Consider the following 56899-nt stretch of genomic DNA (forward strand, 5'->3'; position numbering starts at 1 on the left):
GAAGGTGAAGTCGGAATAGAAGCCGGATCGTTTTCCATGCCCGCGTTGGGCGTACATCAAGACGGCGTCGATCAGGCGGGGATCGCGCTTCCACTTGAACCAGGGTCCCTTGGGGCGTCCGGCCTCGTAGGCGCTGTCGAGCCGCTTCAGCATCAGACCTTCGGCCGAAGTCGGGTCGCCGAGCGGCGGCGACGCACGCAGGGCGGCCAGGTCTTCCCAGCCCTCGAAGGGAACCAGGGGCGACAGATCGATGCGGTCCGATGCCAGTGCGGCGACGAAGGCTTCCAATCGCGACCGACGCTCGACGAAGGGCAGGGCGCGCAGGTCTTCTCCATTGGCCGCCAGCAGGTCGTAGGCGCGAACCCCGGCGGGATGGCTGAGAAGAAGCCTGGCGTCCGCCGTCTTTCGGTTGAGCCGCTGTTGAAGGTCGCCGAAGGGCGCGGCCTGTCCTTCATGCAGAACCAGCAACTCGCCGTCGATCACCCCGTCGTAGTCCAGAGCGGCCACCACGTCGGGGAAGGCGGCGGACATGTCCTCGCCCGTGCGGCTGTAGAGGCGTCTGATCCCGCCTTCGCTGACCGCCTGGACGCGGACGCCGTCCCATTTCCATTCGGCGGCGTAGGCGGACGGGTCCAGTTTCGGTAGATCTGCCGTCTCGTCCAGCGGCTGCGCCAGCATGACGGGGCGGAAGCGGCCATGGGCCTGGGGCGAGGGGCGTTCAGCCTTGCCGTCCAGCCAGGCCAGGAGATCGGCGTAGGGCGGCGCCTGGGCGTGCCAGACCTCTTGAATTTCGGCGACCTCCACGCCGCCGAAGTCCGCTGCGGCCTGCCAGGCCAGGCGGGCCGAAACCCCGACGCGCAGACCGCCGGTCACCAGCTTGAGCAGAGCCCAGCGCCCATCGGCGTCCAGGGCGTCGAGCCAACCTTCCAGCAATCCCTGCACCTCGGCGCGCTTCACCGTCTGCAGCGCCTCGATTACCTCGGACAATTCCGGCTCGCGATTGGCGCCGTGGTGTGCGGGCCAGATCAGGGCGACCGTCTCCGCAAGGTCGCCGACATAGTCGTAGGACAGGCGAAACAGTTCCGGATCCACCCGCGCCTCGACCGCCTGTCGGATCATGGCGGGCTTGGCGGCCTGGAATGAGAGGGCGCCGGTCAGGGCGGCCAGGGCCCAGCCCCGATCAGGATCGGGCGCGTCGGCCAGATGGTCGCGGATCAGCCGCAGCTTGGCGTTGCGCGACGCCGTCAGCGACAGCCGGTCCAGCAGGGCTGCGAAGGCGCGCATCAGTCGTCGTCCTCGTCTTCATAGCCGACCAGATGCAGGGCCCGCGCCTTCAGGCCGTTCAACTCCGCCCAGCGACGCAGGGCGTCGTCGCGTCCATGGGTGATCCAGACCTCGGACGGAGACAACTCGGTCAGGGTGTTTGTCAGTTCGTCCCAGTCGGCGTGATCGGACAGGATCAGCGGCAGTTCGACCCCTCGCTGCCGCGCGCGGGCGCGCACGCTCATCCAGCCGGATGCGAAGGCGACAACCGGGTCGGGGAAGCGACGGCTCCAGCGATCGGCGACGGCGGAGGGCGGGGCGATCACGATCCTCCCGGCGAAGTCGGCCTTGGATCCCGTCGCGGCCTCCAGCCGCCCCAGGCGAACGCCGAAGTGTTCATAGAGCCGGTTCAGCCGCTCCAGCGCGCCATGGACATAGATGGTCTCGTCATAGCCCGCTTCACGCAGCAGGCGGATGATCCGCTGGGCCTTGCCCAGGGCGTAGGCCCCGACGAGATGGGCGCGTTCCGGAAACTGGGCGACAGACCGCAGCAGGCGTTCGATCTCCTGTCCGTCCGGCGGGTGACGGAAGACCGGCAGGCCGAAGGTGGCCTCGGTGATGAAGACGTCGCTGGGAACCGGTTCGAATGGGGCGCAGGTCGGGTCGCGCCGTCGCTTGTAGTCGCCGGACGCCGTGATCGTCAGGCCGTCCTGGCGCACCGTTGCCTGGGCCGACCCCAGCACATGGCCCGCCGGGGCCAGGGAAACCTCCGCCTGGCCGATCCGGATGCGCTCGCCATAGGGCAGGGCCTGGGTCGTTCCGGCGAAGTCCGGGCCGTAGCGCTCGGCCATGATCGCCAGGGTCTCGGCCGTGGCCAGGACGGCGCCGTGGCCGGCGCGGGCGTGATCGGCGTGACCATGGGTGACGACCGCGCGATCGACCGGCTGCGAGGGGTCGATGAAGAAACGACCCTCTGGGCACCACAGGCCCTCGGGGCGAGGGTGAAGGATCTGATCGGGGCGGATCGACACGGGTTTCGGCCTTCACGAACGGCTTCGAGACGGAGGTCCCGGTTCAGTAAAGGTCGCGCGGCTTCTACGGGTTGCGCAACAGCGCCAGGGCGGCTTCGCAGAAGGCGATCCGCTGGCGTTCAAAGGCGATCCCCTCATCCAGGACCAGGAGTTGGAGGAGGCCCGTCCGGCTGGCTGGAGGATGGGGGAAGTCGCGTTCTCGAACCGCCTCATAGGTCGCCAACTGGGCGCGGTGATGATTGAGCAGGCGATCCAGTTCATGCGTCAGGTCGCCGGGATCGACCTCGCCCGCGGCGCGCAGACGAACCATCAACTCGTCGCGGATGGCCGGGGGCGCGAGCGCGGCGCCGGTCCAGCGTTCAAGCTCCTGTCGACCTGCGGGCAGGATGCGATAGCGCCGCTTGCGGCCCGGCGCGCCCTCGACAGCGGTCGCCTCGACCCAGGCGGAGGCTTCCAGCCGCGCCAGCTCGCGATAGATCTGCTGGTGGGTGGCCTGCCAGAAATGGCCGATGGAGCGGTCGAAGCGGCGCGCCAGCTCCGACCCCGATCCGGGGCGCTCGGCCAGGGACGTCAGAATGGCGTGGGGCAGGGACATGGAGACTGGATAGCGCGGGACGGTCCGTCGAAGAAGCCGGCCTATCCCTTGAAGGCGGGCAGCAGATGGCCCAGTCGGGCGCCCATTTCCGTAGCCAGGGCCTGAACCCCGTTCATCGGTCGCATCATCACCTCGAAGTCGATGATCAGGCCGTCGGCGTCGAACTGGATGACGTCGACCCCTTTCACCCCCTTGTCGCCGACGCGCGCGCTGAACTCCAGCACCACGCCCAGGCCGTCGGGCATGGCCGCCTGGCGGTGATAGGCGAAGTCCTCGAACACGGTGATGACCGTACCGAGCGCCAGGATCAGGGCGTCCGCGCTCCTGTAGGGCTTGAAGGCCACGGGCGAGCGGAAGCAGGCGTCCGGGTGGGTGATGGCGCGTAGGGCGTTCAGGTCGCGCTCCGCGATCATCTGATGCCATTTGGCCAGGGAGGCGGCGACGGCGGGTTGCAGGGGCAGGACGTCGGACATGAGGCTCTCTCCGGTTTCCAGAATCAGATGACGGCGGCCAGGCGAACGCCCTGGTCGATGGCGCGTTTGGCGTCCAGTTCGGCCGCCACGTCGGCCCCGCCGATCAGGCGAACCGAGCAGCCGCGCGCGACCAGATCGTCGTGCAGATCGCGCAGGGGCTCCTGCCCGGCGCAGATGACGACGTGGTCGACCGGCAGGGTCCTGTCGGCGCCGTCGATGGTCACGTGCAGACCTTCGTCGTCGATGCGGCGATAGGCGACGCCGCCGGCGGTGACGACGCCGTGCATCTTCAGCGCGGCGCGGTGAATCCAGCCGGTGGTGCGGCCCAGACGCTCGCCGACCTTGCCGGGCGAGCGCTGCATCAGGAAGACCTGGCGTTCGGCGGGCTCGACCTGCGGCGCGGTGCGGCCTCCGGCGGCGCGGTAGTCTGGATCGACGCCCCAGGTGCGGAAGAAGCGATCCAGCGACGGCGGCTCATGCCGCTCGACCAGATATTCGCTGACGTCATGGCCTATGCCGCCGGCGCCGATGACGGCGACCGACTTCCCGACCGGAACCTCGTCGCGCAGGACGTCGAGGTAGGACAGGGTCTTGGGGTGGTCGATACCGTCGATCTCGGGCGTGCGCGGGCTGACGCCGGTGGCCAGGACGATCTCGTCGAAGCCCTCGTCGGCCAGGGTTTCGGCCTCCGCGCGGGTGTTCAGGCGCACAGCGACGCCGGTCAGGTCCAGTTGCTTGCGGAAGTAGCGGATGGTCTCGTTGAACTCTTCCTTGCCGGGGATCTTCTTGGCGATGTTGAACTGACCGCCCACGTCGCTTGAGGCCTCGATCAAGGTGACGTCGTGGCCGCGCTCGGCGGCGGTGACGGCGAAGCTGAGGCCCGCGGGACCGGCGCCGACCACGGCGATCTTCTTGGCGGCTTCGGTTGGGGCGATGGCCAGTTCGGTTTCGTGGCAGGCGCGCGGATTGACCAGACAGGAGGTGATCTTGCCGGCGAAGGTGTGGTCCAGGCAGGCCTGGTTGCAGCCGATGCAGGTGTTGATCTCGTCGGCGCGATTCTCGCGCGCCTTCTTCACGAAATCGGCGTCGGCCAGCAGGGGGCGGGCCATCGACACCATGTCGCAGTAACCGTCGGCCAACAGGTCCTCGGCCACCTCCGGCGTATTGATGCGGTTGGTGGCGACCAGGGGAATGGAGACTTCGCCCTTCAGGCGCTTCGTCACCCAGGCGAAGGCGGCACGCGGCACGCTGGTGGCGATGGTCGGGATGCGGGCCTCGTGCCAGCCGATGCCGGTGTTCAGGATGGTCGCGCCGGCGGCTTCGATCGCCTTGCCCAGTTGCACGACCTCTTCCAGGGTCGAGCCGCCCTCGACGAGGTCAAGCATGGACAGACGATAGATGATGATGAAGTCCGGGCCGACGCGCTCGCGGATGCGGCGCACGATTTCGAGCGGCAGGCGGATGCGGTTTTCGTAGGACCCGCCCCATTCGTCGTCGCGCTGATTGGTGCGGGCGGCGATGAACTCGTTGATCAGATAGCCCTCCGAACCCATGACCTCGACACCGTCGTATCCGGCGCGGCGAGCCAGGGCTGCACAACGGACGAAGTCCTCGATCGTCTGTTCGACCTCTTCGCCGGTCAGGGCGTGCGGGGCGAAGGGATTGATCGGGGCCTGGACCGCCGAAGGGGCGACCAGGTCGGGGTGATAGGCGTAGCGGCCGAAATGCAGGATCTGCATGGCGATCCTGCCGCCCTCGGCGTGGACGGCTTCGGTGACGACACGGTGCTGGTCCGCCTCCTCCTCGGTCGTCAGCATGGAGCCCCAGGGCATGGGGCGGCCGCGTTCGTTCGGGGCGATGCCGCCGGTGACGATCAGTCCGACCTCGCCGCGCGCGCGTTCCGCGTAGAAGGCGGCCATGCGCTCGAAGCCGTTTTTCGCCTCTTCGAGACCGACGTGCATCGATCCCATCAGCACCCGGTTCTTCAGGGTGACGAACCCGAGGTCCAGCGGCGTCAACAGATGCGAGTAGGGCATGGCGACCGTCTTTTATGCAATCAGTTGCATTCAATCTATCGGCGGATTTCGGATATGCAAGTGGTTGCATAAGGCGACGCCGAATACGGACGATCTGTCTCCGAACGGCAACCCCAGCTTCATCTCGCCTTAGTCACGGCGTCGTCCGTGCGACATCGACGCCCTCTAGGTCTCCCCGAACCTTTCAAGGGGAGTGCGATGATGAAATCCGTTGGAACCAAGGCGATGCTGATGGCTGGCGCGGCCGTGCTGAGCCTGTCGACCGGTGGCCTGGCCCATGCCCAGAGCGCCGCTCAGGAACCGGTCTCGACGGTCGCGGACGTCATCGTCACCGCCCAACTCCGAGCTCAGGATCCGGTCGAGGTGCCCTTCGCCCTGACGGCCTACAGCGGTCAGTTCCTGGACGACCTGGGTATTCAGGAGTTCGAACAGCTGTCGGCCTTCGTGCCGGGCTTCCTGGTGCAGAACCAGTCGCCGAACAATCCGGGCTTCGTCATGCGCGGCATCACCTCGGACTCGGGCGCCGCCACGGCCGAACCGCGCGTCTCGGTGTTCCAGGACGGGGTGTCGATCTCCAAGTCGCGCGGCTCCTATGTCGAACTCTTCGACCTGGAGCGGGTCGAGGTGGCCAAGGGGCCGCAGTCGACCCTCTATGGTCGCGGCGCCCTGATCGGGGCGGTCAATCTGGTTCAGAACCGCGCTCGTCCCGGCCAGTTCGACGCCGAGGGGCGCGCCGAGGTCGGGGACTACGGCTACCGCGCGGTTGAGGGCTTCGTGAACGCGCCGGTGGGCGAGAACGCCGCCCTGCGCCTGGCCACGCGAATGAAGACCCGCGACGGATCGGTCGAAAACCTGTTGGGCGGAGAGGACTACAACGGCATCGAGACCAAGGCCTTCCGCCTGTCGGGCGCCTGGACGCCCACCGACGCCTTGCGCCTCGACCTGATCGCCAACTACCAGACCGACGACGCCAGCGGCACGTCGTTCAAGTCCATCGCCTATGATCCCGCCAACCCGACGACGGGCGCCGTCCTGGGCGGTCGCGCGCCGTGGGAGGGAGCGGCCCTGACACCGGGCGCCGCCTTCGACGGCGGCAAGGCCCTGGGTCTGGATCGCGAGGTCTGGGGCGTGACGGGCCTGGTGAAATGGACCCTGTCGCCCTCGCTGACCCTGAACTCGACCACGGCCTATCGCCGGTTCGATTCCTACGAGACCTTCGATGCAGACGGTCTGTCGCTTCCCTTGCTGACGGCGGCCGAGGAAGCCTTCGGGAAGCAGTGGAGCCAGGAGTTCCGTCTGAACTGGGACGACGGGGGGCGTCTGTCCGGCTTCGTCGGGGCGGGCTGGTTCAAGGAAGAGGGCTATCAGCGCACCCCGACCCAGTTCGACGAGCGTCTGGCCCTGGCGCAGTTGTCGGGCGTTCTCGACGGTTCTCCGACCACGGTCGGCCGCAACACCCTGCCCCTCGCGGCCTATCCGGCTGTGGCGACCCAAGTGCTGCAGAGCATGCTGACGCCTCTGGGCGCAGGCGCCCTGGCGGTTCCGATCGCCGGGAACCTGAAGTCGGCCCATATCGAGATCCCAATCAACAGCGCCGAGCTGACCTCCTATGACCTGTTCGCCGACCTGACCTTCAAGGCCACGGATCGGCTCGAGTTCGCGGGCGGCGTTCGCTACACCCGCGACGACAAGACCACGGGCTACGCCAGTTCGGTCGCCAACGGCCGCTCCATCGCCGGCGGTCTGTTGGCTGTCCTGCAGGGCGCTGTTCCGCCGGCCCAGATTCCGGCCCTGTTGGGCGGACTGGCCAATCCGAACGCAGTGAACCTGCCGGCTTCGGTCCTGCCGCTGTTCGGTCTGACGGCCCAACCCACGGCGAACAACGGCGCCTTCGTCTATGCGGATCATGACGACTACGGCTTCACCTGGCGCTTGACGGCGCGCTACGCCCTGTCGGACGACGCCAGCCTCTACGCCAACTACGCGCGCGGCCGTCGCCCCGAGGTGCTGAGCGTCAGCGGCCCGTCGGCCCCCCTGGCCGCCCCGAGCTTCAAGGTGATCGAGGCCGAGACGGTGGACAGCTTCGAGGTCGGCGCCAAGGCGGCCCTGATGGACGGCCGCCTGCGGCTTGACGGCGCCGTCTTCCACTATGCCTACGAAAACTTCCAGACGACGGTTCAGGAAGGCACGCGCTTCATCGTCACCAATGCGGGCGAGGCCAGCGCCTACGGCTTCGAAGGCCAGGTCTTCTGGTCGGCGAACCCCAACCTCGATCTGTTCGGGACCTACGGCTACAACCACTCGCGCTTCGAGGCGGGCCTCTACGACGGCAACCGCTTCCGCCTGTCGCCGGACCATATGGCGTCCATAGGCGCGATCTGGCGCCTGCCGATGGCGCACGGGACGGTCGAGGTTCAGCCGACGTACACCTGGCAATCCAAGGTCTTCTTCGACGACAACAACGACATCCCGGCCCTGCAGACCCAAAACTTCGTCCCGGATCGGGTCCAGGACGAATACCAGGACGCCTACGGCCTGCTGAACCTGCGCGTTCGCTACGCCCCGACCTCCGGAAACTGGGGCGTCGAGGCCTTCGGCGAGAATCTGCTGGACGAGGAATACGTCAAGGACGCGGGCAATACGGGCGACTCCCTGGGCCTGCCGACCTTCATCGCCGGGCGTCCTGCGAGCTTCGGCGTCGCCTTCACCGTCCGCTACTGAGGGGCTGCATCATGAAGATGAACCGTCGCGGCCTTCTGGGCCTGTTCGGAGCGAGCGCGGCTCTTGGGGGCGCCGTCGAGGCTGCGGCGGGGGCGGCTCCTTCGGTCGCCTTCGTTCATGGGGTGGCGTCGGGCGATCCTGGAACGGACCGGGTGATCCTGTGGACCCGCGTCACTCCAGCCGAAGGCGTTTCGGCTCCCGTGAACGTCGCCTGGCGCGTGCTGGAAGGCGAGGGGGATCGCGTCGTCGCTTCGGGCCGTTTCGAGACCGGGGCGGATCGGGACTATACGGTCAAGGTCGATGCGACCGGTCTGCGCGCGGGGCGCGACTATCGCTACGACTTCACTGTGGGCGAGATTCGCTCCCCCATGGGGCGCACCCGGACCCTGGCGGCCGAGGGCGCGGCGCCCGTCAATCTGGCGGTGGTGTCGTGCCAGCTTTATCCCGGCGGTCTGTTCAACGCCTATGAGGTGATCGCCGCCCTGCCGTCGCTGGACGCCGTGGTCCACCTGGGCGACTACATCTATGAGTATGGGGCGGAAGACGACGCCTACGGCATGGCGACCGGCGCCAAGCTGGGCCGCACGCCCGAGCCGCGCCACGAGATCGTCTCCCTGGCCGACTATCGGGTCCGCCACGCCCAGTACAAGACGGACGCCGATCTGCAGGCCGCCCACGCCCGGGCGCCCTTCATCTGTGTCTGGGACGACCACGAAACGGCCAACGACGCCTGGCTGCACGGCGCCGAGAACCACCAGCCGGAAACCGAGGGCGACTTTGCGGTCCGCAAGGCGGCGGCTCTGAAGGCCTATTACGAGTGGATGCCCATCCGCGAAGCCGCGCCGGGCGCTCTGAAGGAGGCCATCCACCGCAGCTTCCATTTCGGCGACCTGGCCAGCTTGATGATGGTCGAGACGCGCCTGACCGGCCGCACCGAGCCCCTGGCCTATGAAAAGGATCTGACGGCCAAGGACGGACCGGACGGCGAACCGGTTCTGGACCTGGAAGCCTTCCACGCCAAGCTGAACGACCCCTCCCGCGACCTGATGGGTCAGGCGCAGCGCGACTGGCTGAAGGGCGAACTCGCGGCTTCCAAGGCCAAGGGGCGGCCCTGGCAGGTGCTGGGCAATCAGGTCGTCATGGCGAGGGTCGCTGGGCCGGACGTGGCCAAGACCCTGACGCCGGAACAGGTCCAGGGCCTGATGGCCATGGTTCCGGAAGCCTATCGCGATCAACTGGAGCAGGCTCTCTTCCTGTTCAGCCTGGGCATGCCGTTCAACCTGGACGCCTGGGACGGCTATCCGGCCGGCCGTGAACGTCTCTACGCCGCCTTCGCCGAAGCGGGGGTGCAGCCCATCGTCCTGGCCGGCGACAGCCACGCCTTCTGGGTCAACGAGCTGAAGGACGCCAAGGGCGAACGTCGGGCGGTCGAGTTCGGGACCAGCGCCGTCTCCAGCCCGTCGATCAGCGATGCGGTCGGCGGCTTCCCCCTGGGACCCTTGCTGATGCAGGCCAATCCGGAGGTCCGGTTCTGCGACCAGTCGGCCAAGGGCTTCATCCTGCTGACCCTGAGGCCGGACATGGCGGAAGCCGCGTTGATGCAGGTCTCGACCATCTTCGCCAAGCCGTTCGAGGTCACGGCCCTGAAGCGCATGCGCGTCCGGGCCGCCGACGGCGTCCTGACGGAGGCCTGATCGGCGGGACGATCTCGACAGGGAAACCGCGAAGGCGCAGTGAGGGGAGGCGGGTCGATCCGATCGCCGGGCCGGCCTTTCTGACCCGCTCGAAGACGGCCCCTTCGAGGATGCAATCCCCAGTGCTGGTCATCTCGATCCAGAGCCAGGTGGTCTATGGCCACGTCGGCAACAGCGCGGCCGTCTATCCCATGCAGTCCATGGGGCTGGAGGTGGCCGCCGTGCCGACGACCCTCCTGTCCAACCAACCTCACTATCCGACCATGCGCGGGCGGGTGCTGGAGACGGATCTGGTCGCCGATCTGCTTCTGGGAGTCGAGGAGCGAGACCTGCCACGATCCGCCGGGGCGGTCGTCACCGGCTATATGGGCTCGCCCGAGAACGCGGCCGTGACGGCGGACTTCGTGCGGCGCTGGAAGGCGATGAATCCGGCGCTGATCCATATCTGCGATCCGGTGATCGGAGATGACGATCTGGGCGTCTTTGTCGCTGACGGCCTGATCGACCGCTTTCGCGACGACCTGACCCCCTTGGCCGACATCGTCACGCCAAACCAGTTTGAACTGGGCCGTCTGGTCGGTGAAAGGCCCGATACTGAGGAGGGCTTGATCGAGGCGGCGCGTTTGCTGAGCGGACGTGGGACCGGACGCACGGTCGTCACCGGCTGCGTCCTTGCCGACACCGCGCCGGGCGAGGTCGAAACCGTGACGATCGAGGAAGGACGGGCGCATCGCGTCTCCATCGCCCGTATTCCCATCCGCCCCAGCGGGACGGGCGACCTGTTCACCGCCTATCTGACGGGCTGGTTGATGCGCGGCGAGTCCCTGCCGGAAGCGGCTGTCCGCGCCGCCGAGGGGGTGCGGCAGGTGCTGTTGCGAACCACGGCGGCCGACGTCTTCGAGATGCGGCTGATAGGGGACTGAGTTCAGCCCGTTGCGCCGGGCCAGTAGTCGGCGTTGGAGGTGGGACGCGGCCCGAACAGGGTCTGGCCCACGCGGACGACGGTTGCGCCTTCCTGCACAGCCAGTTCGTAATCGCCGCTCATGCCCATCGACAGGCCCGCGATCCGCTCGTCGACCTGGCGCGCACGGTCGCGCAGTTCACGCAGCAGGGTGAAGCAGGGCCGCACGCGGTTCGGATCGTCGCTGAACACGGCCAGGGTCATCAGGCCCCGAGGTTTCAGTCGCGGGAAGGCTTTCAAGCCGCCGATGAAATCCAGCAAGGCGTCAGGAGACAGGCCGAACTTGCTGTCTTCATTGGATGTATTGACCTGGACATAGACGTCCATCTGGCGGTCGTCGGTCTCCAGCCTGCGATCCAGGGCCTCGGCGAGCTTCAGGCTGTCCAGGGCGTGGAACTCGTCGGCCAGGCGGGTCAGGTATTTGACCTTGTTCGTCTGGAGGTGGCCGATCATGCACCAGCGGATCGGCAGATCCTGCAACTGCTCGGCCTTGTCCCGCGCCTCCTGCAGCTTGTTTTCGCCGAAGTCCGACACGCCCGCCTGCCAGGCCAGGCGCAAGACCTCTGCCGGAACCGTCTTGGTGACGGGCAGCAGACGAACGCTGTCGATCGACCTTTCCGCTCTTTCGCACGCCGCCCCTATGCGCCGGTGAGCCAGGGCCAGGTTGGCGGCGAAACGCGCGCGGGGGTCGTGGCCGAACCGTTCCAGCATCTCGGGCGACAGCGTCCCGACCTGGGCGGTCGAGGGCGGACGATCCGGGGCGGGGGCGATCATGACGGCGGCTTCCTTCGGCGATGCAGGCCGGGCCTGTTTAGCGGATAGGGCGGCGGAAGCGAGCCTTCATCCTGCGTTCCGTCATCCCAGGTGCGTCTGGATCGGCACGCCGTTCTTGATCGCCAGGGTGACGGGCGTGCGTTCGGCGACATCGGCCAAGCGCGCACGTTGCGCCTCATCCAGCGCGCCTGTTGGGACCAGCACACGCTCGATGCGGGGCGGCGTCTCGCCGCCCAGATACTCCAACCGCACCTCCAGCCCTTCCATCGGCCAGCCCTTCTTCTCGACGTACATGGTCAGGGTGATGGCGGTGCAAGCCCCAAGGGCGGAGATCAGCAGGTCGAAGGGGGCGGGGCCCGCATCGGCGCCGCCCAGACGCTCCGGTTCGTCAGCGATCAGTTCATGTTTCAACTCCGCCCCGGTCCTGATGACGGTGCGGTAGCGGGCGGTTCCGATACGAGCGTGCGCGACGGCCATTCTATGATCTCCCGTCAGGACATGGCCGGCGGAGCCGAGGGCTCGCGCTCGGGCGGCAGGGGGATGAACTCCTGGTCGTCCATGTCGGGCAACTTCATGCGACCGGCGCGCCAGTCGGCCTTGGCCTGTTCAATCCGGTCCTTGGACGAGGAGACGAAGTTCCAGTCGATGAAGCGTTCGCCCACGGGCTCGCCGCCCAGGATCATGACCGTCGACGGCTCAAGCGCGCAGACGACCGAGGCGACGCCGCGCTCCAGCACCGCCATCTGACCATGGCCCAGCGGCCTGCCGTCATCGATCTCGACCAGGCCCTGGACGACGTAGACGGCGCTCTCGGAATGATCGGTCGGGGTCTGGAAACGAGCGCCCGGCTCCAGTTCCAGATGCAGGTAGTGCAGGGGCGAGAAGGTGCTGACGCCCGCCTTCATGCCCATGGTCTCGCCCGCGACCAGCCGCCCTTTTACGCCGCCCTCGCGCCAGGCCGGCAGGTCGGCGGTGGTGACATGCTGGAACGAGGGGTCGATTTCTTCCTGGCCGTCAGGCAGGGCGACCCAGGCCTGGATGCCTTCCAGACGGGCGCCTTCGCGGCGAGCGCGTTCGAAACGTTCGGAATGGGTGACGCCGCTGCCCGCCGTCATCCAGTTGACCTCGGCCGGACGAATGTCCTGCTGGACCCCTAGGCTGTCGCGGTGGGTGATCTCGCCGTCGAACAGATAGGTCAGGGTCGAGATGCCGATGTGGGGGTGGGGCCGCACGTCCACGGTCTTGGGGATGCCGGCGGGAAGATCGACCGGACCCATGTGGTCGAAGAAGACGAAGGGGCCGACCGTGCGGCGTTTGGCATAGGGCAGGACGCGCCCCACCTCGAAGCCGCCGAGGTCTTTGCGGCGCTGGTCGATGACGAGTTCGATCATGTTCGTGTTCCTTGAACGAAGGGCGAGAGGGCGAACGTCCGAAGATCAGAGGGCGACCCTCGCACTATGGCGCGGATCGCCCGGAAGACCAGTCTCAGTCGCGCTGGGAGTCCAGCGCTTCATGGTCGGTCGCGACCTGCTGGGCCTTGCCGTAGCTTTCGATCAGCAGTTGGTAGGGCGGGAAGATCTGGGTGTAGACCTCGGCCCACTGGGCAGCGTCTTCACGGTTCCAGGTTTTCTGCAATTCCGAGGCGACGGCGGCCATGTCCATCGGCACGACGCCGGCCTGGACTACGCGAGCCAGGGTGATCTCCTGGGCCATCTTGGAATAGGTGCCCGAGGCGTCGACGACCACGAAGACCTTGTAGCCCTCATAGGCGGCGCTGATGGCGGGGAAGGCCATGCAGACGCTGGTGATGGTGCCGGCGATGATCAGGGTTTTGCGGCCGGTCGCCTTCACGGCGGCGACGAAGTCGGGGTTGTCCCAGGCGTTGATCTCGCCCTTGCGCGCCACATACTGGGCGTGGGGAGCATTGGCGTGGATTTCCGGGATCAGCGGACCGTTGGGGCCCTGCGGCACCGAGGCGGTGGTGATGACCGGCAGCTTGGCTAGGGTCGCCATCGAGGCGAGGGCGGCGGCGTGACGGCGCAGGGTGGTCATCGGCATGTCGGCCACGGTCTGGAACAGGCCGCTCTGATGGTCGATCAGCAGCATGACGGCGTCGTTCGGGTCGATGACCGGGCGCTGGCCGTTGAAATTGGCGGGCAGGGTGGAAGCGGACATGGGGGTCTTTCCTTTCAGGCAGGGGGTCGCGATCGGACGACGGTCCGTCAGGGCGGGAAGGGGCGGCCCGGTCCGAAGACCGGGCCTTGAGCGTCATGAGGGGATCAGGCGGCTGGAATGTCGCCGAAGCGGCCGCTGTTGAAGTCCGTGATCGCGGTGCGGATCTCGTCCTCCCTGTTCATCACGAAGGGGCCGTAGCCGACGATGGGCTCGTCGATCGGCTCTCCGGTCAGGATCAGCAGGGTCGAGTCCGCATCGGCGCTCAGGACGACGCTGTCGCCCTGACGGTCCAGCAGCAGGGCCTCGGCGGCGCCGGCGGGCTGGTCGCCGTTGACGGTGACGTGACCCGACAGGACCACGAGGATGGCCGTATGGCCTTCCGGCAGGTCCAGCGTCGTCTCGGCGTCCCGGTTCAACCGTACGTCCCACACGTTTATGGGGGTGAAGGTGCTGGCCGGACCCTTCGAGCCGCCCATGGCGCCGGCGATGATCCGGGCCGTGCCCGCATCGTCAGGCAGGGCGACGGTCGGAATGTCGGCGTTCAGGATCGACTGGTAGCCGGGACGGGTCATCTTGTCCTTGGCGGGCAGGTTGACCCACAGCTGCACCATGCGGAAGGGGCCGCCGGTCCGCGCGAAGGCGGGCGAGTGGAACTCCTCGTGCAGGATGCCGCCGCCCGCCGTCATCCACTGGACGTCGCCGGGGCCGATGATCCCGCCTTGGCCGGTCGAGTCGCGGTGCTCGACCTCGCCGTCATAGACGATGGTCACGGTCTCGAAGCCGCGGTGCGGGTGCTGTCCCACGCCGCGCCGCTCGGTCGTCGGCTCGAAATTGTAGGGGCCGGCGTAGTCGAGCAGCAGGAAGGGGCTGACGTGCTTGCCCACGGCGTCATAGGAAAACAGCGACCGCACGGGGAAACCGTCCCCGACCCAGTGGCCGCGATCATTGCCGTAACGTCCCAGAACCTTCTTCATGGTGTTTCTCCTTGGCGATCGAACCCTGTCGATCACCCTGGGTCATTTATGGCTATGGGACGCTGATGGCGACAGATTGCGAAACTGACGCCTTGCGTTCTAAAAATAGAACGATGCGCGATCTCAACGACCTCTATTATTTCGTCCAGGTGGTGGATCATCGCGGGTTCGCGCCCGCCGCTCGAGCCCTGGGCATGCAGAAGTCCAAGCTGAGCCGCCGCATCGCCCAGTTGGAAGACCAACTCGGCACGCGTCTGATCCAGCGATCCTCGCGCAAGTTCTCGGTCACGGAGATCGGGCAGGAGTATTATCGCCGCTGCCTGGCCATGCTGGTCGAGGCCGAGGCCGCCCAGGATCTGATCGACGGCGCCCGGGCCGAACCCTGCGGAACGGTTCGCGTCGCCTGCGCGCCAGGCCTGCTGGCCTATCAGATGAGCGAACTCATCGCGCGTTTCATGGGGCTCTACCCTCGGGTTCAGGTCCACTTGCAGAGCACCAGCCGTCGCGTCGATGTGATCGGCGAGGGCTTCGACCTGGCCATTCGCGTGCGGGAACCGCCCCTGGAAGAGACGGATCTAGTCATGCGCAAGCTGGACGAAAGCGTCCACCGTCTGGTTGCAGCGCCCGATCTGGTCGAGCGCATGGGGACGCCGGCCGGTCCGGCCGACCTGACGGGGTGGCCCAGCCTGGACTTCGGTCCGGCGCACCGCGACCATGTCTGGGCCCTGCATCATCGCGACGGCATGACGGCCTCGGTCCGCCATGAGCCGCGCCTGGTCACGGACGATCTGCACATGTTGCACGAAGGCGTCCTGGCAGGCCTGGGCGTCGCTCTTTTGCCGAGCGTGGCGGTGATGCGCGACCTGACTCAAGGGCGATTGATCGACGTCCTGCCCGATTGGCGTCCGCGCAAGTGGATCGTCCATGCGGTCTTTCCGTCGCGCCGGGGCCTGTTGCCGTCGGTCCGCCTCCTGCTGGACTTCATCGCTCAGGCCTGCGCCGAGACCTCTCATGCTGTGGACGAACCTTCCGCCCCTTGACGCGGAGAGTATCGCAAGGCGTCTTTCCCCCTGTCGGGGAAATCAATGTTTCCGGCGGCGGCCTTTTGGCTTCCGTCTCTGCTTGAGGAAGACGCTGCGAATGATGAAGACAAGACTGAGCCTCGCCCTGGCCGTTCTGGCGCTTGGCGCCGGAGCCTGCGCCAAGACCGACGACGCTCCGGGCAAGGACCCCGCCTTGGAGATTGCGGCCCAGCCGGCTGAATCCGCCGCTGTCGATGCGGCCTCGACGGGGTCGGCGCAACCGTCTGCGGGAATCCCGCCGCTGTCGGCCTATGTCGGCAAGAACCCCTTCGAACCGGTTCAGGGCGTGGCCTTCCTCGCGAATCCGACGGTGCGGGCGGCCATCACGGCTTCGGGCGCCGGCCGCGAGATTCTGGATTTCGTCTTCCGCGACGCCAATGTCGTGGGAGGTATCCGCGAGACCCGCGAGCGGTTGCTGACCTCGGGCCATGATCCGGCGGGGGCGGGCGTGACCAACTGGGCCGTCCTGGTGACGCCGGACGGCAAGGCGGCGGTCTGCTATTCGGACGGCGCCGATCCGAACGCGATCTCCTCCGACTGGTATTATGGCGGCGAGAAGGTCTTCAGCATCGACGATCGCTGCCCCACGCGCGGTGAAGACATCGAAAGCTTCAGCAACTGGCCCATCGGCCCGATCCCGGGCTGACGAAACCGGCCCTCGCGGGATCGTCCGCGAGGGCCGCCTGCCCTCAGTCCTGCGCGCGGCGCAGGGCTTCAAGCTCCTTGCGAGCTCGTTCGAAGTCGCGCTGGAAATCCGGATCGACCTTCAGGCGGGCGACCATGGCTGCGCCGACCAGGCGGCCGGCCTCGACGTCGCTGGCGTAGTGGACGCCGCAGATGACGCGGCTTTCGCCATAGGCCAAGCCGCGCGCCAGGACGGCGTCGGCGCGATCCGGCGCCATTTCCGACAATATCAGGGCCCAGGCCCAGCCCATGGCCGAATGGCCGGACGGATAGGAGCCGCTTCGCGCCAACCAGGGCTCGGGCGCGATACAGGTGGCCGCAGGCTCTGCGACGAAGGGGCGAGGACGGAAGTAGCCTTGCTTGGCGGGGGTCTGGATCAGTTCCAGATCGCCCAGCATCCGGCCCAGCAGCACGGTGAGCGTCGGCAGACGATGCGGGTCGAAGCTGATCCCCAGGGGCTCGTTGAAAGCCTGGGGAGCGGAAGGGGTCTCAATCACGTTGTCAGCCGCAGCCTGCCGCCAGCGTTCGCTTCCTTCCAGGGCGCGGGTGGCGCGATAGGTCTCGACGTCGGCTCGCTGGCGCAGGGAAGCGGCTTCGGGCGGCGGAGGCAGGAAGGCCGAGGCGTCGGGCGCCGTCTTGCCGACCAGATAGCCGTGTGGATGGTCGCGGAAGCCCTCCCAGAAGACGGGGGCCTTGGGGGCGGCGGCGCAGGCCGAGAGGCTGGACAGGATCGCGGCGGCGGCGACAACGGCTTTCAGGCGGGCGGGCATGGGGTCTCCGTGCATGCGGCGCTCAGGCGAGTTGGGCGCCGGGGCGGCCGTCCTCGACCACCCAGGTGTTGAGCGTGGACAGGGCGGCCTTCGGATCGCGCACGTCGCTGATGGTTTGGTAGCGGGTCGTCATGCGGTCCGGCTTGATGTCGATGGCCATATAGCCGCGAACGCGGCTGTCGAAGAACCTGACCTGCGGATTGTCCGGCATGGCCGATATCAGGCCGTCGTAGCTGGGGCCGGTCGAGGTGATGGAGGTGCCGACGAACTCGGTCGCCACCGTGGCGGAGGACGGATCTGCGCTGTCCAGCTTCACGTCGTTCGTCCAGAAGGAATGATAGTCGCCGCTGAGGACGACGGGATTTCTGGGTTTCAGCGTCGACAAGGCCTGGGTCAGGCGATCGCGCGCGACGGGGAAGCCGTCCCAGGTGTCGGTCCAGTAGCGCGTGTCCGGGCCGCCGTCGCCGAAGCGAAGGCCCGCCATCACCAGATCCTGGCCCAGGATGTTCCAGCGCGCGTCGGCGCGCGCCAGACCGTCGTACAGCCAACGCTCCTGTTCGAAGCCCAGGAAGGTCCGCGACGGATCGAGGCGGTCGGGACAGCCGGCGTCGGAAACGATCTGCCCCTTGCCGCCGTTCGGCCCCTCGCTGCACGCCTGGCGCGAACGGTATTGCCGCCCGTCCAGCATGAAGAACTCGGCCAGACGGCCGTAGCGGACGCGTCGATAGATCGGCATCTGCAGGCGCGCGTCCAGGCGCGTGCGGCGGATAGGCATGGCCTCGTAGAAGGCCTGATAACCGGCGGCGCGGCGGCGCAGGAAGTCGTTCGGCGCGACGCCGGGCGTCTTGGACCAGACGCCGGAATAGTCGTCCTGGATCTCATGGTCGTCCCAGACGGCTAGACAGGGCGCGGCGGCGTGCAGGCGCTGCAGGTCCGCGTCGGTGCGGTGCAGGGCGTAGCGATTGCGATACCCCGCAAGGCTCGTCGCCTCCTCCAGGCCATAGGGGCGCACCACCTCGGCCGCGCGTTCGGGGCCTCGTGTGTATTCGTAGATGTAGTCGCCCAGGAACAGGGTCAGATCGGGGGCCTGGTCCGCCATGTGTCCATAGGCGCTGAAATAGCCGACTTCCCAATTGGAACAGGAGGCGACGGCCAGGCTCAGACTATCGACGACGGCGTCGGGCGCGGGCGTGGTCAGGGCGCGGCCCGCCGGGCTCTGCTGACCCAGCGCGGTGAAGCGATACCAATAGGGGCGGCCGGGTTGGAGGCCCTCCACCTCGACATGGACGCTATGGGCGGCGGCGGGTTCCGCCATGATCCGTCCGGCGGCCACGATCCGACGGAAGCTTTCGTCCGCGGCCACGTCCCACTGGACGGGAACGGCGGCGCCCATGCCGCCCAGCCCGTCCGGCGCGACAGGATCGACCGCCAGCCGCGTCCAGATGACGAAGCCGTCCGGCGCGGGATCGCCGCTGGCCACGCCCAGGGGAAAGACATAGGCGCCGCTCGCATGAGCGCGGCCGAAGCCCAGGACGGCGGGGGCGGCGACCAGTCCGCCCAGAAGGGCGCGGCGGTCGAGGCGGAGGGAAGAAGCGATCATGAGGTTTCTCAGTTCCGCCCGCCGCCCGCGCCCGCGCCGAAGCGGGCGCGGAAATCGTCCAGGCGAATGACGAACTCGTCACGGGCCAGGAAGTCCTCGTCCGTCATCTGCGGCTGTTCGTTGGGCTTGTACCGGCGAGCATAGTCCGGCTGGTCGGAGGCGTAGACCCTGAAATGGGTCGAATAGGTGCGCACGCGCACGCTCGGCGTTTCGCCGGCCATATCGAAGGTCATCAAACGCAGCCAGCCGTCGCCGAGACCCGGCGCCTTGTCGGCGGCCATGCCTGCATCCAGCGCCGCCTGGTTGCGGTCCTGGTAATCGGACAGGATCTGATAGACGGCGCCGCCGCTGCGGTTCCGGTCCATGCGGAAAGATTGGCCGTTATGGTGGCCGCTCAGGACCATGAAGATCTGCGGATTGCGGCTGACCAGCTTGCTCCAGACGCCTTCGGCGTCATTGTCGAAGGGATCCACGACCGTCTGGTTCACCACCGGATGCGGCAGACGTTCGCCGTCCTTGTTCAGGAAGTCGTGGGTGCTGATCAGGGTCGGCAGGCCGGGATGGGCGTGAATGACGGTCTCGGCCCATTTCAGGCTGGCGTCCGACGGGGCGAACTGCAGGCCTATGTGCAGGAAGCGGTAGCCTCCGGCCTCGAAGATCTGGGCGCTGTCGGCGCCGCCGTCGTGCGAGGCGACGTACCAGGGGCGATCCCTGAAGAAGGACGATTCCGCGCCAAAGGCCCGGGTCCATTCCACGAGACCGCCGACGTGGATCATGCCAAGGCGCCGCAGGTCGCCCTCGGGCGCCGTCAGGTCGCGAGGCCAGGATTCCTCCCACCACTGGGCGTCGTAGTCGTGGTTGCCGGACACGACGGAGAAGGGAAGGGCCCCGTCGATCAGCCTGTAGGCGTCCACGGACGCCGGGATTTCGACCTCGCGCACGCCTCGTGTCCAGCGGTCGGGGTTCATGCCTGAGGGCAGAGGACGAGCGCGAAATCCGCGCGCCTCATGGCTGGGATCGATGGCGATCGTCGGATGTTGCCAGACGTCGCCTACGCCGGTTGCGAAGACGATGTCGCCCCCGCGCGACACCGCATTGTCGGCGATGAAACGGAACTGTTCGATCATCATCTCGCGAGCGTCGAAGGGAAAACCTTCGGCTTTCTGATGCGTGAAGTCGACGTAGTTCTGGGTGTCCGGGATCACCGCGATGGTGAAGCGCGCCGGTGAAGCCTGCTGGGCCTGGGCGGAGGAGGCGCCCGTCAGGCAAAGGGCGGCGATCGCCGAGAGAAGCGTCTTCCTGGTCATCGACATGCTGGTGTCTTGCGTGATGGCGGAGAATAGGCGGGGCTCCGGTCCAGACCGGAGCCCCGCGCCGGGTCCTAGTAGCGGTAGTTGAGACGCACGCCCCAGGTGCGCGGCGGGTTCGGCGATCCCGTCGAAGCCGAGATGAAGCGGTTGCGGGATTCCTCGGAGTAGTCGTTCGTCAGGTTGTTGACGAAGACGCCGAAGGCGTAGGCGCCGTTCATCGGCCGCAGGGTCAGGTTGGCGTTCACCAGCCAGTAGTCGCCGATGACCGAGTTGGAGGAGGTGCTGAACTTCTCGCTGCGATAGGCGTAGTTGGTTTCCGCCTCGACGGCCCAGTCGCCGAACTGGTGCTCATAGGCGACCGAACCCTTGTAGTCGAAGCGCGGGAAGGGCAGGCGCTCGCCCGAACGGTCGCTGTATACAATGGTCTTGTACTCGCCGGTCACCGGATCGCGCGCCGCTTCGGTCGCCGTGGCGTTGACGAAGTAGAACTCGTCGTATTCGCCATACTTGTAGCCCACGGCCTGGGTGACGGTCAGGTTGTGCAGCGGGCGCCACCGCAGTTCCAGTTCGGCGCCCTGGATATGGGACTTGGGTACGTTGATCATGCGGCCGACCCGACCCGTCAGGGTGTAGAGAACGCCCTGAAGTTGCTGGTCGCGATAGTCGTAATAATAGGCGGCGGCGTTCACCTGCAGGCGGTTGTCCAGCAGGCTGGCCTTCACCCCGGTTTCGTAGGCGATCAGCTCTTCGAACTTGAACGGGTCCAACTGCTCCGGCAGGCCGCTGTTATAGGTGGTGAAACCGCCCGACTTCACCCCGCGCGAGACGTTGGCGTAGGTCAGGATATTGTCGCTGAACGCATATTCGGCGCCCAGCTTGCCGGTCCATTCGCCCATGTGCTGGGACTTGGAGGTGGCGGCGTTAAGGCGCGGATTGGGCTCTAGAACCCGGGTCTGGAAGTTGTTCAGATCGCGCGACTCGTCTTCGTAGCGCAGGCCTCCGACCAGGGTCAGGCGGTCGGTCAGACGATAGTCGACATTGGCGAAGACGCCCGTCGTCTCGACCTTCTGACCGTAGGTGGTGCTCATGTAGAAGCCGAGGTTCTTGGCTTGCGAGAAGTCGGAATAGAAGCCGCCGTCCACATCTTCCGTGGCGTGATAGAGGCCGGCCAGCCATTGAACCTTGCCGCCGCTCGGCGAGGCCAGGCGCACCTCCTGCGAAATCGTCTTGATGTCGTTGAAGAAGAAGGTGCCGGCCTCGTTCGAGGCGGTGGCGTCCCAATCGTTGAACTCGTTGCGGTCGAAGGATTCATAGGCGGCGACGGCGGTCAGGACGGCCCAGCCCAGGTCGTGGTTCACCCGCAGGCTGACGCCCTTGCCTTCATTGTCGCGGAAGGGCTTGGCGTTGGGAGAAACGCCGATCAGCTTGGCGAAATAGGGGGAGATGCCCCAGCCCGTGATGCGGTGGGCCTTGTCGGTCGGATAGACGCGGCCGCCGCCCGAGGTGAAGGGCGTGGTGATCAGGCGCAGGCCGCGTCCGTCCGAATTGTCCCGGCTGTAGTGCAGGTTCACGTCCACGTCGGTCAGGTCGCTGGGCCGCCAGTTCAGGCGCAGGCGTGCGGCCTGGGTGTCGCGATCGCCCAGGGCTTCGCCCGTGTCGCGATGATACTGCCAGGCGCCGCCGCTTTCCGCCGCGACCGCCAGGCGGGCGCTCAGGGTCTCGGTGACGGGGCCGGACAGGAAGCCTTCGAACTTGGCGGCGTCATAGCTGCCGTAGCTGGCGCTGAAGCCGGCTTGAACCGTCTGTGTCGGGGCGCCGGTGACGACGCTGACCGCGCCGCCTGTGGTGTTGCGTCCGTACAGGGTGCCCTGCGGGCCGCGCAGGACCTCGATCCGTGCAATGTCGAACAACTGGCCCTGGGTCATGACGCCGTACGGATAGGCGACTTCGTCGATATAGACGCCGACCGTCGAGGTGTTGTTGGCGGCGTAGTCGGTCAGGCCGACCCCGCGAATTCGGAACTGCGGCTGGCCGCCGCCCAATTGGCTGTCGACCTCCATGCTGGGCACGGCGTTCTCAAGGTCGTTGACCGTTTGGATGTTGCGCTTTTCCAGATCGGCGCCGGACAGAACGGTCAGGGCGAGGCCGACTTTCTGGGAGGATTCCTCGCGGCGTTGCGCCGTGACGACGATGTCCTCGACGGCGGTGGTCTGGGTTTCAGCCTGGGTTTGCGCCTGCGCGCTCGTAGGGAGGACGGCCGCCAGGGCCAGGACTGCGCCCGAGGCGCCGAGAAGAAGGTGTTTCATGGTTCGATCCATCGGGCGGCGCGGACGTGTTTCCCCTGTCGTCCGGGCCGGAAAATTGAGATCGGAGCACAATGTCGTTGGCAATTGCGTCCCCGGTGCGCGGTGCGTCGAACAGGCGTTCGCCTTGAGGCGACGGGGCGGCGGCTGATCATGGGGATGACGGATCATCCGGTCGCTCAGACGCTCAAGAAAAACACTTGTTCGACTGAGGTTGGGCTGTAGTCTGCGCCTGTGATGCTTTGGTGACGCTTATTTGAAGTCTTCTTGCTTCGCGGGTTTTCAGATCAAGAACGCGTGTTCGGTTCTCGAACTGCCAAGGCGACCAGGGTTGTCGCCGCATCGCCCAACTGGCTCGCAGCGGGCGTCGCGCCGGTCGCCGCTCCGGTCAGGGCGGCGCCCTTGATCCAGATGGCGAAGCGGGCGGCTGCGCGCCGCGTCAGGTCGAACTGGGGCGGCCAGCGCTCTTCGCGTGTCACATAGGTGCCGCCGCCTTCGGGGCCGCGCAGGATCATCGCCAGTTCCTGGAAGGAGGAGTCGCGCCGGGCCTTGAGGCAGATCTGCGCGATCAGGCGTGCGTACTTCACGTAGAAGCCAGGCCCCCCGGCGCCGTCCAGCGTCAGGGTGCCGGCCATCCGCTCGCTCCAGCCCGCCAGATCGGGACGGCCTCCGTCGGCGGGGCGACGGAAGTCGAGGTGCCGGGGCATTTCTCGAAAGACGGCGTGCCAGACAGAGTCGACGATGAACCGACGCATGTCGGCCCAGTGATAGGCGAGGGTGGAGGTCGAAACCCCGGCTTCGGTGCTGACCGACCGGTTGGTCAGGGCGGCGACGCCGTGCGTCAGAATCTGGTTCGCGGCCAGGTCCAGCAGGCGCAGCTTCATCGAATCCGCGTCCAGGTCGTCGCCGGGCGCCTTGGGGACCGCCATGCGGTCGACATAGCTTTCGGTGACGGGAGCCTCGTCGTCCGGACGTCCGAAGGCGCGATCGATCAGGCCGCCGAGGCCTTCAGCGGCGATCATCTCATAGTCGGCTCGACCGCCCAGGGCGCCGACGTAGAACTGCTCCATCACCAGGTAGGTGGACAGGGGCGCGCCGAAAGCGGCGAAATCGGGTGTTCGAGACAACAGGCGGGTCCAGGATTGGGCGCGCATGGCCTCCCATCGCGCCATCAGCGGCGGCAGGAAGGGGTCTGGGGCGTGGCTGACCAGCAGTTCTTCCCACATGCGAACGAAACCGGCCGACGGCATGGCGCGCTCGCGCAGATAGCGCCCGCACAGGGCCAGAAGGCCGTCCCGGCTCAACTCAAGCGAATCCGCTTGGGCGAAGAAGGCCTGATGATAGGCCTCGTCCTGTTCATAGGCGGCGCCGGCCATGGCTTCGATCAGGCCGGCCTTGGCGCCGAACAGGTTGACGATGACCGTGGTGCTCTTGCCCACCGACTGCGCCAGGTCGCGCATCGTCAAGCCGCCCAGGCCGACCTCTGCAACCAGGGCCATGGCGGCCGCCACGATGCGGTCGGCGTCTATCGATCGGGAGGCGGCGATTGTCGTCGTCATGCGACCGCCTGCATGGCTGTCTTGGCGTGAGATGTCGAGGCGTCGCAGTCGCTCAGTCGGTCCTTTCCAGCGGCAGGCGCAGGCCTGCGACGATCAGGCAGGCGGAATCGGCGACAGCGGCCACGCGTTGGTTCAGGCGTCCTGCCTCGTCGCGAAAGCGGCGGCCCAGAGGATTGTCGGGCACCAGGGACCAACCGACCTCGTTGCTGACGACCCAGAGACGAGCGGGGCAGTCGGTCAGGGCCCGCGTCAGTTCATCCATGGCGGCGGGAAGGTCGCGCGCGTTCAACATCTGGTTGCTGAGCCACAGGGTCAGGCAGTCGACCACGGCCACGTCGTCCGCGTTCAGGCCGCGCACGGCGGCGGCCAGTTCCAGCGGCGCTTCCAAGGTGCGCCAGCCTTCGCCGCGCTCGGCGCGATGGCGATCGATGCGATCGCGCATCTCCTCGTCGAAGGCCTGGGCCGTGGCGATCATCAGCGGCGCCCGGCCGGCTTCTGCGGCGGCGGTTTCGGCCTGCCTCTGGGCATGGGCGCTCTTGCCCGAACGGGCGCCGCCGAGAACCAGGGTCACGGGCATGGCTTTGTCTCCGGTTGACCTGAGGGCCGCGTGGTCCTATCGCCACGCTCGCGTCAGGTTCCCCGAAAGGGGATTGAAAGGGAACGGAGTTTGAAGCTCCGGCTGTTCCCGCAACTGTAAGCGGCTAGCCCGCGCGTCATACGCCACTGGCGGTCAGGAAGGCCACGGCCTGAAAGCGACCTCTGGGAAGGCGACGCGCATCGGCGTTGATCCGTGAGCCAGGAGACCTGCCTGTCGCCGTCGTTCTCCGCGCGGTCGGGATGTGCCGAGCGGTCGAGGCAACTCGTGTGACGACAGTCGTAAACCCAGCCGCGTCAGCGGCCGTCCTTGTTCCTCGGAGCAAAGGCCGGCTCGGCGCGGCGCCGTCATATGGAGAGCCGGAATGAACCGGACCGCATTCGCCGCCCTGGCCGCCGCCAGCCTTCTGAGCGCCGCACCCGCCCTGGCCGCAGAAACCGCCGACCAACAGGCCGCCGCGCCTGACGTGGCGGGTCGCGCCGGCGCTGTCGCCGTCGAGGACGTCATCGTCACCGCCAACCGCTCGGCCCAGCCGATCGAGCGCGTCGGCGCCTCCGTCACCGTCCTGACCCAGGCCGCCATCGAGGCGCGCCAGACCCCGGCGGTGGCCGAACTCCTGGCCCAGACGCCGGGCGTCAGCTTCACCCGCAACGGCGGCGTCGGCACGACGACCGGCGTCAATATTCGCGGCGCCGAGAGCCAGCACACCGTCGTCCTGATCGACGGGGTCAAGCTGAACGATCCCTCCTCGACCCAGGGCGGCTTCAACTTCGGCAACCTGCTGATCGGCGACACCTCGCGTATCGAAATCTTGCGCGGCGCCCAATCGACCCTCTGGGGCAGCCAGGCCATCGGCGGGGTGGTCAATATCGTCACCGCAGAGCCCACCGAGGCGCTGCAGGGCGGACTGACTGCTGAAGCCGGTTCGCGCGGCACGACCTATTTCCGTGGCGGGATCGGCGGCGCTAATGAGCGCCTGAGCTGGCGCCTGGCCGCCAGCCGCTACGACACCGACGGCTTTTCCGCCTTCGCCGCCGGCAAGGAAGACGACGGCTACACCAACACGGGCCTGTCGGGCCGCCTGAACCTGAAGATCACGGACGCCGTCTCGTTGGACCTGCGTTCGGTCTGGTCGAACGGCCAGAACGACTTCGACGCTTTTAACGGCGATAGCCGCGAGTACGGCAAGACCAAGGAATTGGTCGCCTACGCGGGGCTGAATTTCGACCTGCTGGACGGGCGTTTTCGTAACCGGATCGGCTATGCCTACACAGACACGAACCGCCGGAACTTCAATCCTGCGACCCTGGTGCAACCGCTGACCTTTGACGCGGCAGGCGAGAACCGTCGTTGGGAATACCAGGGCACGTTCGCCGTCACCGAGGCGCTGAACACGACCTTCGGCATCGAGAGCGAGCGTTCGGAAATGCGTACGCGTTCGCCGTCGAGCTTCAACCTGAATCCGGCCTTCGCGCGCGGTCAGGCGGACCTCGACAGCGCATACGCCCAGGTTCAGTGGACGGTGCTGGACGGTCTGACCTTGACCGGCGGCCTGCGCTACGACGATCACGCTCAATACGGCGACAACCTGTTGGGCCAGGTGGCTGCAGCCTGGGCACTGAACGACGGCGACACCGTCCTGCGCGCCAGCTGGGGTCAGGGCTTCCGGGCGCCGGGCCTGTATGAACTCTACAGCGAATACGGGAATCTGACGCTGCAGCCGGAAGAGTTCGACAGCTGGGAGATCGGCGTCGAGCAGCGCCTGTTCGACCGCGCCGTCGTCTCGGCGACCTATTTCAACCGCCAGGCCGACAATGAAATCCGCTACAACGGTTGCTCGACGCCGTCGACCGATCCGCTGTGCACCGTCAACGGCGTGGGACGCTGGGGCTACTACCGCAATGTCCAGAAGACTGAGGCGCAGGGCGTCGAGTTGATCGGCCGCCTGGATGTGACGGACCGCCTGAACGTCAGCGCCAACTATACCTGGACCGACGCCAAGAGCGCTTCGGGCGCCACGGACGGCAAGCGTCTGACCCGTCGTCCTGAGCACATGGCCAACCTCGCTGCGGACTATGCCTGGGCCTTCGGTCTGAAGACGGGCGTGGCCGTGCGCTATGTCGGCGAGACCTTCAACAACGACGCCAACACCGTGGTTGTTGGCGAATACACCCTGGTGGACATCCGCGCCTCCTATCCGATCAACGACAACCTCGAGGTCTATGGTCGGGTCGAGAACGCCTTCGACGAGGACTATCAGACAGTCCTGAACTACGGCACGGCGGGACGCGGCGTGTTCGGCGGCGTTCGCGTCCGGTTCTGATCCGATGCAGGACGCCGCGTTCCTGACGACGGCGACCCGGCACGGCGGCGGTCTGATGAAGGCCGCCGCCGCATTCCCCGACGCGCCCCGGCCGTGGTTGGACCTGTCCACGGGGATCAATCCTGAACCGTGGCGCGGACCTCGCGCGCCAGAGGCGGAGTTGAATCGCCTGCCGGATCCCGTCGCCTTGGCTGGGTTGGAAACGACAGCCGCCGCAGCCTTCGGCGCGTCGGCCGCGCGCGTGGCGGCGACGGCGGGAGCGGAGGCCGCGATCCGGTTGCTGCCGCTTCTGCTGGGCGTGCGTTCGGTCGAGATCGTCGGTCCGACCTATGGCGCCCATACCGAGGCCTGGCGCGCGGCGGGAACGGCCACACGCCTGATCGCGCCGGAACAGGCGGCGGCGTCGCAGGCCGGCGTGCTGGTGATCGTCAATCCGAACAATCCGGACGGTCGCCTGGCGCGGCGCGCAGACCTAGCCGCCATGGCGCGCGAACGCTCGGCGGCGGGGCGGTGGCTGGTCGTCGACGAGTCCTTCATCGAGTGTGCGCCGCTGGACAGCGTATCGGACCTGGCGGAGCCAAGCCTGATCGTCCTGCGCTCGTTCGGCAAGTTCTACGGCCTGGCGGGCGCGCGACTGGGTTTCATGATCGCGGAGCCTGACCTGATCGTTCGGCTTAGGGCTTTGCTGGGCGACTGGCCCGTCAGCGCTGACGCCCTGGCGCTTGGGCGGGGCGCCTATGCCGACATCGAATGGCGCGAGCGGACACGAGCGGCGCTAGAGCAAAGGGCCGAGGTCCTGGACGCCCTCCTTGTTCGAGCAGGGTTCGAGGCGACAGGCGGAACCAGCCTGTTCCGCATGACCCGCTCGCCGGACGCCGCCCGGCGTTTCACGCAGTTGTGCAAGGCGGGCATTCTGACCCGTCCCTTCGACCATGCGCCTGACGCCCTGCGTTTCGGCGTGCCGACCGAGCGCGATCTGCCCAGGTTGGCGCGCGCGCTGGAGACGGGCGCATGACCGCGACCCGGCGTCAGACCCTGACCGGCTTTGCGGCTTCCGGCGCGTCCTTGATCGTCAGTTCGGCCGCCGCCGGGACGGAGCCGCGCCGCGTGGTGTCGTTGAACGCCTGTCTCGACGCCATACTGGTCCACGTGGCCGACCGGGGACAGATCGCGGCCCTCAGCCACTACGCCAGGGAAACGGCGGGTTCGACCATCGTCGAGGTGGCCAGAACCCTGCCTTTCACATGGGAAACGGCGGAGGAGGTGATCGCTCTGCGGCCAGACCTGGTGCTGACCAGCCGTCACAGCGCCTTGGCGACCCGCAACGCGCTGGGACGGCTGGGCGTGCGAACCGAACTCTTTTCCGTACCCGAAAGCGTCGAGGTCAGCCTGGCCCAGGTGCGCGAGGTGGCGCGGCTGGTCGGACGGCCCGAACGCGGCGAGTCCCTGGTCGCGCGGGTCGAGGCGGCGCTGGCCGCAGGGGCCGCCCCGCCGGTCGCGCCGCGCCTGAAGGCCCTGGTCTATCAGCCGAACGGCTTCGCCGCCGGCAAGGGCACCCTGATGGACGAGATGATGACGCGCGCCGGGTTCGACAATGTCGCCGGGCGCTACGGCTTGGGCAAATGGGGCAATGTGCCGATCGAACGGCTCCTGGCCGATCCGCCGCAGGTCTTGCTCAGCGGCGTGCCGGTTCAGGGCTCTCGCACCTGGGCCGACAGGGTGATGCGCCATCCGGCTCTGGCCGCCCTGTCCGGACGGATGGTGCAGGCGCAACTGGACGAAAAGTTGCTCTATTGCGGCGGCCCTGTGCTGATCCGGACAGCCGCCGCCCTGGCCCGCGCGCATCGTGAAGCGCTGGAGGCGATCGCATGAAGACCCTGCCCAAGCCCCTGGTCCTGGTCGGACTGGTCCTGCTGATCCTGCTCCTGGCCGTTGCGAGCATGAGCGCGGGACGGGTGTGGATACCCTGGAGCGACTGGGCGGCCGGGCCCGGCGATCCGGTCTGGGCCATATTGTTCGAGTTGCGTCTGCCGCGAACCGTGCTGGCGGTGATGGTGGGGGCCGTGCTGGGCCTGACGGGAGCAGCGCTGCAGGGCTATACGCGCAATCCGCTGGCGGATCCCGGCATGCTGGGCGTCTCCACCATGGCGGCGCTCGGCGCGGTCATGACCTTCTATCTGGGAACGGCGGCCAGCGCGCCCTGGGTCCTGCCGGTCGCGGCCATGGCGGGGGCTGGGTTGGGCGTGGCCCTGCTGCTGGCCCTGGCGGGCGCGACCAGCAGCGTCGTCACCTTCATCCTGGCCGGGATCGTGATCCAGACCATGGCGGCGGCAGGCGTGGCCCTGGCGCTGAACCTGGCGCCCAATCCCTGGGCGGTGAATGAGATCGTCAACTGGCTGATGGGATCCCTGGCCGACCGCAGCGTCGTCGAGCTGAAGCTGGCTGCGCCGGGCATGATCCTGGGCTGTCTGCTGCTGTTGACCCAGGGGCGGACGCTGGACGCCCTGATCCTGGGCGAGGCGGGCGCGCGATCGTTGGGCACCAGGCTGGACCTCGGCCGTTTCGTCCTGGCCGTGGGCGCGGCCCTGGCGGTCGGTTCGGCGGTAGCGGCGACGGGCTCCATCGGTTTCGTGGGTCTGATCGTGCCGCATCTGTTGCGTCCCCTGGTTGGAGCAAAGCCCAGCGCCCTGCTGCTGCCTTCGGCTCTGGGCGGCGCGGCGCTGACCTTGGCGGCGGACATCCTGGTCCGGCTGACGCCCGCAGCGACCGAGATCAAGCTGGGGGTCGCCATGGCGGCGCTCGGCGGCCCCTTCTTCCTCTTCCTGTTGATCGGCATGCGACGGAGGCTGGCGTGAACCTTCTGGCGGTTGAAAACCTGTTCGTCCGTCTGGGCGGAAAAGCGGTGCTGAACGGCGTGACGGCGGCCTTTGCGCCCGGTCTTGTGACGGCGATCGTCGGGCCGAACGGGGCGGGCAAGTCCACCCTGCTGGACTGTCTGGCGGCGCTGCGACAGCCTCAATCGGGGCAGGTGATCTTGGGCGATCGTCCTTTGCGCACCATGCCATCGCGGCAGAGGGCTCGACGTATCGCCTATCTGCCTCAGCATGCCGAAATCGCCTGGGCCGTGGATGGGCGAACCTTCGTCGGCCTGGGGCGGACCCCCTATGTCGGCGCCTGGGGGCTGACGGCCAGGGACCGTGCGGCGGTGGAGCAGGTCATGTCGGCGACAGGGGTACAGGATTTCGCCGATCGCGTGGTCTCGACCTTGTCGGGCGGAGAGCGGGCGCGCGTGTTGATCGCCCGCGCCCTGGCAGGGGACCCTCAGTGGCTGCTGGCGGACGAACCCCTGGCGGGGTTGGACCCAGGTCACGTTCTGGACGCCTGCGACCTGTTCCGGCGTCTGGCGGATGAAGAGGGACGGGGCGTGGTCCTGACCCTGCACGATCTGGACGCCGCCCTGCGAGTGGCGGATCGAGTGATCGTCCTGGCCGAGGGGCGCATCCTGGCCGACGGCGCGCCTCGCCTTGCCCTATCGCCGGACGTGCTGAAGCAGGCCTATGGCGTCGAGGCGCGTGTGCTGGAGGGCGCGCACGGTCCGGTGCTGGAAATGGTCGGGCGTGCCGGTTGAGGCCGTCATGAGCTGGCCCTTCTTCTGGGCCGCCGCCAGCGCCTTCCTGCTGGAAGGCGTGGTCGGATGGCCGCGCCGGGTGATGCATCCAGTGGCCTGGGTCGGAGGTCTCATCGCGGGACTGGAGCATCGCTGGAACCGCCCGGAGACGAGCGAAAGGCGGCGTCGTCTATGGGGCGTTCTGACGATGCTGATCCTGATCGGCGTCACGGGGGGAGCCGGTTGGGCCGTTCAGGCCGTGGCCGGGATGTGGGCGTGGGGAGGGGGCTTGGTCGTTCTCTGCGGTGCGGCGGGTCTGGCGGCGCGCAGCCTGTTTGATCATGTGCGGGCGATCGAGGGGCCTCTGTCCTTGGGCGACCTGCCCGCCGCTCGCGTCGCCGTAGCCATGATCGTGGGGCGAGATGTCGACGCCATGGAGGAGGCGGACATCGCCGCCGCAGCCTTGGAGAGTCTGGCTGAGAGCTTCTGCGACGGCGTGGTCGCGCCGGTCTTCTGGTTCGTGATCGGCGGCCTGCCGGGCCTGTTCGCCTATAAGGCCGTCAACACCGCCGACAGCATGATCGGCCACATGGAGCCGCGTTGGCGCGCTTTCGGCTGGGCGGCCGCGAGAACGGACGATGCGATGAACTGGATTCCGGCCCGGATCGCCGGGGCGCTGATCGCCCTGTTTCATCCGCAGGGGTGGCGCATCATGCTGCGGGATGCGCGCAAGCACGCCTCGCCCAACGCCGGTTGGACCGAGGCGGCCATGGCCGGTGTTCTGCGGGTTCGGCTCGGCGGTTCTGTCCGCTATGACGGCGTCATGACCTATCGACCAGATTTCGGCGACTGGGCCGCGCCCCGCGCCTGCGATCTGCAACGCGGGCTTCGTGTCTACGGCCTGGCCTGCGCCGTCCTGTTTCTGCTGCTGATTGCCGGGGGCGTCGCATGGCCGCGTTGATGATACAGGGGTGCGGCTCGGACGTGGGCAAGTCGGTCCTGGTCGCCGGCCTGTGCCGGGTCTTCGCCAACAGGGGGCTGAAGGTACGGCCGTTCAAGCCGCAGAACATGTCCAACAACGCCGCCGTCACGGCGCCCGACGCCGAGGGGCGGGTGGGCGAGATCGGTCGCGCCCAGGCGCTTCAGGCCCTGGCGTGCCGCACGGCGCCGACGGTGGACATGAATCCGGTTCTGCTCAAGCCGCAGAGCGACGTCGGCGCGCAACTGGTGGTGCGCGGCCGGGTTGAAGGAACGTGGAAGGCGGCGGCCTATCAGGACCGCAAGGCCAGCCTGTTGCAGGTCGTCCTGGACAGCTTCGAGCGCCTTCGGGCCGAGGCGGATATCGTCGTCGTCGAAGGGGCGGGCAGTCCGGCGGAAATCAATCTGCGCGCCGGGGACATAGCGAACATGGGCTTCGCGCGGGCCGCCGACGTGCCCGTGGTCCTGGTCGGAGACATCGACCGGGGGCATGTGATCGCCGCCCTGGTCGGCGCCCACGCCGTGCTGGACGAAGATGATCGTGCCATGATCAAGGGCTTCTTGATCAACAAGTTCAGGGGGGACCCTGATCTGTTCAATGAAGGTCGCGCCGAGATCGTGCGTCGCACCGGCTGGGCGGACCTGGGCATGGCGCCCTGGTTGTCGGACGCCCGCGCCTTGCCGGCCGAGGACGCCGTGGTGCTGGACGGCGGCGTCCGTTCGGGCGGGGGCAGGGTTCGGATCGCGGTCCCCATGTTGTCGCGCATCGCGAACTTCGACGACTTCGACCCCCTGCGACATGAGCCGGGCGTGGATTTCGGCTTCGTACCGCCGGGACAGGCCCTGCCGGGAAACGCCGACCTGATCATCCTGCCTGGAACCAAGGCGACCTTGGCGGACCTAGCCTTCCTGCGGACCCAGGGGTGGGACGTGGACATCGCCGCCCATGTGAGACGCGGCGGGCGGGTGCTGGGCGTCTGCGGCGGCTATCAGATGCTGGGCCGGACGATCAGTGATCCGGACGGCGTGGAGGGGGTGGCCGGCTCGGCGGCGGGTCTGGGCCTTCTGGACGTCGAGACCCTTCTGGCGGGGGACAAGACCCTGCGCCGGGTGGGCGGCAGGCTGTCGCCGTCCGGCGCGGTCTTCGACGGCTATGAGATTCACATCGGCCGGACAGATGGACCGGATACGGCCCGGCCCGTCGCCGAGATCGAAGACCGACCGCACGGCGCGCGCTCCGCGGACGGGCGCATTGCGGGCCTCTATGTCCACGGCCTGTTCGACCGTGCTGAGGCGCGCGGCGCCCTGCTGGGCGAACTGGGCGCGGTTTCGGACGGGGCGGACCAGTCGGTACGGGTGGACCAAGCCCTGGATCGCATCGCCGCCGTGCTGGAAAGCCGTTTCGACATTACGGCTCTGGCCCGGATCGCAGGACTGACATGACCGAACTGAGCGACCTCCTTTCCATTCCTCCGCTGGATCGCGCGCTGGAGCCCGCTTTGCGACAGGCTCTGGACGGTAAGGCCAAGCCGGTCGGCGCCCTGGGACGGATCGAGGAACTGGCTCTGTGTCTGGGCCTGATTCAAGGCGTGACGCGGCCGGTCGTGGCGCGGCCCGTCCTGTTGGTTTTCGCCGGGGATCATGGTCTGACGCGGTCGGGCGTGGCCGCCTATCCGGCGGGCGTCACCGTGGCCATGGTCGACACCCTGCTGGCCGGTCGCGCCAGCGCCAACGCCTTCGCCCGGGTGGTCGGGGCCGAGGTTCGGGTGATCGACGCCGGGGTGGCCGCCGACCTGTCCGATCGGGACGGCCTGATCCAGGCCAAGGTCGCGCCCGGCACGGCTGATGCCTCGATTGAGGCCGCAATGACCGTGGAACAGGCGGCGACGGCCCTGTTATCCGGAGCCCGGATCGCGCGCGAGGCTATCGCCGACGGCGCGGACCTGATCGCCCTGGGCGAAATGGGCATTGGCAACAGCGCCTCGGCCTCCCTGTTGATGCATCGGCTGGCGCCCGCACCGCTGGCGGACTGCGTGGGGCAGGGCGCGGGTCATTCGCCGGAAGGGATGGAGCGCAAGCACGCTGTTCTGGCGCAGGCGGCGACGCGATCCGATGCGACCGCGCCCCTGGACGTTCTGGTCCAGTTCGGCGGCTTCGAGATCGCCATGATGGCGGGCGCCTTGTTGGCCGCGGCGAGGGCCGGGGTTCCGGTCGTGACGGACGGCTTCATCGGCACGGCGGCGGCTCTCACGGCGATACGTCTGGCGCCGAGCGCCCGCGACTATTGCCTCTTCGCCCATGCCTCCGCCGAGGCCGGGCACAGGCGGATGCTGGACAGCCTGGCGGCCCGCCCCTTGCTGGAACTCGACATGAGATTGGGCGAAGGGACGGGCGCCTTGCTGGCCGTGCCCTTGATCCAGGCTGCCTGCGCCCTCTTGTCCGAGGTGGCGGAACTGAAGGACGTGCTGGAGGCCGCGCGATGATCGCGCGCGAGGCGCGCCTGTTTATCTGCGCCGTGCAGTTCCTGACGCGCCTGCCGACGCCGCAATTGCGGGGGTTCCAGCCGGAATGGATCCAGCAGAGCGCACGCTACTACCCTCTGACTGGACAGATCGTAGGGATCCTGTCGGCGGTCGTCCTCTATGGCGCGGCCCAGATCTGGAGCCCGTGGATCGCCGCCTTGCTGGCGGTCGGTTCGGGCGTCGGCCTGACCGGCGGTTTCCATGAGGACGGCCTGGCGGACACGGCCGACGGCCTGGGCGGAGGGCAGACCCGTGCGCGGCGGTTGGAGATCATGAAGGACAGTCGACTGGGGTCATACGGCGCCCTGGCCCTGGGTCTGACCCTGGCCCTGCGGGTCGCAGCCCTGGCCATGCTGGTTGCCGTTTCGCCCTGGATCGCGGTCGTCGCCCTGGTCGCCTCGCACGGGCTGGGACGCGCGGCGGCGGTCGCGGCCATGACGGTCATGCCCTATGGCGGCGATCCCGGCATGGCCAAGGAGGGACGACCGGATCGCGCCTCTCTCATGAGCTTGACGGTCGGCGTCCTGATCGCCCTGTGGCCCCTGGCCTTCCTGCCGCTGCTCGCCGGAGCGGCGGGCCTGGGTCTGGGTCTGATCGCAGGCATGGCCCCGGCCTGGTCGGCCTGGCGGTTGATCGGCGGGAGGACGGGCGACGTCCTGGGCGCCGTGGAGCAGGCGTTCGAACTGGGCTTCCTGCTGGCCGTGGCGGGGGTGCTGTCCTCATGAAGCTGATCGTCTCGCCCCTGCCGCAGGTCGAGCGCATGCTGACCGAGCATCGGCCTTCGCACCTGATCACCCTGGCGTCGCCGGGTCATGCGGCGGCCTTTGCGGCCGACCATCGCCTAGACTTGCGATTCAACGACATCACGGAGCGGCATGACGGGCTGATCGCGCCTAATGAGGAACATGTCCGCGCCCTGCTGGACTTCGCGCGTGGGTGGGACGGGACGCGTCCCATGCTGGTGCACTGCTGGGCGGGCGTCAGCCGTTCGACCGCCGCCGCCTATGCGATCGCCTGCGCCCTGACCGGGCCGGGACGAGAGGCGGCGTGGGCTGCACGTTTGCGAACCGCCGCGCCGACCGCGACGCCCAATTCGCTGCTGATCGCCTTGGCGGACGAAGTCCTGTCGCGCGAGGGCGCCATGATCCGGGCGGTGAGCGCCATCGGGCGGGGCGCTGAAACCGATTGGGGCGCGCCGTTCGTACTGGACCTCTTATCCGAAGGAGACGCTTGAGTGACTGATCTCGAGGCCGTGGCGCCGGAGGCTCGCCGTGCACGCCTGATCGTCTGCTCGACCTGCCGCCATCCGGACGGCTCGCCCGTCGATGCTCAGGGCCTGACGGGCGGACAGCGGCTTCTGAACGCCGTGATTGCAGCAGGTGAGGGGACGGCGGGCCTGGAGATCGTGGAACAGGCCTGCCTCTGGGCCTGCAGCGACCATTGCACGGTCTACCTGAGCGAGGCAGGCAAACCCGCCTATCTGGCGGGCCGTTTCGCGCCGACGGCGGATTCTGCGACGGCCCTGATTGATTTCGCCCGGCGGTATGTCGACAGCCCTCAAGGCGTCGTGCCCTATCGCGACTGGCCCGAGGGCGTGAAAGGTCATTTCATCGCACGGCTTCCGGCTCAAGAATCCTAGAACTGTCTGGGGTGGGCGACGGGCGAGTCGGTTTGCTATCCGTGGCCGGGTCGCCGTCTCGTTTAAGGAACCGCCATGACCGATAGTCTCGAACTCTCCCACTGGATCGGCGGGGAAAGGGTCGGTGGCGAGCTGACTGGCGAAAGTCTGAATCCTTCCGACACGCGCGAGGTCGTGGCCCGCACGCCCAAGGGCGGTGCGATCGAGGTGGATCAGGCTGTGCAGGCCGCACGCGCCGCCTTCGCCTCCTGGGCCGACGCCTCGCCCGAGGTTCGTTTCGACATCCTCGATCGGGCGGGCTCCTTGCTGATGGAGCGCCGTGAACAGATCGGCCGTCTCCTGTCTCGCGAAGAGGGCAAGACCTTGCCGGAAGGCATAGGCGAGACCGTGCGCGCGGCCCGCATCCTCAAGTATTTCGCCGGCGAGGCGCTGCGCGTTCACGGCCGGAACCTGGCCTCGGTTCGGCCGGGCGTGGAGATCCAGACCTATCGCCAGCCGATCGGGGTTTTCGGCCTGATCACGCCCTGGAACTTCCCCATCGCCATCCCGGCCTGGAAGATCGCCCCGGCGATCGCCTTCGGCAACACGGTCGTGCTCAAACCCGCAGGCCCTACCCCGGCCACGGCCGAGGCTCTGGTCGCCATCCTGCATGAGGCGGGCCTGCCCAAGGGCGTGGTCAACATGGTCATCGGCGACGGCGACGTGGGCCGGGCCATCGTCGCTCACCCGGACATCGACGGGATCAGCTTTACCGGTTCCCAGGCTGTGGGAACCAGCGTGGCGGAAGGCGCGATGAAGCGTCAGGCGCGCGTGCAACTGGAGATGGGCGGCAAGAACCCCCTGATCATCCTGGACGACGCGGATCTGGAACGCGCGGTCGCCGTCGCCCTGGACGGCAGCTTCTTCGCGACGGGCCAGCGTTGCACCGCTTCCAGCCGTCTGATCGTGCAGGACGGCGTTCATGATCGTTTCGTCGCCGCCCTGGCGGAGAAGGTTGCGGCTCTTCGGGTCGGCGACGCCCTCGATCCGACGACCCAGATGGGCCCGGCCGTGACCGAGGCCCAGCGCGAGGTGTCCTACAGCTACATCGACATCGCCCGCGCCGGCGGCGGCCGCGTCGTCACGGGCGGGGAACGGCTGAAGCTCGACCGACCGGGGTGGTACGTCCAGCCGACCCTGATCGCCGACACCCTGCCGGATGCGCGGATCAACAACGAGGAAGTCTTCGGTCCGGTGGCCTCGACCATTCGCGTGGCCAGCTATGAAGAGGCCCTGGCCGTGGCCAACGGGGTGGAGTTCGGTCTGTCGGCGGGCATCGTCACCCAGTCGCTCAAATACGCCCGCGACTTCCAGCGCAACGCGCGCGCGGGCATGACCATGGTCAACCTGGCCACTGCCGGGGTGGACTACCACGTGCCGTTCGGCGGAACGAAGAAGTCCAGCTATGGCCCGCGCGAACAAGGTTTCGCGGCCGTGGACTTCTACACCCAGATCAAGACCAGCTACTCGGCGAGCTGAAGCTCTTCGTCAGGCGGCGAGCAGGGCCAGCAGGGCGAAACTGGCCAGCCAGTGCTCGCCCATGTAGTCGCCCGTGACATGGGGCAGGGCGGCGTCCAGGTGGATCGCCGCCGCCTTTTGTGCGACCGCCCGACGCGGATCGTCGCTCGGCAGACCGGCGATGATCTCGCGCCAGCACCAGCCGCGGCTCAGGTTCAGACCGTCCAGATGGGCGATCTTGCCGTCGGTGCGGTCGCTGACGCGGGCGGGCGACAACAGGGTTGCGGGCCGCCCCTCGGTCAGGGCGGGCAGGAAGGCGTCGAACCAGATGCGGAAATCCTCCGCTGTCAGAACGCGCCGCATCAACACGGCTTCCATCAGGGACGAGGACAGGAACTCGTCCTGCGACGGCTCCCAGGCCTGACAGTCGCGGTCATTCATATGCCACCGCCGAGCGGCTTCGCGGCACGGGGCAGCCAGATCCGGATCATGGACGTCGGCGTAGTCCAGCGTCAGGCGCAGGGCGAAGGCGGTGTTGTAGTGAGTTCCGACCCGCACCGGATAATCGGCCAGCGGCAGGAAGGCCTTGAACCGATCGGCGAAGATCTGGGCCAGGGGGCGCAGAGTCACGGCCCAGCGGCGGCCTTCGTCCGTGTCGTGCCGTTCCAGTTCCGCCGCCAGCATCAGCAGCCAGGCCCAGCCGTAGGGGCGCTCGAAGCCGCGCGCTTCGGGTCGCGCCAGATAGGCGGCCTCGCCCGCGACGGCCTCGGGTGTGAAAATCTCATCGGCTAGGGCGCGGATGTGCGGCGCCTCGGCCATGTCAGGGTGCAGGCGATAGAGGGTGAACAGGGTCCACCAGCCGTGGACGCAGGAATGCCAGTCGAAGCTGCCGAAGAAGATCGGATGCATGTCACGCGGCGTGCGGGCGTCCTGGGGACCCGTCAGCACATGCATGATGTGGTTGGGGTATTCCCGCGTCACATGGCCCAGGGCCGTGGCGGCGAAACGGGAAGCGAGAGCAGCGTCGAGGCTTTGCGTCATGATCCGAACCGGAAAGCGAGGAGGTACATCAGCACCATGTTGGCGAACAGCATGACGACCGCCGTGGGAAGTTGGGCGCGGATGACGCCGTTCAGGGGCGCATTGCGATCCGGAAGTTCCAGCAGATTGGCGGGCACCACGTTGAAGTTGGCGGCCATGGGGGTCATCAGCGTCCCGCAGAATCCGGCCAGCATGCCGATGGCGCAGACGATGGCCGGGTCGCCGCCGAACTGATGCACGACGATGGGCAGGCCGATGGCGGCGGTCATGACGGGGAAGGCGGCGAAGGCGTTGCCCATTATGACGGTGAACAGGGCCATGCCCGCGCAATAGGCGAACACCGCCATGAAGGCCGAGGTCATGGGGATGACCCGGGCGATCAGGTCGCCCACTACCTGGCCCACGTCGGCGGCCAGGAAGACCGCGCCCAGGGACGCCAGCATCTGCGGCAACAGAGCGGCCCAGCCGATGGAGTCCATCAACCGCCGCCCTTCCTGCACGGGGGCCATGACCGGCGGCCTGAACCAGGCCATGGCGGCGAACAGGGCGATGACGCAGCCTAGGCCCAGAGAGATCAGCGTCGTCTGCACCGGCGAGATCAGCCAGGCGCCCGTCGCCGTATGCTTGGCCAGCAGTGTGCCGCCGACCGTAACCAGCGGCACCATCAGGGCGGGTACGAACAGGGCGTTCTTCCAGCGGGCCGCGTTGGCTTGGCGTTGCTCCGACGTGGTGGTGGCGGGCTTGCCGACGCCCAGCTTGCCGGTTGCGGCGATGATCACCAAAGCGATGACCAGCATCCCGTTGCCGAAGCCGCCCAGCCAGCTACCGAACAGCATCGACAGGGCGATCAACCCCCAGAAGAGGGCGCTGCGGAAGCGCGTCGGGTTCAGCGGATCGCGCAGACTGAGGATGGAGAAGGCCGCGAACATCAGCCCGGTCGCGACATAGGCGTGTTCCAGCGTGATCATCGGCCCATTCCCGTCTTTGGCTCCGATGCGTCTTCAGCGACATCCGGGGCGGCCATGTCCTTCTTCACCCGCCGGTCGAACATCAACAGGCGCGCGCCGTGGACCAGGAAGGCGACAATGGCCGTGGGGATGGCCCACAGGGAGACGTGCAGGGCTTCGACCCGGATGCCCGCCTGTTCCAGGAAGCCGACGATCAGGACGATGGAGCCGATGGCGATGAAGATGTCCTCGCCGAAGAAGAGACCGATATTGTCCGTGCCCGCAGCCATGCCGCGAATGCGGAATCGGGCCTTGTCGGTCAGGGGGCCGTGCTGGCTCTCGGCCGCGCCTTCGGCCATCGGCGCGATCAGGGGCCGCACCATCTGCGGATGGCCGCCCAGGGAGGTCAGGCCGAGCGCCGAGGTCGCCTGGCGAACCAGCAGATAGATCAGCATCAGCCGCCCGGCCGTCGCCGCCTTGACCTTGGTGACGAGGTCGCGCGCCCGTTCCTGCAATCCCGCCCGTTCCAGCAGGCCGATCACCGGCAGGACCAGCCAGGTGATGTGGAAGTAGCGGTTGTCGTTGAAGGCCTGGCCGAAGCGCGAGATCGTGTCGATCCCGGCCTGGAGCAGGCTCTGGGCGTCGGCGCTCGGTCCGACCGCGGCCAGAATCCCGGTGGCTATGGCGGCGACCAGGATGACCACCAGCGGATTGATCCGCGCGACGAAGCCCGCGACCACGATCGCGATGCCGATAAGCACAAGCATGGACTCAGATCCTCCCCAGAATCTTTGCCGGAATACTCCCCCCGGAAGGGTCGCGCGGATCAACCGCGCGTGGAAGCCTCTTTCGCGCCGAAGCCGCCGCCGCCGGGCGTTTCGATGACGAAGACGTCGCCAGGCGACATGGCGACCTCGGCCGTGGCCCCCAGCGCCTCGACGCTTCCGTCGGCTCGCTCGACCCGGTTGATCCCGACGGCCCCTGGTTCGCCCTCTGCGACGCCGAAGGGCGCGACGCGGCGGTGGTTGGACAGGATGGACGCCGTCATCGGCTCCAGGAAGCGCACCCGACGTACGGCCCCGTCGCCGCCGCCATGGCGTCCTGCGCCGCCGGAGCCGCGCCGGATCGAGAACGCTTCCAGCAAGACCGGGAAGCGCGTCTCCAGCACTTCGGGATCGGTCAGGCGGCTGTTGGTCATATGGGTCTGGACGGCGGCGGTTCCGTCGAAGTCGGGTCCGGCGCCGGACCCTCCGGCGATGGTCTCGTAGTACTGACGCGTCTCGTCGCCGAAGGTGAAGTTGTTCATTGTCCCCTGGCTGGAGGCCAGGACGCCCAGCGCGCCATAGAGGGTATCGACCACGGCCTGGCTGGTCTCGACGTTGCCTGCCACGACGGCGGCGGGATAGCGCGGGTTCAGCATCGAGCCTTCCGGCACGATCAGTTCGATGGGTTTCAGGCAGCCTTCGTTCAGCGGAATGGTGTCGTCCACCAGGGTGCGGAAGACATAAAGCGTCGCCGCCCGCGCGATCGACAGCGGGGCGTTGAAGTTGGTCGGCAACTGGTCGCTGGTCCCGGTGAAGTCGACGACCGCGCTGCGAGCCTGGGCATCCACGTCGATGCGCACGTGGATGACGGCGCCGTCGTCCATCTCATAGGCGAAAGCGCCGGGTTTCAGGGCGGCGACGGCGCGGCGGACGGCTTCCTCGGCGTTGTCCTGGACGTGGCCCATATAGGCGATGACGACATCACGGCCGAACTCACTGGTCATACGGATCAGCTCTTGGGCGCCGCGCGTGCAGGCGGCGACCTGGGCCTTCAGGTCCGACAGGTTCTGATCGACGTTGCGCGACGGCCAGGGACCGGAGGCGAACAGGGCGCGCGTTTCTGTTTCGCGAAGCTTGCTCGCGTCGACCAGAAGGAAGTCGTCGATCAGCACGCCTTCGTCGTCCACAGTGCGTGAATCCGCAGGCATGGAACCGGGCGTGATCCCGCCGACATCGGCGTGGTGGCCGCGCGCGGCGACGAAGAAGGCGGGCTCCGCGTCATTGTCCAGAAACACCGGCATGATGACGGTGATGTCGGGCAGGTGGGTGCCGCCGTTGTAAGGGGCGTTCAGCATGTAGACGTCGCCGGCCTTCATGCCGCGTCCGTCGGCGCCACCGCCGCGCGAGGCGATGACGGTGCGGATGCTCTCGCCCATGGACCCAAGGTGCACCGGGATGTGCGGAGCGTTGGCGATCAGCGACCCGCCCGCGTCGAAGACGGCGCAGGAGAAGTCCAGCCGCTCCTTGATGTTCACCGAATAGGCGGTGGCGCGCAGGGCCTCGCCCATCTGCTCGGCGCAGGCCATGAAGCGGCTGTTGAACACCTCCAGCATGATCGGATCGACGTCCGCGCCGATGGCCGTGCGGGCGGGCAGGGGAACGACCCGCTTCAGCAGCAGGTTGGCCGCCGCATCGACCGAGGCGCGCCAGCCGGGCTCGACCACGGTGGTGCCGGTGTCTTCCAGCAGGATGGCCGGGCCGTCGACGTGGGCGCCGGGCCGCAGCGCCTCGCGGCGATAGACGGGCGTCTGGCGATCCGCGCCCGCCATGCGAATGCTCGATACGGCGACGGCCTCGGGCGCTGTCGCCGTGTTGTCGAACGTCTGCGACGCCTCCGGCGCCTGATCCGAACGGCCGACGGCTTCGACCTCCAGAGTCTCGACCACCAGGGCCTTGTCCTCGGCGAAGAAGCCGAAGCGGCGACGGTGCGTCTCCTCGAAGGCGGCGGCCATGTCGGCGGAGAGGCCATACGGCACAGTCAGAGGGGTGTCGGATCCGGCGAACTTGATCTCGGCGCGGGCGATGGTTGAGACGGCGGCGGCGTCGAAGCTCTGAGCCGCCAGATCGCCACGCGCTGCGCCGGTCAGTTCCTTGACCCGCTCGGCCAAGGCGGCGTCGACATCGGCGCCGAGGGGCAGGGCGACGGTCGTCTGGCGGATGGCTCGGACCTCGGCCAGGCCCATGCCATAGGCTGACAGCACGCCCGCGAACGGGTGCAGCAGCACCTGGGTCATGCCCAGGGCGTCGGCCACCAGGCAGGCGTGCTGCCCGCCCGCGCCGCCGAAACAGTTCAGCACGTATTTGGTGACGTCGTAGCCGCGCTGGATGGAGATGGAGCGGATCGCCTCGGCCATGTTCTGCACGGCGATGGTGACGAAGCCCTCGGCCAGTTCGCCGGGCGCGACGGCGCGGCCGGTCGCAGCCTCGACCTCGGCCGCCATGGCCTCGAACTTCGTTCGCACAGCCTCGGCGTCCAGCGGCTGGTCGGCGTTCGGACCGAAGACGGCGGGGAAGAAGTCCGAGCTCAACTTGCCCATCATAAGGTTGCAGTCGGTCACCGTCAGCGGTCCGCCGCGCCGATAGGCCGCCGGACCGGGCGATGCGCCCGCCGATTCCGGCCCGACGCGCAGGCGTCCGCCGTCGAAGCGGCAGATCGACCCGCCGCCCGCCGCGACGGTGTGGATGCTCAGCATGGGCGCGCGCAGCCGCACGCCTGCGACCACGGCGTCGGACGTGCGCTCATAATCCCCGGCGAAGTGGGACACGTCGGTCGAGGTGCCGCCCATGTCGAAGCCGATGACGCGGTCGAAGCCGGCGGCCTTGGCCGTCTCGACCATGGCCACGACGCCGCCGGCCGGTCCCGACAGGATGGCGTCCTTGCCCCGGAAGGCGTCGGCGGCGGTCAACCCGCCCGAGGACTGCATGAACTGCAGTGGCGTCGCCGCGCCCAGGTCGCCTCCGACCCGGTCCACATAGGCGCGCAGGATGGGCGACAGATAGGCGTCCGCCACTGTGGTGTCGCCGCGCCCGATCAGCTTGATCAGGGTGCCGACCTCATGGCTGACCGACACCTGTTCGAAGCCGACCTCGCGCGCGATCTCGGCCAGTCGCCGTTCATGGTCAGTGAAACGCCAACCGTGGACCAGGACGACGGCGATCGCGCGGAAGCCCGCCGCGCGGGCGGCGGTCAGATCGGCGCGCGCGCGGGCCTCGTCCAGGGGGCGGTCCACGCCGCCCTCGGCCGTCATGCGTTCATCTATTTCGATAACATGATCATAGAGTTGATCATTCAGTTTGATGTGACGCACAAAGAGTTCGGGCCGCGCCTGCCATCCTATGCGCAGGGCGTCGCCGAACCCGGACGTGATCGCCAGGACCGTCGGTTCGCCCTTGCGTTCCAGCAGGGCGTTGGTGGCGACGGTGGTGCCCATCCGGACCTCGTCGACCAGGCCGGCGGCCAGGGGGCCCGGCGCGGCGCCCAGGATGCGCCGCACGCCTTCGACCGCTGCGTCGGCGTACTGTTCAGGATTGACGGACAGCAGCTTGCGCGTCTGCAGGGCGCCGCCCGGCGCGCGGGCGACGATGTCGGTGAAGGTGCCGCCACGATCGATCCAGAAACGCCACGCGGTCATCGTCTGGGCTCCGTCAGGGAGGAAAGGAAAAGGGGAGGGCGTCGTCCGGAACCCTCCCCGAGCTTGCGCCTATCGCGCCGCCTGCGTCGTCGTCTGAGCAGCCGCGCCGGTCTTGTAGCGGTCGAACCAGGTCAGGATGGCGTTGATCCGGGCTGCGTTCTGGGATGGACGAACCGCCAGGCCGTGACCGACGCCCGGAATCTTCACCAGGGCGCTGGGCACGCCGCGCAGTTGCAGGGCGGTGTAGTACTGCTCGGACTCGCTGACCGGGGTACGATAGTCCTCGTCGCCGACGACCACCATGGTCGGGGTCTTCACATTGCCGACCAGCGACAGGGGGGACCGGCGCCAATAGGCCTCGGGGTTTTCCCACGGGTATTCACCGAACCAGTAGCGGGCGAAGAAGGCCGGGTTGTCGGCCGTCAGGACGAAGCTGGACCAGTCGATCACCGGCTTCTGGACCACGGCGGCCTTGAAGCGGTCGGTCTTGCCCACGATCCAACTGGTCAGGACGCCGCCGCCCGATCCGCCGGTGACGAACAGCCGGTCCGGATCGGCCACGCCGCGTCCGATCACGGCGTCGACGCTGCTGATCAGGTCCTCGTAGTCGTGCCCGGGGTAGTCGTGGTGGATCAGGTTGGCGAAGGCGTCGCCGTAGGAGGTCGAGCCGCGCGGATTGACCGACAGGACGGCGTAGCCGGCCGCCGCGAACAACTGGTTGTCGGTGGCGAAGTGCGGTCCGTAGGCGGCGAAGGGACCGCCGTGGATTTCCAGGATCAGCGGATACTTCTGACCCTCCACATAGCCGGCGGGCAGGGTCAGCCAGGATTCGACCGCCTGCCCGTCGTGCGAGGAGGCGACCTCCAGGCGCTGCACTGCGCCCAGAGTCTTGCCGGACAGATAGTCGGCGTTCAGGCGCGTCAGCTGCGTCTGACGGCCCTGGCGCAGCAGGTGGATGTCCGCCGGGCGCTGGGAATCGCCGCGGGTGAAAGCGATGGCGCCATCGTCGGCCAAGGAGAAGTCGCCGCCGGCGTAGGGGCGGCCGATGTCGTCGCCGCTGAGGCCCTGGATCACGGTGCTGACCGCGCCGTCCAGCGTGGCCCGTCCGACCGTGATGGCTCCATGATCCTCATAGGCGAACAGGATGGAGCGTCCGTCCTTGCTCCAGACGGGCGACTGAACCGAGCGGTCCAGGCCTTCCGTCAGCACCCGGCGATCAGCGCCGTCTCGGTTCATCACATAGAGGCGGGCGTTGTGATAGCCCATCCGCCTGTCGTCATAGCCGACATAGGCGATGCGCCGCCCATCGGGCGAGACGGCGGGCGATTGGTCCGGACCGTTCCGGTTGGTCAGGGCGGTCAAGACGCCCGAGCGCACGTCCAGGGCGAAGATTTCGCTGTTCGCCGCCTCGCGTTGCCAATCGGGATTGCGGTTGGCGCTGAGGTAGAGGGTTGCGGAATCCGGCGACCAGGACAGCTCCCCGCCGTGGTGGAAGGCGCCCTGGGTCAGTTGGCGCGCGCCGCCGCCGTCGGCGGGCACGACGAAGACGTGGCGATAGCCGGGTTTCAGATAGCCCTGGCCGTCGGCGCGATAGGTGACGGTGTCGATGATCTCCAGGGGCGGAGCCCACTGGGCGCCTTCGGGCTTGGTCAGGGGCGTGCCGATCTTGGGCGCTTCGCCGGGAACCAGCATGGAATAGGCCAGGCGGGTTCCATCCGGCGACCAGCTGACGCCCGATGGGGTGTTCGGCAGGCCGGTGACGCGCACCGCCTGGCCGGTGTCCATCCAGCGGACGAACAACTGCGCCCCGCCGCCTTCGCCGGTCGAGATGTAGGACAGCCGGGTTCCGTCCGGCGACCAGCGCGGTTGGGTGTGCGAACCCGCGCCCGCCACCAGGGGCGTATGCCGCCCTGTCCGCACGTCGATCAGCCAGATGCTGGGACGCATGCGGTCGGTCATGATGTCGGCGGTCTGGCGGACATAGGCGATGCGCGAACCGTCCGGACTGATCTGCGGGTCGGAGGCGACTTCCAGGTTGAACAGGTCCTGGGCCTGGAATCGGGTTGATACGGCCGCGGACGGCGGCGTCTGGGCGATCGCCGCCGTCATGGGCGTCGCCGCAAGAATCAGGGCGCAGCACGCCCAGGCTGACTTGTGCATTCTCGATACTCCCCCTCGGAACTGAAGGGATCATAGGTTGGCCAAGCCCGGCGGCAAGCGGGAAGGGAGGGCAAGTCTGCACCTTCCTTATGCGCGCCTTATGCAGGGGCGGCCTTTCCGCATGGAGGGCTTACGCTTGAAAGGCGTCTTCTCCGGCTCTCAGTCGAGCTGGAGGTGTCGGCATGGCCGATATGATTTTTCTGGCGATCGGCGGCGGGGCCTTCCTGGCCTTCGCCGCGCTCGCCGCTGCGTTGAAGAGGTTGTGACCATGTGGCTGAACCTCCTGTGGGGCGCCGGCGCCCTGGTCATTGCCGGCTACATGGTCGCGGCCCTGCTGCGCCCCGAGCGGTTCTGAGCGGAGCCGCCTTCTCATGAATATTCAAGGATGGGCGGAGATCGCCCTGACCCTCGGTCTGGCCGTCATGCTCGGCTGGCTGATCGGGGTCTATATGTCGCGCGTCTGGAACGGCGAACGCACCTGGCTGGACCCGGTGCTGAAGCCGGTCGAAGGCCTCTTCTATCGCGCCGCGGGGGTAGACCCGAACCGCAGCCAGGGCTGGTTGGGCTATGTCGGCGCGCTTCTAGCCTTCAACCTGGCGGGCTTCCTGCTGCTCTACGGCATGCTGCGCCTGCAGGGCGTCCTGCCTATGAACCCGCAGGGGTTTGACGGCGTCAGCCCGCATCTGGCCTTCAATACCGCCGTCAGCTTCGTCACCAACACCAACTGGCAGAGCTATGGCGGGGAGGCGACGATGTCGACCTTCACCCAGATGGTCGGCCTGACGGTGCAGAACTTCGTCTCGGCTGCAACCGGCGCGACCATAGCGGCGGCCCTGGCCCGCGCCTTCATCGCCAATCGCGGCGAGGGCGTCGGCAACTTCTGGTCCGACCTGACGCGCACCAGCCTCTATGTCTTGCTGCCTATCGCCTTCATCGTCGCCGTGGTTCTGGCGGGCCTGGGCGTGGTCCAGTCGCTGGCGGCCTCGGCCCAGGCGACGACGCTGGAGGGCGGCCAACAGACGATCAGCCTGTTCCCGACCGCCAGCCAGCTGGCCATCAAGCAACTGGGCATCAACGGCGGCGGCGTGTTCAACGTCAACTCGGCCCATCCGCTGGAAAACCCGACGCCGCTGACCAATCTGATCACGGCGATCAGCATCAACGTCCTGGGCTGGGCGGCCTTCTTCGCTTTTGGTCGCAGTGTTCTTGCCAAGAAGGACGTGCGCGCCCTGGTGGTCGCTGCGGTCATCCTGCTGGGAGGCGCGGCTTCGGCGCTGTACGTCATTGAAACCCAGCCGGCTCCGGCCGCCGTCGCCGCCAACGTGGATACATCGGTCGGCAATATGGAGGGCAAGGAGGTCCGCTTCGGCGTGCCGTCCTCGGTCGCCTGGGCGGCCCAGACGACGGGCGCATCCAACGGCTCGGTCAACTCCATGCACGCCAGCTACATGCCGCTGGGCGGAGCCGTGACCATGTTCCTGATGCAGTTGGGCGAGATCCTGCCCGGCGGGATCGGTTCGGGCGTCGCCGTCATGGTCCTGATGGCCATGCTGTCGGTCTTTGTCGCGGGCCTGATGGTCGGCCGCACGCCGGAATACCTGGGCAAGAAGATCGAGGCGCGCGAGATCCAGTTCGCCATGCTGGCGGTCCTGGTCGTGCCTCTGTCGGTGCTGGGCTTCTCGGCCGTCGCCGCCGTCCTGCCCGAAGCCCTGGCCGGACTGCTGAACAAGGGGCCGCACGGCCTGTCCGAGGTCCTCTACGCCTATACCTCGGCGACGGGAAACAACGGCTCGGCCTTTGCGGGCCTGACCGCCAACGCTCCCTGGTGGAACACCACCCTGGGTCTGGCCATGCTGCTGGGCCGGTTCGTGCCCGCCATAGCGGTTCTGGCCGTCGCCGGCGCCCTGGTCGCCAAGCCCAGGCTGGCGCCCTCGACCGGCACCTTGCCGACCCATGGCCCGCTGTTCATCGGCCTGCTGATCGGGGTGATCCTGATCCTCGGCGGCCTGCAGTTCTTCCCCGCCCTCTCACTGGGTCCGATCGTGGAGCATTTCGACATGCTCCAGGTCACGGCCCGGTTCTGATCGGAAAATCCCATGACCCAAGTCACGCTCGATCCGTCGAGCTCCCGGTCTTCTGCGCCCATCGCGGGCGGGTTGACCGGAGCCATGCTCGGCCGGGCGCTCGGCGACGCCGTCGTCAAGCTGAACCCGACCAAGCTTCTCAGAAACCCGGTGATCTTCGCCACCTGGATCGTCGCCCTGCTGGCGACTGCTTCGGCGGTCGTGGCGGTGGTCAGCGGTCAGGCGGCGGGCTTCGCCATCCAACTGGCCCTATGGCTGTGGGCCACGGTCCTGTTCGCCAATGTCGCCGAAAGCATCGCCGAAGGGCGCGGCAAGGCGGCGGCGGATAGCTTGCGCGCCACCCGCGTCACCACCAAGGCCAAGCTGATCGTCGATCCGAAAACCGGAACCGCCGTCCCGACCCCGGCGGGGGAGCTGGAGATCGGCTCCGTCGTCCTGGTCGAGGCCGGCGACGTCATCCCCTCGGACGGCGAGATCATCGAGGGCGTCGCTTCGGTCAACGAGGCCGCCATCACCGGCGAAAGCGCGCCCGTCATCCGTGAAAGCGGCGGCGATCGCTCGGCCGTTACCGGCGGCACCACGGTCGTCTCCGACTGGATCAAGGTGCGCATCACCTCGGCCCCCGGCGCCACCTTCCTCGACCGCATGATCGCCATGGTCGAGGGCGCGGACCGCCGCAAGACGCCGAACGAACTGGCCCTGTCCGTCCTGCTGGCCGGCCTGACCCTGATCTTCCTGATCGCGGTCGCGGCCCTGCTGGGCCTGGGCGCCTATTCCGGGATCAAGCTTGATCCCATCGTCCTGGGCGCGCTCTTCATCACCCTGATCCCGACGACGATCGGGGGCCTGCTGTCCGCCGTCGGCATCGCCGGCATGGACCGGTTGCTGAAGGTGAACGTGCTGGCGACCTCGGGCCGTGCGGTGGAGGCCGCAGGCGACGTCGACACCCTGCTGCTCGACAAGACCGGCACTATCACCTTCGGCAACCGCATGGCTGTCGAGGTCATCACTGTTCCGGGCGTTCGTCCCGAGACAGCGATGCGGGCGGCTGTCATGGCCTCTCTGGCCGATGAGACGCCGGAAGGCCGCTCCATCGTCGAACTGGGCCGTAACGCCGGAGTGACGGGCGACCTGCCTGTCGGCGCCAAGACGATCCCGTTCAGCGCCGTGACCCGCCAGTCGGGTCTGGAAGTGGACGGTCAATCGTGGCGCAAGGGGGCGGTCGACGCCGTGCTGAAATCCCTGGGCATGTCCGAAGCTGCCGCGCCCGCCGAGTTCCGCGCCGCCGTGGACCGCATCGCCCGCTCGGGCGGCACGCCCCTGGCCGTGGTCGAGAACGACGCCCTGGTCGGCGTCATCCACCTGAAGGACGTGGTTAAGCCGGGGGTCAAGGCCCGCTTCGCCGACCTGCGCCGCATGGGCCTGCGCACCGTCATGATCACCGGCGACAACCCGGTGACGGCGGCGGCCATCGCGTCCGAGGCCGGGGTCGACGACTTCCTGGCCGAGGCCACACCCGAGGACAAGATGCGCCTGATCAAGGCGGAGCAGGCCAAGGGTCGTCTGGTCGCCATGTGCGGCGACGGGGCCAACGACGCGCCCGCCCTCGCACAGGCAGACGTCGGCGTGGCCATGCAGACCGGCGCCCAGGCCGCACGTGAGGCCGGCAACATGGTCGATCTCGACAGCGACCCGACCAAGGTCATCGAGATCGTCGAGGTCGGCAAGCAACTGCTGATCACGCGCGGCGCCCTGACCACTTTCTCGATCGCCAACGACGTGGCCAAGTATTTCGCCATCATCCCGGCCATGTTCGTGGTCGGCCTGCCGTCGCTGGCGGCGCTGAACGTGATGAAGCTGTCCAGCCCGGAAAGCGCCATCCTGTCGGCGGTCATCTTCAACGCCCTGGTCATCATCGCCCTGATCCCGCTGGCGCTGCGCGGCGTGAAGTACCGCGCCGTCGGGGCGGGCAAGCTGCTGGGCCGCAACCTGCTGATCTACGGCCTGGGCGGCCTGATCGCCCCCTTCGTCGGCATCAAGCTCATCGACATCCTCATCTCCGCCCTCGGCCTGGCCTGAGGGGAAGGAAAGCACCATGCGTAAACGCAACACCACCAAGGCCTCCGGCGCCAACGACGCCTTGTTCGGCGGCGCCTGTCTGGTCGCCATCATCGCTCTGGGCCTGTGCAGCAGCCCGGCTGAGGCCCAGGAAAAAGCCGGGCCCGAGGTCGCCTTCAACGCCGCCGCAGCCTCCGACTATGTCTTCCGGGGCGTCAGCCAGACCGAGAGCGATCCGGCTGTCTCCGCCGGGGTCGATGTGACCCAAGGCCTGTTCTACGCCGGGGCCTGGGCCGGCAATGTCTCCTTCGTCGGAGACGCCGACACCGACGCCGAGATCGATCTTTACGCCGGGGTTCGGCCCGAGTTCGGCGGCTTCAACTGGGACTTCGGCGTGGTCAGCTACTTCTATGCGGGTCAGCCGGACGGCGCCGACTATGACTATGTCGAGCTGAAGGCCGCCGCTTCGCGCGCGGTCGGCCCGGCCACCCTGGGGGCGGCGATCTACTGGTCGCCCGACTTCTTCGGTGCGGCCGAGGACGAGGCGACCTATGCCGAGATCAACGGCGCGATCAGTCCGGCGGACAAGTGGACGCTCTCGGCGGCGGTAGGACGTCAGTGGGTGTCGTCCGACTTCGACTACACCACCTGGAACCTGGGCGCGGCCTATCAGCTGACCGATCATCTGGCGCTGGACGTCCGTTATTTCGACACCGACGAACACGGCTTCGGCGACGCCTATGGCAGTCGCGCCGTAGCCAGCCTGAAGGCGGTCTTCTGATGCTGAACCACATCCGTCCGGCGGTCGTGATGATCGCTCTGTTCACCGGCGTTCTGGGCGTCGCCTATCCTCTGGCCGTGACCGGCGTGGCACAGGCGGCCTTTCCCGGTCAGGCGAACGGCAGCCTGATGCGCGACAAGGCGGGCCAGGTCGTCGGTTCGGCTCTGGTCGGCCAGTCCTTCGCCCAGCCTGGATACCTGCATCCGCGTCCCTCGGCGGCCGGTAAGGGTTATGATGCGGCGGCCTCGTCCGGCTCCAACCTGGGTCCGTTGAACCCCGACCTGATCGCGCGGGTGAAGGCGGAGGCTGATGCGCTGCGGGCCGAGACGGGGAAGGCGGTTATCCCCGCTGACGCTGTGACGACCTCGGCTTCGGGCCTCGACCCGCATATCTCTCCGGCCTACGCTGAGCTTCAGGTCGCCCGCATCGCCAGCGCGCGCGGGGTAGGAGAGGCGCAGGTGCGCGAGGTGATCCGGCAGCATGAGGAAGGCCGCACGTTCGGCGTGCTGGGCCAGCCGCGCGTCAATGTGCTGCTGACCAATATGGCGCTCGACGCCCGCTTCCCGCGTCCCGCGGAGGGCTGATGGCGACGCCTGCTGTCCCGACGGACAAGACCCCGGCCGCCCCGCGCAAGCGTGGGCGGCTGAAGGTTTTTCTGGGCATGTCGCCCGGCGTCGGCAAGACCTATGAAATGTTGCGCGCTGCGCGCCGTCGCAAAGCCGAGGGCGAGGACGTGGTCGTCGGCGTGGTCGAGACCCACGGCCGCAAGGAGACCATGAGCCTGCTGCGCGGGCTGGAGGTCATGGCCCGCAATCCCATCGCCTATCGCGAACGGACCCTGCTTGAGTTCGACATCGACGGGGCCATGGCGCGACGGCCGGATCTGCTTCTGGTCGACGAGTACGCCCACTCCAACGCCCCCGGCTCGCGCCATCCCAAGCGGTGGCAGGACGTGGAGGAGATCCTCGACGCCGGGATCGATGTCTGGACCACCCTGAACGTCCAGCATCTGGAAAGCCTGTCGGACGTGGTGCTGCGCATCACCGGCGTGCGTCAGCGCGAGAGCGTGCCGGACAGCGCCTTGTCGCGCGCCGACGACATCGAGGTGGTGGACATCACCCCCGAGGAACTGCGCAAGCGTCTGGCCGAGGGCAAGGTCTATGTGCCCGAGACGGCGCGCTTGGCCTCGGACAACTTCTTCAAGATCGAGAACCTGACGGCCCTGCGCGAACTGGCCCTGCGCCGCGCGGCCCAGACGGTGGACGACCAGTTGACCGCCCGCCTGCGCGAGCAGGGAATGACTGGACCGTGGGCGGCGGGCGAGCGGATTCTGGTCCTGGTCGCGGGCGACGCCATGGCCGCGCCCCTGGTCCGCGCGGGGCGGCGCTTGTCGGACATGATGATGGACGCGCCCTGGACCGTGGCCCATGTCGACCGCCCCTCGGGCGCGCGGCACGGCGTCGGCTCGGCGGGGAAGCTGTCGGACGCGCTGAAGCTGGCGGAACAACTGGGCGGGCGCACCGTGGTTCTCAGCGGAGACGACGTGGTGCGCGCCGTCATGGACCACGCCCATCAGAACAACGTCACCCAGATCGTCCTGGCCAAGGGGCGGGACAGCCGGCTGTCGGAATGGCTGGGCCGGTCGCTGGCCGCCGAACTGTTGCGCCAGGCGAGAGGCGTGGCCGTCCACGTCATCACCGACGGGGCCGATCTGGAGGAGAAGACGCTGCGCGAGCCGCGCCTGCGGCTGACGGGCGGCTGGCGCGGTTACGCCGTCGGGGCGGCCTTCGTGGTCGCTGCGACGGGGCTGGCCCTCTCGCTGGACCGGACGTTCGAGCGGGCCGATCTGGGCGTCATCTATCTGTCGGCGGTGCTGGCGGCGGGAGTGCTGTACGGCCTGCGTCCGGCTCTGGCGGCGGCGACGGTCGCCTTTCTGACCTACAACTTCCTGTTCCTGCAGCCGAAATACAGCTTCGCCATCGGCTCGCCCACCGATGTCCTGACCCTGATCGTCTTCTGGGCCGTGGCCCTGACGACAGGCTTTCTGGCGGGCCGGGTGCGCGAGCAGGCGCGGGCGGCGCAAGGGCGCGCCTCGGCCGTCTCGGCTCTATTGGCCGCCAGCCAGCGCCTGACCGGCGTTGGCGACCGGGCGACCGCCGCGCGCATCCTGGCCGAACAGACGGCCGCCGCCGCCGGGGCAGGGGCCGTGGTCCTGCTGCCCGTGGACGACGAACTGACCCTGATCGCAGGGGCGCCGGGCAAGCCCGAACTGGGCGCCGAGGCCATGGCCGCCGCCCGCTGGGCCTGGGAGAAGGGCGAGCCGGCGGGCCACGGCACCGGCACCCTGCCGCAGGCGCGCTGGACCTTCCGGCCCTTGCAGGGCGTTCGCGACCGGGCGGGCGTGGCGGGGATAGAGGCGGCGGCCCTGTCGCCCGGATCGGACGAGGAAAAACTGGCCCTGGCCCTGCTGGATCAGGGCGCGGTGGCGGTCGAGCGCGCCGACCTGGCCGGCCAGGCGGTCGAGACCGAGACGCTGCGCCGCACGGATCGGTTCAGAGGCGCGCTGATGAACTCGGTCAGCCATGACCTGCGTACGCCCCTGTCCACGGTCCTGGGCGCCTCGACCACCCTGATCGACCTGGGCGACAAGCTGAAACCCGCCGTGCGCGCCGACCTTCTGTTGTCGATCCGCGAGGAGGCGGAGCGGCTCAGCCGCTATGTCGGCGATTTACTGGACATGACCCGGCTGGAGGGCGGCGGGCTGAACATTCGCGCCGACTGGGTCGATGTGCGCGACGTGCTGAACGCGGCGGGCAAGCGCGTGGCGCGGCGCCTGGGTGAGCGCAGGATGACCCGCGACTTCCCGGCCCAACTCAGCCTGGTCATGGTCGATCAGGGGCTGTTGGAGCAGGCTCTGGTCAACATCCTGGAAAACGCCGTCGCCTATAGCCCCGACGGTTCGACCGTCGAACTGGCCGCCTATGAGGACCGGGGTTCCGTGGTCATCTCCATCGAGGACCAAGGCAAGGGCATTCCCACCGCCGAGCTGGAGCGTGTCTTCGACAAGTTCCGCCGCATGGAGGAGCCGTCCGACCGCACCAAGGGCGCAGGCCTGGGCCTGGCCATCGCCAAGGGCTTCGTCGAGGCCATGAACGGCCGCATCGCCGCCGCCAGCCCCATTCTGGATGGAAAGGGCACCCGCATCCTGATCAGCCTGCCCAAGGCCGTCGTCACCCACCCGAGCCTGCTCTAAGGTCCGTCGCATGGCCGCCGTTCGCCCTCAGATTCTCGTCATCGACGACGAGCCGCAGATTCACCGCTTCCTGTCTCCGGCGCTGGACGCCGCCGGCTATGAGCCGCGCCGCGCCGACAGCGGGCAGGAGGGCCTGCGCGGCATCGCCCTGTGGAGCCCGGACGCCGTGGTGCTGGACCTCGGCCTGCCCGACATGGACGGCAAGGACGTGCTGGCGCGGGCGCGCGAGTTCTATGCCGGTCCCATCATCATCCTGTCGGCGCGCGACAAGGAGGCCGAGAAGATCGCGGCCCTGGATCTGGGCGCGAACGACTATGTCGAAAAGCCTTTCGGCGTCGGCGAACTTCTGGCCCGGGTCCGCGCCAACCTGCGTCAGGCCGCGCCGCGCATGGAGCCCAACGGACCGCTGACGGCGGGAGATGTGGTCATCGACCTGGAGCGCCGCCTGATCACCCGTGCAGGCGTCGCCGTGCGTGTCACCCCCAAGGAGTACGACGTCCTGGCTTATCTGGCGCGCAACGCCGGCAAGGTGGTAGGCCACCGCGACTTGCTGACGGCCGTCTGGGGCAAGGCCCATGCTGACGACACGCAGTATCTGCGCGTGGTGGTGGGCCAGCTGCGGCAGAAGCTGGAGACGGATCCGGCGCAGCCGCGCCTGATCGCTACGGAACCGGGCGTCGGCTATAGGCTGACAGCGTGAGCCGAGGCTCCGAGAACATCTTGGCGGCGGCCCTTCCCATCGAGCCGCCGCCTCCGGATCAGCTGAGAACCACGATCGCGACGCGACGGTTCTGGGCGCGGCCATCGCGCGTATTGTTCGGCGCGACGGGCTTGGTGGCGCCATAGGAGATGGTGGCCATGCGGTTCAGGGCGATGCCCTGGTCGCTCAGGAAACGGCGCACGGATTCGGCGCGCGACTGACCCAGGAGCTCATTCTGGTGTGCGTCGCCGGAGGCGTCGGTGTGGCCCTGGATCTCCAGGTAGACGTTGCGGTTCTCGGCCTTCAGGCGCTGGACAAGCTCGCCCAGGCGGGATTCGGCTTCCGGCGACAGGGCGTCGCGGTTGACCGGGAACTTCACCGAGTCGTCAGCCAGGACGACTTCGTACAGGAACTTGCCTTCAGCCAGCTTGTGCGCGGCGTTGGCGCGTTGCAGGGCCTCGCCGGCCGTGCCCTCGACGCGGACCACGTGGCCCTCGACGTCGGTCACGCGGTTATCGACCACGGCGATGTTGTCACGAACGAAGCGATGGCTGGCGCAACCGCTGACGGCCAGGCCGCCGACCAACAGAACGCTGGTCATGACGACCGCTCGGGATGTCAGTTTGATCAAGTCAGATCTCCTTGTGAGGGCATGAAGAGCCCCGGATTCATGCGCAACCGCGCCTGATGTACAGGAGCGGCGCAGTAGAGACGCACGAAGTCGAAAAAGGTGTCAGCTTGACTGTATAATTTTTTACATATCTTTGTTTTGTATTCTTCTCAACTCTGCTGCCTGATTTTCGCCATATTTCTAACGCGCCTGAATTGTCTTCTGATTACTGAGATCAACTGAAGTGCGGAGCGATAATGGGTGGTGAAAGCGTGGCCGTAATCTTGTTGCGAGGCCTTTGAGTTATGGGGCGTTCGGAGCAGGACACGCGTGCGCGCAGACGGCGTCTCAGAGCGACGGGAACGGCGGCGATCAGCATAGCCGCCCACCTGGGCGTCCTGGCCTTCATCCTCATGGCGCCGGTCAAGCATCCGGTCTTTCCGCCCGAACGGCCGCCCGTGGAGGTCATGCTGTTCGATCCGCCGCCGCCTCCGCCGCCCGCGCCTGAACCTGCCGCGAACGAGGCGGGCGGAGGAGAGCCGGCCGCCGCTCCGACGCCGGAGCCCGAACCTTCGCCCGCGCCTGTTCCGGAAAAGAAGCCTGTCCGCGCGACGCCGGCGCCCCCCGCGCGACCGACGCCGCGACCCAGCCGTCCCGCGCCTCGCTCGCCGACGGTGGAGCCTGTTCCCATATCGGCGCCCGAGCCCAGCCTGTCCTACGCCTTCCTCGGCGACGCGGCCCTGGCCGGAGCGGCGACGGCGGGGGGCGGTTCGGGTTCCGGTTCCGGCTCGGGACCAGGGGCGGGAACCGGCGCCGGAGACGGCGCGGGCTCCGGTTTGGGCGCGGGGCGCGGCGGCGCCTGCGACATGGTCAAACGGCTTCAGGACGCCCTGCGCGATGATCCGCGCATCAAGGCGCATCTGACCGAGGTTTATCGTGACTCCGGGGCCCGAGGACGGGCCATCGTCATCTGGGACGGCGACTGGGTCCTCAGTCCCGGTCAGGAGGGCAAGGGCCTGGCGGGCGTTCGGCAGGCCGTGGCGGTCGAAGTCGGTTTCTCGCCCCGTGAATGCAAGTCGCAGACGGTGCGCGGCTATGTGGTCGTCACCCTGGGCGACGGCGCGGGCGCGCCCAAGCTGGCCCTGGGCGCCGGCCAGTGGCGCTGGACCGATTTACTGGGCCTGTGATCGCGATCGTGCAGGCGCCGCCCGGATTCAAGTCTCGAGGATGCGATAGGGCGACAGTCGATCCGCAGCGTCACGGCAAAGCCCCTTGATCCACCGCCGCGCCGTCCGTAGACGCGCCGTCCCGTGGACTTCCCGGTGGGTGCTCAGCCAGAAGCGCCGCTCGATCAGGACCTGATCGGGCAGAACCCGTATGAGTCCCTGGGCCAGGAAGCAGGGCAGGACGCCGATGCCGCCGCCGCCCGCGATCATGTCCCTCTGCGCCCGGATCGAGGAGCTGGCCAGGCGCGGGCGCAGGTTGGGCCTGATCTCCTCCAGATAACGCAACTCCGGCGCATAGATCAGGTCGTCGACATATCCGACCATGTCGAAGCCGCTCAGATCGTCAATCGTGGTCGGGGCGCCATGGCGTCCCAGATGCTCGGGCGCGGCGTAGAGGGCCAGTTGATAGGTTGTCAG

The 56899-nt window shown here is 67.9% G+C and carries 48 protein-coding genes and 1 riboswitch (2 of these 49 only partly in view); of the genes, 25 read left to right on the top strand and 23 right to left on the bottom strand.

The window, feature by feature from the left end:
* The 5 genes from ABIE19_RS11200 to ABIE19_RS11220 all read right to left on the bottom strand — a co-directional run.
* On the bottom strand, nt 1-1284 hold the 5' portion of the coding sequence (locus ABIE19_RS11200) for a cisplatin damage response ATP-dependent DNA ligase (RefSeq protein ID WP_354089282.1). 345 nt of this gene lie to the left of the window's left edge; the window shows 1284 of its 1629 coding nt (coding positions 1-1284); the start codon lies at nt 1282-1284; its stop codon lies beyond the left edge, outside the window.
* Nucleotides 1284-2294 (bottom strand): ligase-associated DNA damage response exonuclease, encoded by a 1011-nt coding sequence (locus ABIE19_RS11205; RefSeq protein ID WP_354089283.1) that lies wholly within the window; start codon nt 2292-2294, stop codon nt 1284-1286. Before ABIE19_RS11205 ends, ABIE19_RS11200 begins: the two co-directional genes overlap by 1 nt.
* 64 nt (nt 2295-2358) lie before the next feature.
* Complete coding sequence (locus tag ABIE19_RS11210) at nt 2359-2889, bottom strand: PadR family transcriptional regulator (RefSeq protein WP_354089284.1); 531 nt, start codon at nt 2887-2889, stop codon at nt 2359-2361.
* Between the two features lie 41 nt (nt 2890-2930).
* Complete coding sequence (locus tag ABIE19_RS11215; protein WP_354089285.1) at nt 2931-3362, bottom strand: nuclear transport factor 2 family protein; 432 nt, start codon at nt 3360-3362, stop codon at nt 2931-2933.
* Nucleotides 3363-3385: 23 nt separating this feature from the next.
* Nucleotides 3386-5398, bottom strand: coding sequence for an FAD-dependent oxidoreductase (locus tag ABIE19_RS11220; protein WP_354089286.1), 2013 nt, complete (start codon nt 5396-5398; stop codon nt 3386-3388).
* A 198-nt stretch (nt 5399-5596) separates the two neighbouring features.
* Here ABIE19_RS11220 and ABIE19_RS11225 point away from each other — a divergent pair, with 198 nt between their 5' ends.
* The 3 genes from ABIE19_RS11225 to pdxY all read left to right on the top strand — a co-directional run bounded on the left by ABIE19_RS11225 (nt 5597) and on the right by pdxY (nt 10736).
* Nucleotides 5597-8119, top strand: coding sequence for a TonB-dependent receptor (locus tag ABIE19_RS11225; RefSeq protein ID WP_435521149.1), 2523 nt, complete (start codon nt 5597-5599; stop codon nt 8117-8119).
* A gap of 11 nt (nt 8120-8130) precedes the next feature.
* On the top strand, nt 8131-9813 hold the full coding sequence (locus ABIE19_RS11230) for an alkaline phosphatase D family protein (protein WP_354089287.1): 1683 nt from the start codon (nt 8131-8133) through the stop codon (nt 9811-9813).
* A 110-nt stretch (nt 9814-9923) separates the two neighbouring features.
* Entirely contained in the window at nt 9924-10736 is an 813-nt protein-coding gene (gene pdxY, locus ABIE19_RS11235; RefSeq protein WP_354089288.1) for a pyridoxal kinase, read from the top strand.
* 2 nt (nt 10737-10738) lie between these two features.
* Here the strand turns inward: pdxY and ABIE19_RS11240 are convergent, their stop codons facing one another.
* The 5 genes from ABIE19_RS11240 to ABIE19_RS11260 form a co-directional block, all read right to left on the bottom strand.
* The gene (locus tag ABIE19_RS11240; protein ID WP_354089289.1) at nt 10739-11548 is read right to left on the bottom strand and encodes a YggS family pyridoxal phosphate-dependent enzyme; all 810 of its coding nucleotides are present in this window, start codon (nt 11546-11548) and stop codon (nt 10739-10741) included.
* Nucleotides 11549-11629: 81 nt separating this feature from the next.
* Nucleotides 11630-12025: an OsmC family protein gene (locus ABIE19_RS11245; protein ID WP_354089290.1), complete on the bottom strand. Its 396-nt coding sequence runs from the start codon at nt 12023-12025 to the stop codon at nt 11630-11632.
* 14 nt (nt 12026-12039) lie between these two features.
* Nucleotides 12040-12939, bottom strand: coding sequence for a pirin family protein (locus tag ABIE19_RS11250; RefSeq protein ID WP_354089291.1), 900 nt, complete (start codon nt 12937-12939; stop codon nt 12040-12042).
* Nucleotides 12940-13033: 94 nt separating this feature from the next.
* The gene (locus tag ABIE19_RS11255; protein ID WP_354089292.1) at nt 13034-13723 is read right to left on the bottom strand and encodes a hydrolase; all 690 of its coding nucleotides are present in this window, start codon (nt 13721-13723) and stop codon (nt 13034-13036) included.
* Nucleotides 13724-13827: 104 nt separating this feature from the next.
* Nucleotides 13828-14697, bottom strand: a complete 870-nt coding sequence (locus ABIE19_RS11260; RefSeq protein ID WP_354089293.1) for a pirin family protein — start codon at nt 14695-14697, stop codon at nt 13828-13830.
* 113 nt (nt 14698-14810) lie between these two features.
* On the opposite strand from ABIE19_RS11260, the gene ABIE19_RS11265 reads away from it, so the two are divergent.
* Together ABIE19_RS11265 and ABIE19_RS11270 are read left to right on the top strand one after the other, a co-directional pair.
* A complete protein-coding gene (locus ABIE19_RS11265) occupies nt 14811-15737 on the top strand; it encodes a LysR substrate-binding domain-containing protein (protein ID WP_354089294.1) in 927 nt (308 codons plus the stop codon).
* Between the two features lie 100 nt (nt 15738-15837).
* Entirely contained in the window at nt 15838-16425 is a 588-nt protein-coding gene (locus ABIE19_RS11270; protein ID WP_354089295.1) for a hypothetical protein, read from the top strand.
* A 43-nt stretch (nt 16426-16468) separates the two neighbouring features.
* On the opposite strand, the gene ABIE19_RS11275 is transcribed toward ABIE19_RS11270, so the two are convergent.
* The 6 genes from ABIE19_RS11275 to cobU form a co-directional block, all read right to left on the bottom strand.
* Nucleotides 16469-17233, bottom strand: coding sequence for an acid phosphatase (locus tag ABIE19_RS11275; protein ID WP_354089296.1), 765 nt, complete (start codon nt 17231-17233; stop codon nt 16469-16471).
* Nucleotides 17234-17255: 22 nt separating this feature from the next.
* The gene (locus ABIE19_RS11280) at nt 17256-18833 is read right to left on the bottom strand and encodes an alkaline phosphatase D family protein (protein ID WP_354089297.1); all 1578 of its coding nucleotides are present in this window, start codon (nt 18831-18833) and stop codon (nt 17256-17258) included.
* Nucleotides 18834-18841: 8 nt separating this feature from the next.
* Complete coding sequence (locus ABIE19_RS11285) at nt 18842-20146, bottom strand: metallophosphoesterase family protein (RefSeq protein ID WP_354089298.1); 1305 nt, start codon at nt 20144-20146, stop codon at nt 18842-18844.
* A 68-nt stretch (nt 20147-20214) separates the two neighbouring features.
* Nucleotides 20215-22449: a TonB-dependent receptor gene (locus ABIE19_RS11290; RefSeq protein WP_354089299.1), complete on the bottom strand. Its 2235-nt coding sequence runs from the start codon at nt 22447-22449 to the stop codon at nt 20215-20217.
* Nucleotides 22450-22733: 284 nt separating this feature from the next.
* Nucleotides 22734-24005, bottom strand: a complete 1272-nt coding sequence (locus tag ABIE19_RS11295) for a TetR/AcrR family transcriptional regulator (protein WP_354089300.1) — start codon at nt 24003-24005, stop codon at nt 22734-22736.
* Nucleotides 24006-24057: 52 nt separating this feature from the next.
* The gene (cobU, locus tag ABIE19_RS11300; protein WP_354089301.1) at nt 24058-24582 is read right to left on the bottom strand and encodes a bifunctional adenosylcobinamide kinase/adenosylcobinamide-phosphate guanylyltransferase; all 525 of its coding nucleotides are present in this window, start codon (nt 24580-24582) and stop codon (nt 24058-24060) included.
* A gap of 38 nt (nt 24583-24620) precedes the next feature.
* Nucleotides 24621-24831, top strand: a riboswitch (cobalamin riboswitch).
* A gap of 133 nt (nt 24832-24964) precedes the next feature.
* On the opposite strand from cobU, the gene ABIE19_RS11305 reads away from it, so the two are divergent.
* The 12 genes from ABIE19_RS11305 to ABIE19_RS11360 all read left to right on the top strand — a co-directional run bounded on the left by ABIE19_RS11305 (nt 24965) and on the right by ABIE19_RS11360 (nt 37187).
* A complete protein-coding gene (locus ABIE19_RS11305; RefSeq protein WP_354089302.1) occupies nt 24965-26923 on the top strand; it encodes a TonB-dependent receptor plug domain-containing protein in 1959 nt (652 codons plus the stop codon).
* Nucleotides 26924-26927: 4 nt separating this feature from the next.
* Nucleotides 26928-27938 carry a threonine-phosphate decarboxylase CobD gene (gene cobD, locus ABIE19_RS11310; protein WP_354089303.1) on the top strand — a complete coding sequence of 337 codons (1011 nt, stop codon included), beginning with the start codon at nt 26928-26930 and terminating at the stop codon, nt 27936-27938.
* Entirely contained in the window at nt 27935-28795 is an 861-nt protein-coding gene (locus tag ABIE19_RS11315) for an ABC transporter substrate-binding protein (RefSeq protein ID WP_354089304.1), read from the top strand. The genes cobD and ABIE19_RS11315 overlap by 4 nt, the downstream gene beginning before the upstream one ends.
* Entirely contained in the window at nt 28792-29778 is a 987-nt protein-coding gene (locus tag ABIE19_RS11320) for a FecCD family ABC transporter permease (protein WP_354089305.1), read from the top strand. The genes ABIE19_RS11315 and ABIE19_RS11320 overlap by 4 nt, the downstream gene beginning before the upstream one ends.
* Entirely contained in the window at nt 29775-30551 is a 777-nt protein-coding gene (locus tag ABIE19_RS11325; RefSeq protein WP_354089306.1) for an ABC transporter ATP-binding protein, read from the top strand. Before ABIE19_RS11320 ends, ABIE19_RS11325 begins: the two co-directional genes overlap by 4 nt.
* 7 nt (nt 30552-30558) lie before the next feature.
* Nucleotides 30559-31491: an adenosylcobinamide-phosphate synthase CbiB gene (gene cbiB / locus ABIE19_RS11330; RefSeq protein WP_354089307.1), complete on the top strand. Its 933-nt coding sequence runs from the start codon at nt 30559-30561 to the stop codon at nt 31489-31491.
* Nucleotides 31479-32951, top strand: coding sequence for a cobyric acid synthase (locus ABIE19_RS11335; RefSeq protein ID WP_354089308.1), 1473 nt, complete (start codon nt 31479-31481; stop codon nt 32949-32951). The genes cbiB and ABIE19_RS11335 overlap by 13 nt, the downstream gene beginning before the upstream one ends.
* Nucleotides 32948-33991, top strand: a complete 1044-nt coding sequence (gene cobT, locus ABIE19_RS11340) for a nicotinate-nucleotide--dimethylbenzimidazole phosphoribosyltransferase (protein ID WP_354089309.1) — start codon at nt 32948-32950, stop codon at nt 33989-33991. Before ABIE19_RS11335 ends, cobT begins: the two co-directional genes overlap by 4 nt.
* The gene (gene cobS, locus ABIE19_RS11345) at nt 33988-34755 is read left to right on the top strand and encodes an adenosylcobinamide-GDP ribazoletransferase (RefSeq protein ID WP_354089310.1); all 768 of its coding nucleotides are present in this window, start codon (nt 33988-33990) and stop codon (nt 34753-34755) included. Before cobT ends, cobS begins: the two co-directional genes overlap by 4 nt.
* On the top strand, nt 34752-35264 hold the full coding sequence (locus ABIE19_RS11350) for a tyrosine phosphatase family protein (protein WP_354089311.1): 513 nt from the start codon (nt 34752-34754) through the stop codon (nt 35262-35264). The genes cobS and ABIE19_RS11350 overlap by 4 nt, the downstream gene beginning before the upstream one ends.
* A complete protein-coding gene (locus ABIE19_RS11355) occupies nt 35265-35669 on the top strand; it encodes a DUF1636 domain-containing protein (protein WP_354089312.1) in 405 nt (134 codons plus the stop codon). It abuts the gene before it with no gap.
* Nucleotides 35670-35744: 75 nt separating this feature from the next.
* Complete coding sequence (locus tag ABIE19_RS11360; protein WP_354089313.1) at nt 35745-37187, top strand: aldehyde dehydrogenase family protein; 1443 nt, start codon at nt 35745-35747, stop codon at nt 37185-37187.
* Between the two features lie 9 nt (nt 37188-37196).
* Here ABIE19_RS11360 and ABIE19_RS11365 read toward each other — a convergent pair whose 3' ends face one another.
* The 5 genes from ABIE19_RS11365 to ABIE19_RS11385 all read right to left on the bottom strand — a co-directional run bounded on the left by ABIE19_RS11365 (nt 37197) and on the right by ABIE19_RS11385 (nt 45770).
* The gene (locus ABIE19_RS11365; RefSeq protein ID WP_354089314.1) at nt 37197-38207 is read right to left on the bottom strand and encodes a DUF2891 domain-containing protein; all 1011 of its coding nucleotides are present in this window, start codon (nt 38205-38207) and stop codon (nt 37197-37199) included.
* Nucleotides 38204-39175 carry a DUF979 domain-containing protein gene (locus ABIE19_RS11370; protein ID WP_354089315.1) on the bottom strand — a complete coding sequence of 324 codons (972 nt, stop codon included), beginning with the start codon at nt 39173-39175 and terminating at the stop codon, nt 38204-38206. Before ABIE19_RS11370 ends, ABIE19_RS11365 begins: the two co-directional genes overlap by 4 nt.
* On the bottom strand, nt 39172-39921 hold the full coding sequence (locus ABIE19_RS11375; RefSeq protein ID WP_354089316.1) for a DUF969 domain-containing protein: 750 nt from the start codon (nt 39919-39921) through the stop codon (nt 39172-39174). Before ABIE19_RS11375 ends, ABIE19_RS11370 begins: the two co-directional genes overlap by 4 nt.
* A 59-nt stretch (nt 39922-39980) precedes the next feature.
* Nucleotides 39981-43610 (bottom strand): hydantoinase B/oxoprolinase family protein, encoded by a 3630-nt coding sequence (locus ABIE19_RS11380; RefSeq protein ID WP_354089317.1) that lies wholly within the window; start codon nt 43608-43610, stop codon nt 39981-39983.
* A gap of 69 nt (nt 43611-43679) precedes the next feature.
* Nucleotides 43680-45770 carry a prolyl oligopeptidase family serine peptidase gene (locus tag ABIE19_RS11385; protein ID WP_354089318.1) on the bottom strand — a complete coding sequence of 697 codons (2091 nt, stop codon included), beginning with the start codon at nt 45768-45770 and terminating at the stop codon, nt 43680-43682.
* 268 nt (nt 45771-46038) lie between these two features.
* Here ABIE19_RS11385 and ABIE19_RS11390 point away from each other — a divergent pair, with 268 nt between their 5' ends.
* Genes ABIE19_RS11390 through ABIE19_RS11420 form a run of 7 tightly spaced genes read left to right on the top strand, consistent with a single transcriptional unit; the run spans nt 46039 to nt 54646 of the window.
* Complete coding sequence (locus tag ABIE19_RS11390) at nt 46039-46125, top strand: potassium-transporting ATPase subunit F (RefSeq protein ID WP_354089686.1); 87 nt, start codon at nt 46039-46041, stop codon at nt 46123-46125.
* 16 nt (nt 46126-46141) lie between these two features.
* Nucleotides 46142-47854, top strand: a complete 1713-nt coding sequence (kdpA, locus tag ABIE19_RS11395) for a potassium-transporting ATPase subunit KdpA (RefSeq protein WP_354089319.1) — start codon at nt 46142-46144, stop codon at nt 47852-47854.
* Between the two features lie 12 nt (nt 47855-47866).
* The gene (kdpB, locus tag ABIE19_RS11400) at nt 47867-49933 is read left to right on the top strand and encodes a potassium-transporting ATPase subunit KdpB (protein ID WP_354089320.1); all 2067 of its coding nucleotides are present in this window, start codon (nt 47867-47869) and stop codon (nt 49931-49933) included.
* Nucleotides 49934-49949: 16 nt separating this feature from the next.
* Nucleotides 49950-50693: a TorF family putative porin gene (locus ABIE19_RS11405; RefSeq protein ID WP_354089321.1), complete on the top strand. Its 744-nt coding sequence runs from the start codon at nt 49950-49952 to the stop codon at nt 50691-50693.
* Entirely contained in the window at nt 50693-51277 is a 585-nt protein-coding gene (gene kdpC / locus ABIE19_RS11410; RefSeq protein ID WP_354089322.1) for a potassium-transporting ATPase subunit KdpC, read from the top strand. The genes ABIE19_RS11405 and kdpC overlap by 1 nt, the downstream gene beginning before the upstream one ends.
* The gene (locus ABIE19_RS11415) at nt 51277-53946 is read left to right on the top strand and encodes a DUF4118 domain-containing protein (protein WP_354089323.1); all 2670 of its coding nucleotides are present in this window, start codon (nt 51277-51279) and stop codon (nt 53944-53946) included. The genes kdpC and ABIE19_RS11415 overlap by 1 nt, the downstream gene beginning before the upstream one ends.
* Nucleotides 53947-53956: 10 nt before the next feature.
* Nucleotides 53957-54646 carry a response regulator gene (locus tag ABIE19_RS11420; protein WP_354089324.1) on the top strand — a complete coding sequence of 230 codons (690 nt, stop codon included), beginning with the start codon at nt 53957-53959 and terminating at the stop codon, nt 54644-54646.
* 58 nt (nt 54647-54704) lie between these two features.
* Here ABIE19_RS11420 and ABIE19_RS11425 read toward each other — a convergent pair whose 3' ends face one another.
* Nucleotides 54705-55247: an OmpA family protein gene (locus ABIE19_RS11425; protein WP_354089687.1), complete on the bottom strand. Its 543-nt coding sequence runs from the start codon at nt 55245-55247 to the stop codon at nt 54705-54707.
* Between the two features lie 314 nt (nt 55248-55561).
* On the opposite strand from ABIE19_RS11425, the gene ABIE19_RS11430 reads away from it, so the two are divergent.
* Entirely contained in the window at nt 55562-56443 is an 882-nt protein-coding gene (locus tag ABIE19_RS11430; protein WP_354089325.1) for a hypothetical protein, read from the top strand.
* Nucleotides 56444-56470: 27 nt separating this feature from the next.
* Here ABIE19_RS11430 and ABIE19_RS11435 read toward each other — a convergent pair whose 3' ends face one another.
* Nucleotides 56471-56899, bottom strand: partial view of a LysR family transcriptional regulator gene (locus tag ABIE19_RS11435; RefSeq protein ID WP_354089326.1) — the 3' portion only. Its footprint extends 465 nt past the window's final position; the window shows 429 of its 894 coding nt (coding positions 466-894); its start codon lies off the right edge, out of view; its stop codon occupies nt 56471-56473.

Origin of the sequence: Brevundimonas faecalis (assembly GCF_040549405.1) — a bacterium.
GTDB classification, from domain to species: domain Bacteria; phylum Pseudomonadota; class Alphaproteobacteria; order Caulobacterales; family Caulobacteraceae; genus Brevundimonas; species Brevundimonas faecalis.

Bases quoted from the DNA above. Each gene is read 5' to 3' on its own strand.
- ABIE19_RS11210 (WP_354089284.1), bottom strand. From the start codon at position 2,889: ATGTCCCTGCCCCACGCCATTCTGACGTCCCTGGCCGAGCGCCCCGGA.
- ABIE19_RS11215 (WP_354089285.1), bottom strand. From the start codon at position 3,362: ATGTCCGACGTCCTGCCCCTGCAACCCGCCGTCGCCGCCTCCCTGGCC.
- ABIE19_RS11220 (WP_354089286.1), bottom strand. From the start codon at position 5,398: ATGCCCTACTCGCATCTGTTGACGCCGCTGGACCTCGGGTTCGTCACC.
- ABIE19_RS11225 (WP_435521149.1), top strand. From the start codon at position 5,597: ATGATGAAATCCGTTGGAACCAAGGCGATGCTGATGGCTGGCGCGGCC.
- ABIE19_RS11230 (WP_354089287.1), top strand. From the start codon at position 8,131: ATGAAGATGAACCGTCGCGGCCTTCTGGGCCTGTTCGGAGCGAGCGCG.
- pdxY (WP_354089288.1), top strand. From the start codon at position 9,924: ATGCAATCCCCAGTGCTGGTCATCTCGATCCAGAGCCAGGTGGTCTAT.
- ABIE19_RS11240 (WP_354089289.1), bottom strand. From the start codon at position 11,548: ATGATCGCCCCCGCCCCGGATCGTCCGCCCTCGACCGCCCAGGTCGGG.
- ABIE19_RS11245 (WP_354089290.1), bottom strand. From the start codon at position 12,025: ATGGCCGTCGCGCACGCTCGTATCGGAACCGCCCGCTACCGCACCGTC.
- ABIE19_RS11250 (WP_354089291.1), bottom strand. From the start codon at position 12,939: ATGATCGAACTCGTCATCGACCAGCGCCGCAAAGACCTCGGCGGCTTC.
- ABIE19_RS11255 (WP_354089292.1), bottom strand. From the start codon at position 13,723: ATGTCCGCTTCCACCCTGCCCGCCAATTTCAACGGCCAGCGCCCGGTC.
- ABIE19_RS11260 (WP_354089293.1), bottom strand. From the start codon at position 14,697: ATGAAGAAGGTTCTGGGACGTTACGGCAATGATCGCGGCCACTGGGTC.
- ABIE19_RS11265 (WP_354089294.1), top strand. From the start codon at position 14,811: ATGCGCGATCTCAACGACCTCTATTATTTCGTCCAGGTGGTGGATCAT.
- ABIE19_RS11270 (WP_354089295.1), top strand. From the start codon at position 15,838: ATGATGAAGACAAGACTGAGCCTCGCCCTGGCCGTTCTGGCGCTTGGC.
- ABIE19_RS11275 (WP_354089296.1), bottom strand. From the start codon at position 17,233: ATGCCCGCCCGCCTGAAAGCCGTTGTCGCCGCCGCCGCGATCCTGTCC.
- ABIE19_RS11280 (WP_354089297.1), bottom strand. From the start codon at position 18,833: ATGATCGCTTCTTCCCTCCGCCTCGACCGCCGCGCCCTTCTGGGCGGA.
- ABIE19_RS11285 (WP_354089298.1), bottom strand. From the start codon at position 20,146: ATGTCGATGACCAGGAAGACGCTTCTCTCGGCGATCGCCGCCCTTTGC.
- ABIE19_RS11290 (WP_354089299.1), bottom strand. From the start codon at position 22,449: ATGAAACACCTTCTTCTCGGCGCCTCGGGCGCAGTCCTGGCCCTGGCG.
- ABIE19_RS11295 (WP_354089300.1), bottom strand. From the start codon at position 24,005: ATGACGACGACAATCGCCGCCTCCCGATCGATAGACGCCGACCGCATC.
- cobU (WP_354089301.1), bottom strand. From the start codon at position 24,582: ATGCCCGTGACCCTGGTTCTCGGCGGCGCCCGTTCGGGCAAGAGCGCC.
- ABIE19_RS11305 (WP_354089302.1), top strand. From the start codon at position 24,965: ATGAACCGGACCGCATTCGCCGCCCTGGCCGCCGCCAGCCTTCTGAGC.
- cobD (WP_354089303.1), top strand. From the start codon at position 26,928: ATGCAGGACGCCGCGTTCCTGACGACGGCGACCCGGCACGGCGGCGGT.
- ABIE19_RS11315 (WP_354089304.1), top strand. From the start codon at position 27,935: ATGACCGCGACCCGGCGTCAGACCCTGACCGGCTTTGCGGCTTCCGGC.
- ABIE19_RS11320 (WP_354089305.1), top strand. From the start codon at position 28,792: ATGAAGACCCTGCCCAAGCCCCTGGTCCTGGTCGGACTGGTCCTGCTG.
- cbiB (WP_354089307.1), top strand. From the start codon at position 30,559: ATGAGCTGGCCCTTCTTCTGGGCCGCCGCCAGCGCCTTCCTGCTGGAA.
- ABIE19_RS11335 (WP_354089308.1), top strand. From the start codon at position 31,479: ATGGCCGCGTTGATGATACAGGGGTGCGGCTCGGACGTGGGCAAGTCG.
- cobT (WP_354089309.1), top strand. From the start codon at position 32,948: ATGACCGAACTGAGCGACCTCCTTTCCATTCCTCCGCTGGATCGCGCG.
- cobS (WP_354089310.1), top strand. From the start codon at position 33,988: ATGATCGCGCGCGAGGCGCGCCTGTTTATCTGCGCCGTGCAGTTCCTG.
- ABIE19_RS11350 (WP_354089311.1), top strand. From the start codon at position 34,752: ATGAAGCTGATCGTCTCGCCCCTGCCGCAGGTCGAGCGCATGCTGACC.
- ABIE19_RS11360 (WP_354089313.1), top strand. From the start codon at position 35,745: ATGACCGATAGTCTCGAACTCTCCCACTGGATCGGCGGGGAAAGGGTC.
- ABIE19_RS11365 (WP_354089314.1), bottom strand. From the start codon at position 38,207: ATGACGCAAAGCCTCGACGCTGCTCTCGCTTCCCGTTTCGCCGCCACG.
- ABIE19_RS11370 (WP_354089315.1), bottom strand. From the start codon at position 39,175: ATGATCACGCTGGAACACGCCTATGTCGCGACCGGGCTGATGTTCGCG.
- ABIE19_RS11375 (WP_354089316.1), bottom strand. From the start codon at position 39,921: ATGCTTGTGCTTATCGGCATCGCGATCGTGGTCGCGGGCTTCGTCGCG.
- ABIE19_RS11380 (WP_354089317.1), bottom strand. From the start codon at position 43,610: ATGACCGCGTGGCGTTTCTGGATCGATCGTGGCGGCACCTTCACCGAC.
- ABIE19_RS11385 (WP_354089318.1), bottom strand. From the start codon at position 45,770: ATGCACAAGTCAGCCTGGGCGTGCTGCGCCCTGATTCTTGCGGCGACG.
- ABIE19_RS11390 (WP_354089686.1), top strand. From the start codon at position 46,039: ATGTGGCTGAACCTCCTGTGGGGCGCCGGCGCCCTGGTCATTGCCGGC.
- kdpA (WP_354089319.1), top strand. From the start codon at position 46,142: ATGAATATTCAAGGATGGGCGGAGATCGCCCTGACCCTCGGTCTGGCC.
- kdpB (WP_354089320.1), top strand. From the start codon at position 47,867: ATGACCCAAGTCACGCTCGATCCGTCGAGCTCCCGGTCTTCTGCGCCC.
- ABIE19_RS11405 (WP_354089321.1), top strand. From the start codon at position 49,950: ATGCGTAAACGCAACACCACCAAGGCCTCCGGCGCCAACGACGCCTTG.
- kdpC (WP_354089322.1), top strand. From the start codon at position 50,693: ATGCTGAACCACATCCGTCCGGCGGTCGTGATGATCGCTCTGTTCACC.
- ABIE19_RS11415 (WP_354089323.1), top strand. From the start codon at position 51,277: ATGGCGACGCCTGCTGTCCCGACGGACAAGACCCCGGCCGCCCCGCGC.
- ABIE19_RS11420 (WP_354089324.1), top strand. From the start codon at position 53,957: ATGGCCGCCGTTCGCCCTCAGATTCTCGTCATCGACGACGAGCCGCAG.
- ABIE19_RS11425 (WP_354089687.1), bottom strand. From the start codon at position 55,247: ATGACCAGCGTTCTGTTGGTCGGCGGCCTGGCCGTCAGCGGTTGCGCC.
- ABIE19_RS11430 (WP_354089325.1), top strand. From the start codon at position 55,562: ATGGGGCGTTCGGAGCAGGACACGCGTGCGCGCAGACGGCGTCTCAGA.